42 protein-coding genes and 1 other annotated feature (1 of these 43 running past the window's edge) are annotated in these 57,671 nt (G+C 45.1%); of the genes, 27 read left to right on the plus strand and 15 right to left on the minus strand.

Annotated features, from left to right (window positions below):
* Positions 1-366 precede the first annotated feature (366 nt).
* The 3 genes from clpB to rluD form a co-directional block, all read right to left on the minus strand.
* On the minus strand, positions 367-2,940 hold the full coding sequence (clpB, locus tag LNL84_RS17740; protein ID WP_244359045.1) for an ATP-dependent chaperone ClpB: 2,574 nt from the start codon (positions 2,938-2,940) through the stop codon (positions 367-369).
* Positions 2,941-3,026: 86 nt separating this feature from the next.
* On the minus strand, positions 3,027-3,752 hold the full coding sequence (pgeF, locus tag LNL84_RS17745; RefSeq protein ID WP_244359046.1) for a peptidoglycan editing factor PgeF: 726 nt from the start codon (positions 3,750-3,752) through the stop codon (positions 3,027-3,029).
* Positions 3,752-4,726 (minus strand): 23S rRNA pseudouridine(1911/1915/1917) synthase RluD, encoded by a 975-nt coding sequence (gene rluD / locus LNL84_RS17750; RefSeq protein WP_244359047.1) that lies wholly within the window; start codon positions 4,724-4,726, stop codon positions 3,752-3,754. The genes pgeF and rluD overlap by 1 nt, the downstream gene beginning before the upstream one ends.
* Positions 4,727-4,855: 129 nt before the next feature.
* On the opposite strand from rluD, the gene LNL84_RS17755 reads away from it, so the two are divergent.
* The 4 genes from LNL84_RS17755 (at position 4,856) to pheA (ending at position 9,233) form a co-directional block, all read left to right on the plus strand.
* Positions 4,856-5,581, plus strand: a complete 726-nt coding sequence (locus tag LNL84_RS17755; protein WP_244359048.1) for an outer membrane protein assembly factor BamD — start codon at positions 4,856-4,858, stop codon at positions 5,579-5,581.
* Positions 5,582-5,723: 142 nt separating this feature from the next.
* Positions 5,724-7,166 (plus strand): MltF family protein, encoded by a 1,443-nt coding sequence (locus LNL84_RS17760; protein ID WP_244359049.1) that lies wholly within the window; start codon positions 5,724-5,726, stop codon positions 7,164-7,166.
* Positions 7,167-7,462: 296 nt separating this feature from the next.
* On the plus strand, positions 7,463-7,801 hold the full coding sequence (gene hpf, locus LNL84_RS17765; protein ID WP_244359050.1) for a ribosome hibernation-promoting factor, HPF/YfiA family: 339 nt from the start codon (positions 7,463-7,465) through the stop codon (positions 7,799-7,801).
* A 120-nt stretch (positions 7,802-7,921) separates the two neighbouring features.
* Positions 7,922-8,042: a sequence feature (Phe leader region), on the plus strand.
* A 12-nt stretch (positions 8,043-8,054) separates the two neighbouring features.
* Positions 8,055-9,233, plus strand: coding sequence for a prephenate dehydratase (pheA, locus tag LNL84_RS17770; RefSeq protein ID WP_244359051.1), 1,179 nt, complete (start codon positions 8,055-8,057; stop codon positions 9,231-9,233).
* Between the two features lie 47 nt (positions 9,234-9,280).
* Here pheA and LNL84_RS17775 read toward each other — a convergent pair whose 3' ends face one another.
* Positions 9,281-9,949, minus strand: coding sequence for a YiaD family glycine zipper/OmpA-like lipoprotein (locus LNL84_RS17775; RefSeq protein ID WP_244359052.1), 669 nt, complete (start codon positions 9,947-9,949; stop codon positions 9,281-9,283).
* A gap of 212 nt (positions 9,950-10,161) precedes the next feature.
* On the opposite strand from LNL84_RS17775, the gene yjjX reads away from it, so the two are divergent.
* Positions 10,162-10,680 carry an inosine/xanthosine triphosphatase gene (yjjX, locus tag LNL84_RS17780; RefSeq protein ID WP_244359053.1) on the plus strand — a complete coding sequence of 173 codons (519 nt, stop codon included), beginning with the start codon at positions 10,162-10,164 and terminating at the stop codon, positions 10,678-10,680.
* Between the two features lie 39 nt (positions 10,681-10,719).
* Here the strand turns inward: yjjX and trpR are convergent, their stop codons facing one another.
* Both trpR and LNL84_RS17790 read right to left on the minus strand, forming a co-directional pair.
* Positions 10,720-11,013: a trp operon repressor gene (trpR, locus tag LNL84_RS17785; protein ID WP_244359054.1), complete on the minus strand. Its 294-nt coding sequence runs from the start codon at positions 11,011-11,013 to the stop codon at positions 10,720-10,722.
* A gap of 55 nt (positions 11,014-11,068) precedes the next feature.
* Positions 11,069-13,006: a transglycosylase SLT domain-containing protein gene (locus LNL84_RS17790; RefSeq protein ID WP_244359055.1), complete on the minus strand. Its 1,938-nt coding sequence runs from the start codon at positions 13,004-13,006 to the stop codon at positions 11,069-11,071.
* 338 nt (positions 13,007-13,344) lie between these two features.
* Between LNL84_RS17790 and ettA the strand changes: the two genes are divergently transcribed.
* Entirely contained in the window at positions 13,345-15,012 is a 1,668-nt protein-coding gene (gene ettA, locus LNL84_RS17795; RefSeq protein WP_244359056.1) for an energy-dependent translational throttle protein EttA, read from the plus strand.
* Between the two features lie 146 nt (positions 15,013-15,158).
* Complete coding sequence (locus LNL84_RS17800; protein WP_244359057.1) at positions 15,159-16,166, plus strand: M23 family metallopeptidase; 1,008 nt, start codon at positions 15,159-15,161, stop codon at positions 16,164-16,166.
* 63 nt (positions 16,167-16,229) lie between these two features.
* On the opposite strand, the gene tyrA is transcribed toward LNL84_RS17800, so the two are convergent.
* Positions 16,230-17,360, minus strand: a complete 1,131-nt coding sequence (tyrA, locus tag LNL84_RS17805; protein ID WP_244359058.1) for a bifunctional chorismate mutase/prephenate dehydrogenase — start codon at positions 17,358-17,360, stop codon at positions 16,230-16,232.
* A gap of 8 nt (positions 17,361-17,368) precedes the next feature.
* Positions 17,369-18,442 carry a 3-deoxy-7-phosphoheptulonate synthase gene (locus tag LNL84_RS17810; protein WP_244359059.1) on the minus strand — a complete coding sequence of 358 codons (1,074 nt, stop codon included), beginning with the start codon at positions 18,440-18,442 and terminating at the stop codon, positions 17,369-17,371.
* A 246-nt stretch (positions 18,443-18,688) separates the two neighbouring features.
* Between LNL84_RS17810 and LNL84_RS17815 the strand changes: the two genes are divergently transcribed.
* Together LNL84_RS17815 and btsR are read left to right on the plus strand one after the other, a co-directional pair.
* A complete protein-coding gene (locus tag LNL84_RS17815) occupies positions 18,689-20,392 on the plus strand; it encodes a sensor histidine kinase (RefSeq protein WP_244359060.1) in 1,704 nt (567 codons plus the stop codon).
* On the plus strand, positions 20,389-21,111 hold the full coding sequence (gene btsR / locus LNL84_RS17820) for a two-component system response regulator BtsR (RefSeq protein WP_244359061.1): 723 nt from the start codon (positions 20,389-20,391) through the stop codon (positions 21,109-21,111). Before LNL84_RS17815 ends, btsR begins: the two co-directional genes overlap by 4 nt.
* 12 nt (positions 21,112-21,123) lie before the next feature.
* On the opposite strand, the gene nagZ is transcribed toward btsR, so the two are convergent.
* A complete protein-coding gene (gene nagZ, locus LNL84_RS17825; protein WP_244359062.1) occupies positions 21,124-22,116 on the minus strand; it encodes a beta-N-acetylhexosaminidase in 993 nt (330 codons plus the stop codon).
* 100 nt (positions 22,117-22,216) lie between these two features.
* On the opposite strand from nagZ, the gene LNL84_RS17830 reads away from it, so the two are divergent.
* Both LNL84_RS17830 and murQ read left to right on the plus strand, forming a co-directional pair.
* Positions 22,217-23,335 (plus strand): anhydro-N-acetylmuramic acid kinase, encoded by a 1,119-nt coding sequence (locus LNL84_RS17830; RefSeq protein ID WP_244359063.1) that lies wholly within the window; start codon positions 22,217-22,219, stop codon positions 23,333-23,335.
* A gap of 8 nt (positions 23,336-23,343) precedes the next feature.
* Positions 23,344-24,264, plus strand: coding sequence for an N-acetylmuramic acid 6-phosphate etherase (murQ, locus tag LNL84_RS17835; RefSeq protein ID WP_244359064.1), 921 nt, complete (start codon positions 23,344-23,346; stop codon positions 24,262-24,264).
* Between the two features lie 36 nt (positions 24,265-24,300).
* On the opposite strand, the gene LNL84_RS17840 is transcribed toward murQ, so the two are convergent.
* A complete protein-coding gene (locus LNL84_RS17840; RefSeq protein WP_244359065.1) occupies positions 24,301-24,645 on the minus strand; it encodes a DUF2799 domain-containing protein in 345 nt (114 codons plus the stop codon).
* A gap of 350 nt (positions 24,646-24,995) precedes the next feature.
* Here LNL84_RS17840 and LNL84_RS17845 point away from each other — a divergent pair, with 350 nt between their 5' ends.
* On the plus strand, positions 24,996-26,483 hold the full coding sequence (locus LNL84_RS17845) for a carbon starvation CstA family protein (RefSeq protein WP_244359066.1): 1,488 nt from the start codon (positions 24,996-24,998) through the stop codon (positions 26,481-26,483).
* Positions 26,484-26,556: 73 nt separating this feature from the next.
* Here LNL84_RS17845 and tyrS read toward each other — a convergent pair whose 3' ends face one another.
* Positions 26,557-27,744 carry a tyrosine--tRNA ligase gene (gene tyrS, locus LNL84_RS17850; protein ID WP_244359067.1) on the minus strand — a complete coding sequence of 396 codons (1,188 nt, stop codon included), beginning with the start codon at positions 27,742-27,744 and terminating at the stop codon, positions 26,557-26,559.
* 127 nt (positions 27,745-27,871) lie between these two features.
* Between tyrS and LNL84_RS17855 the strand changes: the two genes are divergently transcribed.
* Positions 27,872-29,161 (plus strand): peptidoglycan DD-endopeptidase ShyC, encoded by a 1,290-nt coding sequence (locus LNL84_RS17855; protein WP_244359068.1) that lies wholly within the window; start codon positions 27,872-27,874, stop codon positions 29,159-29,161.
* Positions 29,162-29,247: 86 nt separating this feature from the next.
* Here LNL84_RS17855 and LNL84_RS17860 read toward each other — a convergent pair whose 3' ends face one another.
* From LNL84_RS17860 to erpA, 3 genes are all read right to left on the minus strand, one after another.
* Positions 29,248-32,394 carry an efflux RND transporter permease subunit gene (locus LNL84_RS17860; protein WP_244359069.1) on the minus strand — a complete coding sequence of 1,049 codons (3,147 nt, stop codon included), beginning with the start codon at positions 32,392-32,394 and terminating at the stop codon, positions 29,248-29,250.
* Between the two features lie 11 nt (positions 32,395-32,405).
* Positions 32,406-33,521, minus strand: a complete 1,116-nt coding sequence (locus LNL84_RS17865; RefSeq protein ID WP_244359070.1) for an efflux RND transporter periplasmic adaptor subunit — start codon at positions 33,519-33,521, stop codon at positions 32,406-32,408.
* A 189-nt stretch (positions 33,522-33,710) separates the two neighbouring features.
* On the minus strand, positions 33,711-34,052 hold the full coding sequence (gene erpA, locus LNL84_RS17870) for an iron-sulfur cluster insertion protein ErpA (RefSeq protein WP_244359071.1): 342 nt from the start codon (positions 34,050-34,052) through the stop codon (positions 33,711-33,713).
* A gap of 283 nt (positions 34,053-34,335) precedes the next feature.
* On the opposite strand from erpA, the gene hemL reads away from it, so the two are divergent.
* The 14 genes from hemL (at position 34,336) to LNL84_RS17940 (ending at position 56,887) form a co-directional block, all read left to right on the plus strand.
* Complete coding sequence (gene hemL, locus LNL84_RS17875; RefSeq protein WP_244359072.1) at positions 34,336-35,628, plus strand: glutamate-1-semialdehyde 2,1-aminomutase; 1,293 nt, start codon at positions 34,336-34,338, stop codon at positions 35,626-35,628.
* 234 nt (positions 35,629-35,862) lie between these two features.
* Positions 35,863-36,936, plus strand: a complete 1,074-nt coding sequence (locus LNL84_RS17880) for an AI-2E family transporter (RefSeq protein ID WP_425244333.1) — start codon at positions 35,863-35,865, stop codon at positions 36,934-36,936.
* An 88-nt stretch (positions 36,937-37,024) separates the two neighbouring features.
* Positions 37,025-38,047 carry a 16S rRNA (guanine(1207)-N(2))-methyltransferase RsmC gene (gene rsmC / locus LNL84_RS17885; RefSeq protein WP_244359074.1) on the plus strand — a complete coding sequence of 341 codons (1,023 nt, stop codon included), beginning with the start codon at positions 37,025-37,027 and terminating at the stop codon, positions 38,045-38,047.
* Positions 38,048-38,243: 196 nt separating this feature from the next.
* On the plus strand, positions 38,244-41,630 hold the full coding sequence (locus LNL84_RS17890) for a response regulator (RefSeq protein ID WP_244359075.1): 3,387 nt from the start codon (positions 38,244-38,246) through the stop codon (positions 41,628-41,630).
* An 833-nt stretch (positions 41,631-42,463) separates the two neighbouring features.
* Positions 42,464-44,146, plus strand: coding sequence for an ABC transporter substrate-binding protein (locus LNL84_RS17895; RefSeq protein WP_244359076.1), 1,683 nt, complete (start codon positions 42,464-42,466; stop codon positions 44,144-44,146).
* A 158-nt stretch (positions 44,147-44,304) separates the two neighbouring features.
* A complete protein-coding gene (locus LNL84_RS17900) occupies positions 44,305-45,291 on the plus strand; it encodes an ABC transporter permease (protein ID WP_244359077.1) in 987 nt (328 codons plus the stop codon).
* A gap of 1 nt (position 45,292) precedes the next feature.
* Positions 45,293-46,318 carry an ABC transporter permease gene (locus LNL84_RS17905; protein ID WP_244359078.1) on the plus strand — a complete coding sequence of 342 codons (1,026 nt, stop codon included), beginning with the start codon at positions 45,293-45,295 and terminating at the stop codon, positions 46,316-46,318.
* Between the two features lie 2 nt (positions 46,319-46,320).
* Complete coding sequence (locus LNL84_RS17910) at positions 46,321-47,304, plus strand: ABC transporter ATP-binding protein (protein ID WP_244359079.1); 984 nt, start codon at positions 46,321-46,323, stop codon at positions 47,302-47,304.
* A 51-nt stretch (positions 47,305-47,355) separates the two neighbouring features.
* The gene (locus LNL84_RS17915; protein WP_244359080.1) at positions 47,356-48,351 is read left to right on the plus strand and encodes an ABC transporter ATP-binding protein; all 996 of its coding nucleotides are present in this window, start codon (positions 47,356-47,358) and stop codon (positions 48,349-48,351) included.
* A 61-nt stretch (positions 48,352-48,412) separates the two neighbouring features.
* Positions 48,413-50,116, plus strand: coding sequence for a glycoside hydrolase family 9 protein (locus LNL84_RS17920; RefSeq protein WP_244359081.1), 1,704 nt, complete (start codon positions 48,413-48,415; stop codon positions 50,114-50,116).
* Between the two features lie 20 nt (positions 50,117-50,136).
* Positions 50,137-51,024: a glucosamine kinase nucleotide-binding domain-containing protein gene (locus LNL84_RS17925; protein WP_244359082.1), complete on the plus strand. Its 888-nt coding sequence runs from the start codon at positions 50,137-50,139 to the stop codon at positions 51,022-51,024.
* An 11-nt stretch (positions 51,025-51,035) separates the two neighbouring features.
* Positions 51,036-52,964 (plus strand): beta-N-acetylhexosaminidase, encoded by a 1,929-nt coding sequence (locus LNL84_RS17930; protein WP_244359083.1) that lies wholly within the window; start codon positions 51,036-51,038, stop codon positions 52,962-52,964.
* Between the two features lie 67 nt (positions 52,965-53,031).
* Positions 53,032-55,437, plus strand: coding sequence for a glycoside hydrolase family 94 protein (locus LNL84_RS17935; protein ID WP_244359084.1), 2,406 nt, complete (start codon positions 53,032-53,034; stop codon positions 55,435-55,437).
* A gap of 37 nt (positions 55,438-55,474) precedes the next feature.
* On the plus strand, positions 55,475-56,887 hold the full coding sequence (locus LNL84_RS17940; RefSeq protein WP_244359085.1) for a phosphoglucomutase/phosphomannomutase family protein: 1,413 nt from the start codon (positions 55,475-55,477) through the stop codon (positions 56,885-56,887).
* 118 nt (positions 56,888-57,005) lie between these two features.
* Here LNL84_RS17940 and LNL84_RS17945 read toward each other — a convergent pair whose 3' ends face one another.
* Positions 57,006-57,671: the 3' portion of an ABC transporter ATP-binding protein gene (locus LNL84_RS17945; protein WP_244359086.1), read on the minus strand. It continues 366 nt past the right edge of the window; only the last 666 of its 1,032 coding nucleotides appear in the window; its start codon lies off the right edge, out of view; its stop codon occupies positions 57,006-57,008.

A 57,671-nucleotide genomic window follows, 5' to 3' on the forward strand; every position in this document is an offset into this window, starting at 1 on the left:
TCTTTTTTGATTATCATCAACGAGTGCCCACACAGATTGATAGGTTTAAATTGTTAAAGAGCTTGTTCTGAGCTTCTCTCAAAACGGACGGCCATTTTAGCGAGATAAGTTATCGTGTCAACCACTTTTTCTAACTTATTTCGCCAAGCTTTCAAGAAGCTTTGCGACCTTCTGACTGGTAGTGGTTTTTGTGAACCGTTCCCGTGTCAGCGAGGTGGCATTATAGAGAATGAAGCCGTCTTGGCAACCACTATTTTCAACAAAACCTAATAAAAACGCTCGTTCGCTTGCAAATTGAACTACATGTAGAAAAAAACGACAAAAAAAGGGAGAAAACCTCCCTTTTTAGACTATTGATTACCAAATTTACTGATGAGCAATAATTCGGTCATTGTTCACGAGCAATTTAACTGGCTTTGTTACATCAACCTTGCCCGCTAGAATCGCTTTCGCCAACGGATTTTCGACACTTTGCTGTATTGCTCGTTTCAAAGGCCTTGCACCATATACCGGATCAAAGCCAACCTTAGCGATAAAATCAAGGGCTTGCTCTGACACTTCTAGTTGATAACCACTTTCTTCCATTCTGTTCCCCAATCTGTCCAACTGAATAGAAGCTATCGATTTAATGTGTTCGGCACCCAATGGATGGAAGACAACATTTTCATCAACACGATTTAAAAATTCCGGTCTAAAATGAGATGTGACTACGTCCATCACCTCACGTTTGATTCCTTCATAGTCCAGTACCGCAAAATTTTCTTGTATCCTTGATGACCCTAGGTTGGATGTCATGATGACTACGGTATTACGAAAGTCGACCGTACGCCCTTGACCATCGGTAAGCCGGCCATCATCTAGTACCTGAAGTAAAATGTTAAATACATCGGCATGTGCTTTCTCCACTTCATCAAGCAAAATAACCGAGTACGGTTTTCTTCTTACTGCCTCTGTGAGGTAGCCACCTTCTTCATAGCCGACATATCCTGGAGGGGCACCAACTAGCCTTGCAACAGAATGTTTCTCCATAAATTCTGACATATCAATTCGAACCATGGCTTCTTCACTATCAAACATAAAGTTGGCTAAGGTTTTGCAAAGTTCTGTTTTACCGACCCCTGTTGGACCTAAAAACAAAAAAGAACCAATTGGCCTATTAGGATCAGACAAGCCAGCTCGACTTCGGCGGATGGCGTCTGAAACAACTTCCACAGCTTCATTCTGACCAATAACTCTTTTATGGAGAACGTCTTCCATGCGAAGTAATTTTTCTTTCTCAGCTTCAAGCATTTTTGAAACAGGGATACCCGTTTGCTTCGACAGAACTTCTGCGATTTCCGCATCAGTCACTTTGTTGCGCAGCAAGCTCATTTCCTGCATCTCAGCTTGGGTCGCCAGATCTAACTGTTTTTCAAGTTCAGGGATCCGTCCATACTGAAGCTCAGACATTCGATTCAAGTCTCCAGCCCGGCGCGCTACATCCATATCCATTCTTGACTGTTCCAGCTCACCCTTGATGTGCTGAGTACCAGAAAGGGCGGCTTTTTCTGCATTCCAAACCTCTTCAAGCTCGGCGTATTCTCGTTCTTTGGCATCAAGCTCTTCATTTAACACCACCAAACGCTTTTCACTCGCTTCATCGTGTTCGTTATTTAACGCTTGCTGTTCAATCTTGAGCTGAATAATTTTGCGCTCTAGCTTATCTAGAGATTCCGGTTTGGAGTCGATTTGCAGTCGAATGCTCGAGGCAGCTTCATCAACCAGATCGATGGCTTTGTCCGGTAACTGTCTATCGGATATATATCGATGTGAAAGACTTGCAGCTGCAACAATCGCTGGATCCGTAATTTCAACATGATGATGAAGTTCGTACCGCTCTTTTAGACCACGTAAAATTGCCACGGTGTCTTCAACCGTAGGCTCATCCACTAATACTTTTTGAAAACGGCGCTCTAAAGCAGCATCTTTCTCTATATATTGACGATATTCATCTAACGTCGTTGCGCCGACACAATGAAGGTCACCTCGGGCTAATGCAGGTTTAAGCATATTACCGGCGTCCATTGAGCCTTCACCCTTACCCGCTCCGACCATCGTGTGTAATTCATCAATGAAAAGAATGATGTTGCCTTCTTCTTTCGCAAGCTCATTGAGAACGGCTTTTAGCCTTTCTTCAAACTCACCACGATATTTTGCCCCCGCAACAAGAGACCCCATGTCAAGAGACAAAACGCGACGTCCACGTAAGCCTTCAGGAACCTCATTGTTAATGATACGCTGGGCAAGGCCTTCGACAATCGCTGTTTTACCGACACCAGGCTCACCAATAATCACTGGATTATTTTTAGTACGTCGCTGCAATACTTGAATCGTACGACGGATCTCGTCATCCCGACCAATCACCGGATCCAGCTTTCCTTGTTCAGCCCGCTCTGTCAGATCGATCGTAAACTTCTCTAATGCCTGCCTTTTTTCTTCCGCGTTAGGATCATCTACTTTTTGTCCACCACGAATTTGCTCAATAGCTTGACTGACTTTTGCTTCAGTCAGGCCCATTTCCTTGAGGAGTTTTCCCAAGGGACTGTGATCTTCGATGGCAGCCAAGAGGAAGATTTCTGAAGAGATGTAACTATCTTGACGCTTTTGCGCAACCTTGTCGCACAGGTTAAAAATCTGCCCCATAGCACTAGAGAGTTGAACGTCACCGCCGACACCGCTCACTTTGGGAAGGCGATCGAGCATCTCACCTAGTTTAGAGCGAAGTTGAACGGCATCAACATTCAACATCGTCAATAAAGGTCTAACCGTACTGCCGTCTTGATTTAACAGTGCCACCATGAGGTGTACGGGTTCTATGTATTGATGGTCTCTACCCAGCGCAAGTGACTGAGCATCTGAGATAGCCAATTGGAATTTGCTAGTAAAACGGTCGAGGCGCATAGCAACCCCCTATTTTTGATATGACAACATATAAAAATAAGATGGATACGCGACGTTCAAATTTCAAGCTCTAGCATGAAAATTCATTATGTTCGCCAAATGAAACTTGCCATACGACCAGTTATATTTTCACGGCGATAAGAAAAGAAGTTGTCGGATTCACTATAAGTGCATCGGTGACTTTGAGTAATCGTCATCACGCCCGCCTGGCGCATACGTAATTCGGCGATCAATGCCAGATCCGCTAACCATTTTCCTTCTTTAGATAGCGCGTTAAATGCCACGGAAGCTTGCGGCATACTGTCACAAAAAGCCTGATAAACATCGTGTCCAACTTCAAAATGTTTTGGCCCTATTGCAGGCCCTATCCATGCGTGCACTGATGATTCAAATAAAGCCAATGTATTTTCAACAATACCATTCGCCAATCCCTTCCACCCAGCATGAACCGCGGCAACGGCCTGCCCTTGGGTATCAGCAAGCAAAATAGGCAAGCAGTCTGCCGTCATTGCAGACAGTACCACATTGGGTATTTTCGTAAAAAGAGCGTCAGCGTCGATTACCACGTTGGTGGGCTTATCAACGACAGCCACTTTATTGGAATGAGTCTGATTGAGCCAAATAGGTTGATTTGGCATCCGAGAAGATTGTGCCAAATGTTCGCGGTTTTGAACAACATGATCAGCATTGTCCCCAACATGCATACCTAAGTTCAAGCTATGAAAAGGGGCGTTTGAAACACCACCTTTTCGTGTCGAGCTTATTGCACACACATTATCTGCCACCTTCCAACTCGGCACAATATGTGACATTAATACTCGTCTTCTTTATTGAGCTTTGCGTCTTCGCGAAGTGCCTCTGTCATGATCACCATATCCTCAGGGATTGGAGCATGAAACTCCATTTCTTCACCGGTCACCGGATGAGCAAAACGAAGCATAACAGCGTGCAAAGCTTGGCGATCAAATGCGCGAATCATCTGCGTTAGTGATTCAGATGCACCCTTAGGAATTCGAGCGCGACCACCATAGGCTATATCACCAAGCAGCGGGTGCTGAAGGTAGGACATGTGTACACGAATTTGGTGAGTTCGCCCTGTCTCAAGACGTAAACGAATTCGTGTATGCTCACGGAAGTGCTCTGCCACTCGATAATGTGTCACCGCTGGCTTGCCAAGTTCATTGACGGCCATTAAAACACGTTTTGTCGAGTGGCGACCAATGGCTTTATCAACCATGCCACCAGCCGTCATTTTACCAATCGCTATAGCCTCGTATTCACGTGTAATCTTACGTTTTTGTAAAGCTCTAACCAATCGAGTTTGAGAAGGCACTGTCTTTGCGACAACCATCAACCCTGTCGTGTCCTTATCAAGACGGTGGACAATACCTGCTCGTGGGACTTCCGCAATCTCTGGATAGTGAAACAGTAATGCATTTAACACTGTGCCATCAGGCGTTCCTGCTCCAGGGTGAACAACGAAATCTCTTGGCTTGTTAATCACCAAAATATCATCGTCTTCATATACGATATCCAGAGGAATATCTTGCGCCTCAAAACGTTCTTCGTCTTCCAGCTCTGCCTGAACTGTAATCGTTTCGCCACCCATAACCTTTGTACGAGGTTTTGTGATAACCTCACCGTTAACAGAAATTTTTCCGTTCACGAGCCACTCTTTAATGCGCGAACGAGAGAAATCCGAGAAGAGTTCTGCCACAGCTTGGTCTAAACGCTGACCTAACTGGCTGTCTTTTACTGTATTTGTTAATTCAATCTGCTGTGCCATATCGAACTTTTTTAAAAATCGTGGGACTAAAGCCACTAGTATGGATAATATAGTTCAGTATTGTATCTGTTACTGGCTAGAAAGTAACGGAACTAGGAAAATATTTAAATCAAGGAACCCAGTTTTAGTATGAAACTTCATAAACTAACAAGCTTACTTGCTCTAGCTTTGTTGTTTGGTTGCGCCGACAAAGAAGTCATCGTGCCCGATGTACCGCCTTCTCAACTCTATTCCGAAGCACAAGAGGCACTGCAAAGCGGAAACTGGTCTTCTGCGGTAGAACGCTTAGAGGCTTTAGACTCGCGCTACCCATTTGGTGCCTACACAGAGCAGGTACAACTCGATCTAATTTACGTTTATTACAAAAATGATGATCTTGCTTTAGGCCTTGCAACCATCGAGCGCTTCTCTCGTTTAAATCCAACGCATGAACGTTCTGACTGGGTTTTATACATGCGAGGCTTGAGCCACATGGCGCAAGATAGAAACTTTATGCATGATATTTTTAGTATCGATCGCTCTGACCGAGACCCAGAGCCCGTTAAAGCGGCTTTCGCTGATTTTGATCGCCTACTTAAACGCTACCCCAACAGCGCCTACGCCGAAGACTCGAAAAAACGCATGGTCGCTTTGAAAAACAGGCTCGCCAATTATGATCTTGCCACTGCAGATTTTTACTTAAGACGCGAAGCATGGATCGCTGCAATAAATCGTACTCAGGAAATCCAAAAAACGTACCCTGATACAGACGCTGCTCGCAAATCACTCGAAATCCAAAAAAAGGCCTACCAAGAGCTGGGGATGGAAGACGCAGTGAAAAGAACTGAAGAGTTAATGAAGCTGAATCCTCGCTAATAGTTCCTTAGTATTACCTTAATTCAAGCGCTGCAACTGCAGTGCTTTTTTTTGTCTATTTACCGCTTATTTTCGTGGTTTGAAAATAAACAATCCTCTTCATATACTTCAAAGTAACATCCTGTTAACAAGAAGTCTTTATGTGAAAAAACCAATATTACTTACTGTTATTTTATTGTTATTCTCCTTTTCTTTAAAAGGCCTAGAACTCGCACCGCTATCCGTTGCGCCTTATAAAGCGGATCTCGAAACAATGCAGAAAAAGGGTGTGATCAGAGTGCTGGTTTCCGCGGATTTAGGCTTCTACTACATCGAGAATGGACGTCCAAAAGGCGTTGGCGCAGAACTTCTTTACCATTTTGAAAAGATGGTTAAAAAGAACAACCGTTTTCTCAATGTACAAGTTATACCCGTCCCCAGAGATGACTTGCTCCCTGCTCTATCGAAAGGCTATGGCGACCTAGTCGTTGCCAATTTAACCATCACCCGAAAGCGACAAGAAATCGTCGATTTTAGTACACCTCTATTGAGTGACATCCAGGAGCTTCTGATTACCAATAGTGCCCATCCCCCAATCACAGACATCAAACAATTGAGCGGCAAAGAGGTTTGGGTAAGGGGGAGCTCCAGCTACTTTGAAAGCTTGCAGCTCATCAACCAACAATTAACTCGCCAAGAAATAGAACCGATCTACGTGAGGTTTATTGAAGAAACGCTGCAAGACTTTGAACTAATTGAGATGATCAACCAAGGTTACATAGAGACGACCGTCCTTGATAGTCACAAAGCTAAATTTTGGATAAAGACAATGGATAATATCCAGATTAACGAACACCTTCCCCTCAGAACGGAAGGTGAAATTGCATGGGCAATGAGAAAAGACTCCCCAAATTTTAAAAAATTGGTCAATCAATATGTTAGAACCGCTCGCTCTGGCACCCTGCTTGGCAATGTTATCTATCAAAAGTATTTAGACAAAACAAACTGGTATGGTCGCGCTCTCAATCCTAATAAAGTCAAACGACTCGAAAGCCTCGTCGGGTTGTTTAAAAAATACGCCGACATGTATGAGTTCGATTTTTTAATGATCTCAGCACAAGCCTTTCAAGAGTCCGGGTTGGACCAAAGGAAAGTTTCTCACAAAGGAGCTGTCGGGATCATGCAAGTTCTACCCACCACCGCCAGCGACCCGAATGTCAACATTAAGCAAATCAATGAGGTCGAAAACAACATACATGCGGGGGTTAAATATCTAAAATTTATCAAAGATCGCTACTTTGATAGTGAGGACATAGAAGAGGATGATCAAATCTACTTCGCGCTGGCAGCCTACAATGCCGGACCCGCAAAAATTCGTCGTATGAGAAAAATCGCAGCACAAAAAGGTTATGACCCTGATGTTTGGTTTAAAAACGTCGAAATCGTTGCAAGGCAGCACATCAGCTCTGAGCCTGTTAAATACGTGGCCAACATTAACCGCTACTATGTCATTTACAAACAACTACAAGCGCTGAACATCGTCAGAGAAGAGCAACAAGCAAGGAATAGTCAGGTGGAATTTTACCAAATCTTTGAGACGGAATAAGCAAGATGATTAAGATCACACTTTTATTTTGTGTGATTTTTGGTCGCGACTAATTTGAGGCTGTAACAGTGCCCTAAAAACGGAGGAATTTTTAGCTTGCTACTGTTTCCAATTTAATGAGATTTGCTAGAAAGAAAAGCGTTTTTGACTTAAAAAGTAGTAAAGTTTTGCTCACGATCACATTTAGTGGATGTTGAGATCTACCCCAACAAAAAGGTGATCTCCATCACATCTATTTAGGGGGGATTCAGTAATCTGAAGTTAACCCATAAGGGATGCTACAGAGGAAAAAGCGTATGAGAGTAAACATCACTGGTAAAAACATTGACATCACCTCTGCAATCCGTGAGCACATAGAAAGTAAATTTAAGAAGCTCGAAAAATGGCAAGTTGACATTATTAGCTGTCAAACCGCGTTTAGCGAAGAGCCAAACAAGCAAATGAAGTTTGAAGCAAGCATTACGGTACCCAAAGGAAAACTTGTTGCTTCAGCCACACATCAAGATTTATACGTTGCCGTTAACGAAGTAGAACAGAAACTCGAACGTCAGCTGAACAAACTACGTCATAAGCCAGAAGCAAGACGTACTGAAAAACCGGAGTTAGAGGAAGAAGTTGAACTAGAAGTTGAATAGCTCCAACTGCTTGATTTGAGATAGCGCCTAAGGGCGCTATTTTTTTGCTTGACGCTCTAGGCCACCTTGCTTATTGTGTTACTCATTGATGTTAAATTAAATAATCATTCACAGCTGATGCATAACACTAACGCGTTTCTTTTTGACTTCTTTTTTCTCCAATAAAAATTGGGGGCACCATCGTTTTGCAAAAGATAAGTCAAAAACGAACGGAAAGCCTCCCACTGGGAGGTTTTTTTATAAGGATAATTCAATGACTAAGAAACAGTATTCACTTGACGAAATCCGTCTTCGCCTCAATGAGCTCGATGACGAACTGCTAAAACTTCTTTCAGAAAGACGCGGCTTAAGTATTGAGGTTGCCAAAAGTAAAGTAGAAACGTCAAAACCCGTTCGCGATGCAGCAAGAGAACAACAACTGCTGGTTAAATTGATCAATAACGGTAAAGATAAATATCATTTAGATGCACCGTACATAACGAAGTTATTCCATACGATCATTGAAGACTCTGTCTTGCTGCAACAAACATATTTACAAAACCTTGCCAATCCGCAAAGCAGAAAACCGCTCACTCGTGTCGCATTCCTTGGTTCAAAGGGTTCTTATTCTCATCTTGCAAGTCGCGAATATTTCGGCCGCAAGAATATGGAGCTTGTCGAGCTTAACTGTGAGCATTTTAAAGAAGTTGCTAGAACGGTTGAGTCCGGACACGCAGAATATGGTGTACTTCCTATAGAAAATACTAGCTCAGGTTCGATCAATGAAGTCTACGATTTATTGCAGCACACCACTTTACATATTGTCGGCGAGCTAACCCAGCCAATCGAACACTGCTTGGTTGCGACTCGAGAAGTTCGTTTAGAAGATATCAAAACCTTGTATTCTCACCCTCAGCCTCATCAACAATGCAGTGAATTTCTAAGCCGCCTAGAGGGGGTGAAATTAGAATCGTGCGCAAGCACAGCAGATGCGATGCAACAAGTTCAGGAAATGGACAGAGATGATGTTGCAGCGATTGGTCATGCTTCGAGTGGCAAACTCTATGGACTGCAATCCATTCAAGAAAACATCGCAAACCAAACAGAGAACCATACTCGCTTCATCATCGTAGCTCGAAAGCCTGTGGAAGTGTCTCCTCAGATCCCGGCCAAAACCACCTTCATCATGGCAACCTCTCAAACTGCAGGCTCTTTAGTTGAGACCTTATTGGTATTGCAACGCTATGGCATCAATATGACCAAATTGGAGTCGCGCCCAATTATGGGTAACCCTTGGGAAGAAATGTTCTATGTCGATGTAGAAGCACATAAAGACTGCGAAGCGATGCAAAACGCGATTAATGAGCTCACTAAAATCACTAAGTACCTTAAGGTTCTCGGCTGCTATCCATCCGATAACGTCAAACCTGTCATTCCAAAACTCGACCAGTAACAAGCAACTAAAAAACAGCCCAGTACTCACTGGGCTGTTTTATTCGATTATGTCAAAGGAATGATTTGAATTTCTACGCGTCGGTTACACTGACGTCCTTGTGATGTAGAGTTGCTGCAAATTGGGAATCGTTCGCCATTTCCTCGAGCTACCGCTCTGCCTGCAGAGATGTTATGAGATAACAAGAACGATCGTACTTGTTCTGCACGCTTTTCCGATAGCTGCTGATTGTGTTGCGCATTACCCGTGCTGTCAGTAAAGCCATCAATCACCAAACTTGTTTGTGGGTATTCAGCCAGTATCTTTGCTACCCCTTTTAACGTATTGTGAATACTCGAATTCAATGCATGGCTATTGGATTCAAAACCAATGCCATTTTCTAGGCGCAGTCTAAGCTCATTCTCGCCAATTCGTTCAACTTGCACACCAGAGTTAAGCAACTCTTCTCGTAAGGCTTTTTCTTGCTGGTCAAAATAATAGCCTACGCCACCACCAACCGCTGCACCACCAGCGGCACCAATCAGAGCATGTTGGCGCCTTTCGTTTGCATCACTGCCCGTCACCAAGCCAATAGCAGCACCTGAAATAGCACCGATCAACGCACCTTTTGTTGCCGAATTGGTCTCATATTCACCTGTAGTTGCATTTTGTCTCTGAGTTGCTTGGCAACCTACTAACGTTACCAAACCTAAAGCCAATACCACTTGCTTTTTCATAATGTCCTTCATTTTCTTATTAGTCACTGCCGCAATGCATTTGAGGCGTCACTTTTTGTTCCATATTTAATGTTCAATGTGAAGAATTTGCATTCATTTTCACAATGGAGCGGATGGTAACGTAATTTCTTGCGTTATAGATAAGCAAAATGTGAACTTCTGATAAATCTTCCGTTAAAATAGTCTCCTAAGTTCGTCAATTGGAAGAATCAATGCCTGTTGTTGTTATAGCCTCGCTCAATCCAGCCAAAATTAATGCGGTAAAAAGTGCCTTTGAAGTGGCACTGACAGAACACTCTGACTTCGAGTTTATTGGTGTTAACGTGCCAAGTAACGTTTCTGACCAGCCAATGTGCAATCAAGAGACCTATTTGGGGGCTTGCAATCGCGTTGGGAACGCCAAACAAGCTCAACCAGGCGCAGATTACTACGTTGGCATCGAAGCTGGTCTGGATAATGGCTGCACGTTTGCGTGGATGGTTATTGATTCAGGGACCAAAAGGGGGGAGTCTCGCTCTGCCAGCTTAATGCTGCCGCCTAGCGTAGTATCGGCGCTTAGTGCCACCAACGAACTAGGAAGCGTCATGGACGAGGTATTTGGAACGGAAAATATCAAACAGAAGGGAGGAGCCATTGGTCTGTTAACCCAGCATCAGCTAACACGAAGCTCTGTCTATCATCAGGCGTTAATACTGGCCTTGATTCCTTTCACTAATCCTGAACACTTTTAAGGATGTGAATCAACGTCAGGCAAAGCACCTGACGTTGTCTTACTTGAGCAGTAAAGACATTAACTGTTCTTTTTGCTCTTGTTCTTGTCGTTTTAGCTCAGCAGAGCCACGAGTGATCGTCGCAACACCAACTCCGAGCAATTGACTAATTTGACGCTGAGAAAGCTCTCCTTTGAGCAGTTCGCACAGTATGTTTACTCGCGCAATCACTGACTCCCGCTCATCGGGGGTTAGTAACATAGTAAGAAGTGCCTCTTGTTGTCCTGTTTCAGCTGAGCGCTGAATCAGTTCGATGACCTCTTGCCATTCTTGGTACTCTGCTTTCATTAACATGCCTATTAGAAAATATCATCACGACATTGTAGCGGCCTAATTCCGTCAGCGAAACCTAATACTGAGTATTCGCTTCTGATTCCGTTAAGAAGTCTAACTCACGTTGCTGAAGTCCTTGATAGTACAATTGAAACATCAAAATATTCTGCACATACCCTCGAGTCTCTTTAAAGGGTATCGATTCAATAAAGGCTATGGCATCGAGATTACCCTGCGAGTTCTCTCGCCAACGTTTCACCCGGTTAGGCCCGGCATTATAGGCTGCAAAAGCAAAGATACGATTACTTTCATAACTCTTGAGTAACTCGGAAAGATAGTGTGAGCCGATCTCAATATTCTTATCCACTTTATATAACTCACTGACTTTCTTGTAACGGATCTTGTGTTTCTTTGCGGTGTAACGCGCTGTTGCAGGCATAATTTGCATAACACCACGAGCCCCCACAGGAGAGCGAGCTTCGACATCCATAGCGCTTTCTTGTCGCGCTAGTGACATCAACATCACGTCATCAAGCTCTAACTTATTTGCATAAAAACTAAAAAGCTCTTGATGTGCAATAGGGAAACGCAGCTCGATAGCATCCCACATTTTGGCTTCTATACTGGCAACAACACTAAAATGATGCCATTTATTTTGGCTGGCATAAGCCGCTAACATGGCTTGCTCTTCGCTGCTAGTACGAGACAGTAAGTATCGCCATTCAGACTTAGCAGCCGCAATTTTATCCCGTTCCAGAAGCTCACTGATTCTTAGCAAATCAACCATATATGGCTGCACAACATCGCCATTCAACGTGATTTTAGTGGTTGGGTAATCCACCTCTTCACCCAAGTAAAATGCAGCGGCCACGCTGTAAAAATTTCTCTTTCCGAGAATTGCGCGCAACCTATCCTCCCCCTGTTCATTACCCGTTTTTAGTTCGGCACGTCCCAGCCAATACTGCCAGCGTGTTGCACTTTGATTGTCCTGTGGCAGTAGAGAAATCCAATCCATTAGCCCCTGCCAGTCTGATTGTTGAATAGCCAATCTTGAGCGTCTCTCCAAATAGATAGCGCTATCGCTCTTTGACAAGACATCATCTCGCCATGTTGCATAAGCCTCATCCTCTGTAGTAATGAAGCGCATCGCAAGGTATTCAGCTAACTCTTGATACTGATCTTGGGGGAAATGTGGATGCTGACTGAGTTTGAGCCATAAGGTAAGTGCTTTTTCGGGGTAATTTTTAGCGTACTTTTTGAATGCTGAATGAACTAAAGAATCCTTGATTTCTTGTGTGGCACTACCGTCAAGAAAACTGGTGATTAACTGTGGCTGCTTGTAAAGCAGCACAATCTGTTTCGCTAGCTTTGAACTGGATGCCGATTTTACTTTCTTTGCCAAGTAATTTAATCGCTGACCATTATTGTTTGCGAAAACCAGTAGCATTCTATCAATGATCACTTCATCACTCTTGAACCCCGCGTTGCTCCAAGCATCAAATAACGGGTCACAGGCATCATCAATACTGTCTCCGCTTAGCCAAAGTCGATTTGCCCCTTCAAAAGCTCCTGTCTCGTCGCCAGTATTGAGCTGAGCTAGGTGATAAAGACACTGATATCTTTCCCCAACTGGGTAGCTTTGCTGAAATTGCAGAATACTTGACCAATCTTTTTTACTGGCTAACACATCAAGATAAGGCGCCCGGATCCTTCTCGAAAAAGGGAAATTCGCGTGTTGAGTTATAAATTGATTGACCTCATCGACATTTTTGTAAGGTAGCTGCAACGAAAACACACGATAGTCAATGTATGGTGTGAGTGGGTAATCCTCTATTTTAGAACGCAAGAAGTCGTAGCGACTGATATCGCTGCGGTCAATGAATGTCTGCGCGTCATCATAATGCTTTCGTTGTTGTTCTATAGCATCTCTGGATTGAGCTAAATTGGATGAGCTATAGCTCAAAGTCAGTAATAACGTTGTAATTACGCCCGCTGATATTGGTTTTCTGTTCATTCGTCGTGGGTCTCTCTCACAATATTACGCATACAACGTGTAGTTATCGGTAGGGACTATAGTTACGCACGTTTTTGCTACTCGCTTTTCAAAACTGTGTGAAAAACAGGTCAAAACACAATTGAGAACTCAATCAACGCAATCTCTACTAATATTAGTCAACATCTAGCTCTTTTTGTTGGTTGACAAGTAAATTACCCACTTTTTTTCTCAAGTTAACCGAATACTCTTTATTACGTGTAAAGAGAAGCTCTCAATAGCGCATACATTTGATACTGCTATCTTGCCTAGTGTAAAATGAATGTTTTCTTAGTCTTAAAAAATAGGAACGATCGGCAATGGCTGAATACGTCTATACCATGTCGCGCGTGAGCAAAATAGTGCCACCAAAGCGACAAATCCTTAAAGATATCTCCCTAAGCTTCTTCCCTGGTGCCAAAATCGGTGTTCTTGGCCTCAATGGCGCGGGTAAATCAACACTATTGCGCATCATGGCTGGTATTGATACTGATATCGACGGCGAAGCGCGCCCACAACCGGGCCTCAATGTCGGTTACTTACCGCAAGAGCCAAGGCTTGATGAGTCACAAACTGTTCGAGAAGCGGTCGAAGAGGCGGTATCCGATGTTGCTGGTGCACTTAAACGACTCGATGAAGTGTATGCTGCCTATGCAGAACCAGACGCTGACTTTGACGCTTTAGCAAAAGAGCAAGGCGAACTGGAAGCGCTCATTCAGGCGAAAGAAGGCCATAATTTAGAAAATGCTCTAGAGCGTGCTGCTGATGCACTTCGTCTACCAGAGTGGGATGCGAAAATCGCAAACTTATCTGGTGGTGAACGCCGTCGTGTTGCTATCTGCCGTCTACTCCTTGAAAAACCAGACATGCTGCTTCTTGATGAGCCTACCAACCACCTGGATGCGGAGTCAGTCGCATGGCTAGAGCGCTTCCTCGTTGATTATACGGGTACTGTTGTTGCTATCACCCACGACCGTTATTTCCTTGATAACGCCGCTGGTTGGATCTTAGAGCTTGACCGCGGTGAAGGTATCCCATGGGAAGGTAACTACACGTCTTGGCTTGAGCAAAAAGATGCGCGTCTACAACAAGAAGCATCTTCAGAAAAAGCTCGTCAAAAGACCATTGAGAAAGAGCTTGAGTGGGTTCGTCAAAACCCGAAAGGTCGTCAGGCGAAGTCAAAAGCACGTATGGCGCGCTTTGAAGAACTGCAAAGCGGCGATCACCAAAAACGAAATGAGACCAATGAACTGTTCATCCCACCAGGTGAGCGCTTAGGTGACAAAGTGCTTGAAGTTAATAACCTCACCAAGTCTTTCGATGGTCGAGTGCTGATTGACGACCTTTCGTTCAGCATTCCTAAAGGCGCTATTGTCGGTATTATTGGTGCCAACGGTGCTGGTAAATCAACACTGTTTAAAATGTTAAGCGGCACCGAACAGCCTGATTCAGGCACGATTGAACTGGGTGATACCGTTAAACTTGCATCGGTAGAGCAGTTCCGCGACTCAATGGATGATACCAAAACGGTATTCCAAGAGATCTCTGAAGGCGCAGATATCATCAAGATCAATAGCTTCGAGATCCCAGCTCGTGCGTATTGTTCTCGCTTTAACTTTAAAGGCAGCGATCAACAAAAAATCATTGGCGAACTGTCTGGTGGTGAACGCAACCGTGTCCACCTAGCCAAACTGCTTAAAGCCGGCGGCAACATGTTGTTACTCGATGAGCCAACCAACGATCTGGATGTTGAAACACTACGTGCACTAGAAGAAGCGCTACTAGAGTTCCCTGGTTGTGCCATGGTTATCTCGCACGACCGTTGGTTCCTCGACCGTATTGCTACTCATATCATTGACTACCGCGATGAAGGCCAAGTGAATTTCTATGAAGGTAACTATACCGAGTACATGGATTGGTTGAAGAAAACACTAGGGCCGGAAGCGGCTGAACCACACCGAATCAAGTACAAGCGTATCGCAAAATAAAGCCTCGGTTAACATATAAACTTGTAATTTTCATAGAGGTCGCTAATATTAGCGACCTCTATTTTTTTGTGATTTTCTACCCAAAAACGATCGAAATTACAAAAAAATGACTTTATTACATGGTTTTGTCATACATCGGGTGCTCTATGCCAAATCGGATTACCGTAGTTATTCCTACGACGAAAGGACAGAAAACACTACGCTTCGGGAAAAAGCGCACACTGACCATTGCTCTTATAATGGTATCTCTGCCTATTGTTCTGGCTCATATTGGCTATTCTTATACCCAATCACAACAACAGCTAAAAACGACAGCAACTCATCTGTCATCGGCGAAAATCGCCAACAATGAACTCGAAACAAAATTTCTTGAACAAGTTGAAGTGACTCATGACCTTTCACAGGAGCTTGAACAAAAAAGAGATCAGTTGCAGTTATTAGGCAAACGCATCGATGATGTCGAAGTCGTTCTTGGCCTAACCAGCAACGAAGACGATGTCGGTGGACTTCCTTTAGAGCAGCGCATTGATGCTGCTGCCATCGATTCGGCGGTCAGAGCGACCATGTTTCGCTTGATCCCTAACGACAGCCCCATTACCTATCAACGCATTTCTTCGTCTTATGGCCGTCGAACCAACCCTATTTCAGGGAACCGCCAATTGCATACCGGCATCGATCTAACCTGTAAAGTCGGTGAGCAGATCTTAGCGCCAGCAGATGGCGTCATTGAGACAGTGCGTCCGAGCAAACAGGGGTATGGCAACTACATGACCGTCAGACATGCGTTTGGTTTTATGTCGTCTTATGCTCACTTACATCGCTTCAAAGCAAAAAGCGGCCAATTTGTCAGTAAGGGAGACGTCATCGCCACTTGTGGCAATAGCGGTAACTCTACTGGCCCTCACCTACACTATGAAGTACGTTTTCTTGGACGTACGCTCAACCCTCAATACCTGATGGACTGGAGCCCAGAAAACTTCGATTACGTCTTCGAGAAAGAAAAGAAAGTACAATGGGGACCACTTGTCAAACTCATCGACAGTGTGGTGCGGTTGCAGGTTAACCTGACCAATACCCCCTTTAAAGATAAGGCGGTGACCACTGTAAATAATGAAACGGTTGAAGCCGCTTCTTTGACTCCTCAAACAAACTGATTGTTATCATCTAAAAAAGGCGCAATATTCATTGCGCCTTTTTTAATGTTTGTTACCTAACCATCATCCGCTGCGATGAATCGCGTCATTGGCTTGCTTGAGCAAGTTTTGGCTTTCTGACATAAATTGCTTTGAATAATCACCAAACCAATCACTGACTTGCTCAAATTGCATCACAAACTGGTCTTTATCATGATTATCAAGCAATTGCAGTGCCTCACCAAATCGTTGATGGAAGCGTTTTATCATGTCGATATTCTCTTGCGATGACAAAATTATGTCACCATAGAGGTTAGGATCTTGAGCAAATAGACGGCCGACCATAGCCAGCTCTAGACGATAGATAGGAGAACTTAACTGTAATAGCGTGTCCAAGTTCGGCCCCTCTTTGCTTAAGTGCAAGCCATAAGCAAACGAGGTAAAGTGGCGCAGTGCCTGTATGAGAGTCATTCCATGATCATGCTCTGACGCGTCTATATGACAAAGACTTGCTCCCCAGATCTTAAATTGCTCTAGCAGCCACTGATAGTATTCTTCCCCTCGCCCATCACAGTAAACAATGACCTGCTTAGCCAAGCTGCTAACATCCGGACCAAACATCGGATGAAGGCCCACAACTGGACCAGTATGAGCTTTGAGCATCGTATTCAAAGGTTGAGATTTTATCGATGTGAGATCGCACAAAATGCAATCTTTTGGCAATCGACCCAATTGTTCAATCACCCCTTGAGTCAAGTGGATCGGTACTGTTACCACCACCAAGCCAGCATCCTTCAACATCTCATCCGCTTTCTGCCAGTCTTGACTGCCAAGAACTTTGACTTCATAACCTGACAAAGAAAACATGCGACAAAAGACTCGACCCAGCTGACCATTACCACCAACAACAACGACCGAGCGTAACTCTGGATTCAGGCATTTAAAGCCCGAATCTTTTTCGCTCGCATAAGACTCACGCATGGTACGTCGTAAAATATCTTCGATGAGCTGAGGCGGAACGCCTTGCTTTTCAGCTTCTCGACGACGAGAGGCCAACATAGATGCTTCTCGATCCGGCACATAGATAGGTAATCCGTGTTCACTTTTCACTTCACCAACTTGTTCTACCAACGCAAGACGACGAGCCAACAGCTCCACCATCTGCTTATCTACTTCATCTATTTGATCTCTAAGAGCGTCGAGTTCAGCTGCCATCTTTGCGATTATTCCTTAATTCGGTTTTCTAAGAATGGGATAAGTTCATTATGTGTATGTCGTAATAGTGCCTCAGTTGAATCCCAATTGATACACGCGTCAGTGATCGATACACCATAAGCCATTTGATCTAAAGGAATATCTGAACTCTGATTGCCTTCATTAATATGGCTTTCAATCATAAGACCGATGATCGAGGTATTGCCCTCGCGGATCTGATGAATGACATCTTCCGCCACCAAAGGTTGACGGCGGTAGTCTTTTCTAGAGTTTGCATGACTGCAATCGACCATTAATGACGCTTCAAGACCAGAGCTCGCCATTTCTTGTTCACACTCAGTCACCGATACCGAATCGTAGTTAGTCTGCTTGCCGCCTCGTAGGATGACATGACCATTTGGATTACCCTGAGTCGTCAACAGCGCAACCTGTCCTTCACGGCTAATACCCATAAAACGGTGGGATGATGACGCTGCTTGCATCGCATTGATTGCTGTTGCAAGACTGCCATCGGTACCATTTTTAAAGCCGATCGGCATTGACAGTCCACTCGCCATCTCACGGTGAGTTTGTGATTCAGTTGTACGAGCACCAATCGCCGCCCAAGAGAACGTGTCGGCCAAATACTGCGGACTGATCGGATCAAGTGCTTCAGTGGCGAGCGGGATATTCATTTCGGCTAATTCAACGAGCAATTTACGACCAATATGCAAACCTTCTTCGATATCAAAAGTACCATCCAAGTGCGGGTCATTGATAAGCCCTTTCCAGCCAACTGTCGTTCTTGGCTTCTCAAAGTAGACTCGCATAACAATGTAAAGTTGGTCTCCGAGCAAAGCTGACAGTTCTTTGAGTCTTTTCGCATACTCTTTCGCTGCGTCAATATCATGAATAGAGCATGGACCACACACCACCAGTAGGCGATGATCTCGCTTGTGAATGATATCGGCGATAGTTTGACGAGATTCCTGAATAAACTTACGAGCTTTGTCACTCAAAGGGAGTTTGGCTTTCAATTCTTCTGGTGTTATTAGCACCTGCTCTGAGCTAATATTGACATTACTTAGTTCACTCTTTCTCATACATCACCCGTAAATAAAACTTTACAACAACTTCTACCTTGAAGTCGATATTAATTCAATAAAGACAAGATACATGGAAATTTTACGTTTGCAACAGTAAACTTAAAAATACATATGTAGATTTATATTTACACTTAGCTTTATCCAATATCGACTGCGTACCAGCCTGCAGAATATCGAAGCCAATGTAGCGAAACCATAGGGGCTCGAATACAATGAACGAACAACTAAAAAAATGGAAGTTCTATGGATCTGGTGCTATCCCTGCTACAACAAATGTGTGTCTATTTGGTCTTAGCTTATATGCTTAGCAAGACTCCCATTTTCATTCCGTTATTTAGCATCTCCAAACGCCCAGCCCACTTGTTTGGCGTGTATATATTGTTTTCTTCTTTTTGTATTATGGGCACCTATTTCGGATTGCAGATCAACGATGCTATCGCGAATACGCGTGCCATTGGGGCGGTAATGGGAGGGCTATTTGGAGGCCCTTTAGTTGGCCTGGCTGTGGGATTTACGGGCGGGATGCACCGCTATACGTTGGGTGGCTTTACTGATGTGGCCTGTGCGATATCCACCACTGCCGAGGGCCTTATCGGTGGTTTGCTGCACAGCTATCTAATAAAGCGAAACAACAAGCAAAAGCTGTTCGCTCCGAGTATGGTGCTCTACATTACCTTTGTTGCTGAAATCGTCCAGATGCTGATCATATTGCTTGTCGCTAAGCCTTTCTCTCAGGCTTATGAGTTGGTTTCGGATATTGCAGCTCCAATGATCATCGCAAATTCCGTAGGAGCGGCTCTGTTTATGAGTATCCTTCAGGATCGAAAAACCATCTTTGAAGAATATTCAGCAACCTTTTCGCGTCGAGCCCTCAATATCGCCGAACGCTCTGTCGGTATCCTTGTCCACGGCTTCAATTCAAGTAATGCCAGCCAAGTTGCACGCATCATTTATGAAGAAACCAATGTTGGTGCCGTTGCTATTACCGATCATGACAAAATTTTGGCCTTTGTCGGGATCGGTGACGACCACCATAAGCTCAATCGCCCCATATCTTCTCAAGCGACGCTCGATGCCATAGCACAAAATCGTATTATCTACCTTGATGGTAAAGAACACACGTACCAGTGCTCCATCTCAGAACATTGCAAACTGGGCTCAGCACTCATTATCCCATTACGTACTGGTGATCGTGTAATCGGAACCATAAAGCTGTACGAACCGAAAAGGAAGTTGTTTTCAACGATTAATATGTCAATGGCTGAGGGAATCGCTCAGCTGCTCTCGAGCCAAATTTTGCATGGTGACTATCTCACCAAGCAGACCTTGCTCAATCAGGCGGAAATCAAGCTGCTACAAGCGCAGATCAATCCCCACTTTCTTTTTAACGCCCTTAATACCATTAGCGCCATCATTCGTCGCGATCCCGATAAAGCCCGAACACTGATTCAACACTTGTCTCAGTTCTTTCGTAGTAACCTAAAACAGAACATAGAAAGCGTCACCCTTCGTGAAGAGATCGCGCATGTAAATGCCTACCTAACCATCGAAATGGCCCGTTTCTCTGATAGGCTATCGATCGATATTGATATTGATGATCGCATATTGGAGATCAGCATTCCGAGTTTTACCCTGCAGCCACTGGTCGAAAATGCGATTAAACACGGTATTGCAAATCTACTCGAAGGCGGTAAGGTTCGAATTTACAGCGAAATCGTTACACAAGGCTACAAAATAACGGTCGAAGACAACGCTGGTGCTTACTGTAAACCATCAACTAACCATCAGGGACTTGGAATGCAAATTGTTGACAAACGGTTAACCAACCAGTTTGGCCGTGATGCAGCGCTAAAAATTGATGTGGAAAACAACACCTATACTCGGATGAGCTTTATTATCCCCAACCACTCAATAGCTACTCACAATAGGACGGCTTCCCTCTTATGAACAGAATGTCGGCACTGGTTATCGATGATGAGCTTTTCGCTCGCGAAGAGCTCATGGAACTGCTAGAAGAAACACATCAGATAGACGTTATTGATCAGGCAGGCAATGCCATTGATGGGCTCAAGAAAATCAACCACCTCAAGCCAGACGTTGTATTTTTGGACATTCAGATGCCACAAGTTACGGGTATAGAACTGCTTGGCATGCTTGATCCTGATACCATGCCCAAAGTGGTCTTTGTCACAGCCTATGATCAATATGCTGTACAGGCTTTTGAGGACAATGCTTTTGATTACCTTCTTAAACCCGTAGACCCAGCAAGACTAAAAAAGACCATTCAACGTTTATTCAAGTACGAAAAAGTAAGCCATGAGCAATACGATAACATCGCGCCTAGCACGCTCAATCAAATCCCGTGTGTGGGCCATAACCGGATCGTGATTATTCCCACCCAAGATGTTGAGTGTGCTTATAGTGATATATCGGGAGTCCACATACGAACGGTTGAACAAGTGGCCACTAGTCAACTGACCCTGAAGGTGCTCGAACAAAAAACAGGTCTTGTACGCTGTCATCGTCAGTATTTGATCAACATAAAAATGATCAAAGAAATTAAACTATTGGATCATGGGCTTGCGGAAATCACCACCCAAGGTGATTTCACTGTTCCCGTTAGCCGACGCTATCTGAAAACCCTAAAAGAACAATTAGGCTTTTAATAAGCTTTGCGTTTATGACACTTGTTCAACAATCGCGCTCACAGCGTTACGTGCCACTTTCCAGGGCTGCGAACGTTGCAGATCCTGCAAAGAGTAACTCTTGCTTTTTAACATGGTGTTCGCGACTGGGACATCTGTTATCGGTGCGTTGTCCAACACATCGATAACCGAGTCGCGATGATTACACATTAAAATCATGTCGCAGCCTGCGTTCAATGCTTGCATTGAGCGCTTTGCAGGTCCGCCCATTAATTTCGCCCCTTCCATTGATAGGTCGTCAGAGAACACCAACCCTTTAAAGCCAAGTTGTAGACGAAGAACTTGTTTTAACCAGTATTCAGAACCGCTAGCCGGTGCTGGATCGTAATGAGGATAGACAACATGAGCAGGCATCATTGCATCTATGAGCCCATGAGTAATTTGATGTTTGAAGATCGCCATATCTTGTTGAAAAATGGTATCGCGCTCATCGTATGGCGTTTCTAAATGAGAGTCAGCAATCACACCACCATGACCCGGAAAATGCTTACCTGTCGTTGCCATACCCGCAGCTTTCATGCCTGACATAAACGCGCTGCTGTAGCGAATCACGGTTTGATTATCTTCACCAAACGCTCGATTACCTATCGCCTTGCAATCGTGACCAACATCCAAAACAGGAGCAAAACTCAAGTCAATATCATGAGCGATTAACTCTGCGGCCATTAGCCAACCAGAGTGCTTAGCGAGCTCGTCACCGTTAGCAGCAAGAGCATAATCCTGAGCGGCTGGCAGGCAAGTAAAATGCTTGCGAAAACGTTGTACTCTCCCCCCTTCTTGATCAACACCAATCAATAACGGCCTGCCTGCAGCCTTGCGTATCTGTCGATTAAGCTCTAGTAATTGCTCAGAATCATGGAAGTTACGTGAAAATAATATCAAACCACCCACCGTTGGGTGTTGTAAGATTTCTCTGTCTTCAGCGCTCAGTTCAAAACCGTCAACATCGACCCAAAGTGGTCCCATACTCTTTCCTTTGCAAAATTATCTTCAATTAACGACTCAGATGAGATTATTCGCTTTATTTTTCCTTTACAATCATTTCAGGTCAAAAGAAGGAAAGAATATGTCTTCAACATCATCGCGTTATATTGGAATCATGTCCGGAACCAGCCTAGATGGTGTCGATACTGTCTTGGTTGATGTGGACAAAACCATTACATTACTTGCAAGTAACTTCCTCCCTTTTCCTAAAGATTTGAAGCAGTCAGTACTTTCCGTCTGTCACGGACAACATACTGATTTACAAACTATCGGAGAGCTGGACCATCGTCTGGGCCACTTATTTGCCGACGCGGTAGAACAGTTGTTGCGTCAGTCAGGAACTCTTCCTGAGCAGGTTCGTGCCATTGGCAGTCACGGGCAAACCGTCTTTCATCACCCTGACTCCCCAACGCCGTTTACGTTGCAACTTGGCGACGCCAACATCATCGCGTGTCGCACTGGCATTGATACTATCGCGGATTTTCGTCGTAAAGATATGGCTCTGGGAGGCCAGGGAGCGCCATTAGTGCCCGCGTTCCATCGATACTTGTTTGGCACCACCGACTCATCACGAGTTGTACTTAATATTGGTGGCATGGCAAATCTATCAGTACTGTTAGCAGACGACACGGTTATTGGCTTTGATACCGGTCCTGGCAATGTACTGATTGACTCGTGGACTCAAGAGAAGTTTGGTCAAGCCTATGATCATGACGGTGTATTAGCAAGCCAAGGTCAAGTGCATAAAGAGCTGCTTTCAGTGCTACTCAAAGATGAGTATTTGCAGCGACCTGCTCCCAAAAGTACCGGAAGAGAGCATTACCACCTGCATTGGCTACAACAACAGCTGACGCAATGTTCCGCGCCTATCAATGATCACGATGTGCTGCGAACGCTAACCGAATTTACCGCATTGACCATTGCTCAAGACATAGAGAAATATCGACAAGGTCAGGTTCCCTGCGTCTATGTTTGTGGCGGTGGAGCCAATAATCCGATATTAATGGATCGTCTTCAACAGCAACTCTCTAAATGGTCTATTCAATCAACCGATCAGCTCGGGATCAGCGCTGATTATATGGAATCAATGGCTTTCGCCTGGCTCGCTTACTGCCGGGTAAATGGCATTGCGAGTAACCTACCATCGGTCACTGGTGCAAGAAAAGCAACGCCTCTGGGCGTTATTTACCTCGCGAATTAGGAATAATTATGACAAACGATGCTCTCTTAGATGCTCTATCTCAACTGGTTTCGGAGGGTCGCAACCCCGACACCATGGACATCGACTTATTACCGTCTATTGACATCATTAGACGAATGAACCAACAAGACGCACTCGTACCTCTTGCCGTCGAAAAAGTACTGCCTGAAATTGCTCAAGCTGTGGACTTTATTACTGAAGCATTCAAAAAAAATGGTCGTTTGATCTATCTGGGTGCAGGAACAAGTGGACGGCTTGGTGTGCTTGATGCCTCAGAATGCCCACCCACATTTGGTACCTCCTCCGATATGGTTGTCGGCATCATTGCCGGTGGACAAGGAGCGATGTTTAAAGCGGTAGAAGGAGCCGAAGACAACCCCGAACTCGGCGTTGAAGACCTAAAAAATATTGATTTTTCGGCAAAAGATGTAGTCGTCGGCATTGCCGCTAGTGGACGAACACCCTATGTTATAGGTGCTCTTGATTACGCCAATCAATTGGGAGCTACCACGGTTGCACTGTCGTGTAACCCAAGCTCTGACATTGCCGCAATCGCTAAGATATCGATTAGCCCAGTTGTTGGACCAGAGGCACTGACAGGGTCAACTCGACTCAAGTCAGGTACCGCTCAAAAACTGGTACTCAATATGTTAACCACAGCGAGCATGATTCGTTTAGGCAAGAGTTACCAAAACTTAATGGTGGATGTTAAAGCCAGCAATGCAAAATTGATTGCCCGTGCGGCGCGCATCGTAATGCAGGCGACTGACTGTAACAATGCTAGAGCACAAAAGGTACTCAAGGAGACCGATTACGATGTGAAGCTGGCGATATTGATGATTCTCACAGGGGTGAGCAAAGAGCAAGGGTTACACCAGTTGGCGAAAAGAGATGGGTTTCTACGCCGTGCTGTTGATGATCACCTGTAACACAACAGGCCACGTTAACGTGGCCTTTTCTACTCTCTAGTGACTGCTATACTCGTTCCAGCCACGCTGCCATTCCATTCGGAAACGTTGCGCTTCAGGAAGCCCTTCACAAGAGCCATTATATTGCTGGCCAGATAATCCGATCTGAAATGCATAATCAGCATCACAAAACTCTTTGATACCTCTATGATAGCCATTTTCATACTCAGCTTGGTTCGCAGCGCCTAACTCTTGTAACGCCGAATAGCTCCTTGGCAACTGACCTCGAACACCGTCTTGGTAACCAATCTGCTGCCAACTCCCTTCTTTTGCAAGCTCATCCACGCCTTTGGCACACCCGACCAAAGTCAAAACCATCAACAATACACCCGCTAGTCTCATAATTATCCCTAGTTTTATACGCGCCAATATGCACGATGTTCTCTTTAAGATTCTATACTGAAAGGCTAGTCAGTGCAGTGTAAATGCACTATTTTATCCAAGATATTTCAGCGACAATTTATACCACTTAGATTCTTTATCTCGGTGGTTTTGATGCCCATCACAGTTTTCGTCTACCATTGAACGGTCATTCTCGTCCATTTAAAACACCGACAAACCACTTAGCGCAGCCATTGACCACTTAATCACCTATTACACCTCTCACTCCATAAGTGCACGAAGTACAAATAGACCCTTCGTATAATTGGTAACAACAAATTAAAACAATCATCAATCGGAGATAACCAGCTATGATGTGGTTCTTAACATGTGTCGCTGCCCTATTAGGCGGCTACTTTATTTACGGGGCTTTTATTGAAAAAGTCTTTGGTATAAACACTCAACGCAAAACCCCAGCAATTACCAAACAAGACGGCGTTGACTACGTTCCTATGTCCACCAAGAAAGTCTATTTGGTACAACTGTTAAACATTGCCGGTGTAGGTCCTATTTTTGGTCCTATAATGGGTGCCTTATATGGCCCTGCCGCAATGCTATGGATTGTTGTGGGTTGTATCTTTGCCGGTGCTGTACACGATTACTTCTCGGGTATGCTATCGGTTCGTAATGGCGGTGCCTCGGTTCCAACTATCACCGGTCGATACTTAGGAAATGGCGCAAAACATTTTATGAACATCTTTGCCATTGTCCTTCTGTTGCTTGTTGGTGTTGTGTTCGTTTCTGCACCAGCAGGAATGATCACGAACCTAGTGAATGACCAATTTGATATGGCAATGAGCATGACGACAATGGTTGTGATTATCTTTGCCTATTACATCATCGCGACGATCGTCCCGGTCGACAAAATCATCGGTCGCTTCTACCCACTGTTCGGTGCTCTGTTGATTTTCATGTCAGTTGGACTAATGACTGCTGTTGCAATGTCGAGTGAACACACTGTAATGGGTAACTTCGAAATCAGCGACATGTTTAGCAACATGAACCCGAACGATTTACCATTATGGCCAGCTCTGTTTATCACTATTGCTTGTGGTGCTATTTCTGGCTTCCACGCAACTCAATCGCCTTTGATGGCACGTTGTATGGAAAACGAAAAGAACGGCCGCTTTGTATTCTACGGTGCGATGATCGGCGAAGGTGTAATCGCTCTTATCTGGTGTGCTTTGGCTCTATCTTTCTTTGGCTCTGTTGATTCACTGGCAGACGCAGTGTCAAATGGCGGCCCTGGTAACGTAGTCTATAGCGCATCATTTGGCTTACTTGGCGTATTCGGTGGTATCCTAGCTTTCCTAGGTGTGGTGATCCTGCCTATCACTTCTGGGGATACTGCGTTCCGCTCAAGCCGCTTGATTTTAGCTGAATACTTCAACATGGAACAAAAATCACTACGTAACCGTTTGATGATGGCACTACCACTATTTGTTATCGGTGGCATCTTGACTCAGGTCGACTTCGGTATTATCTGGCGCTACTTCGGTTTTGCTAACCAAACAACAGCAGTAATGATGCTTTGGACCGCTTCAGCATATCTTCTTCGCCACAACAAGATGCACTGGGTTACTACGGTTCCAGCCATCTTCATGACGACAGTTGTTATTACTTTCATTCTTAACAACAGTACATTAGGCTTCGGATTACCGATGGTACTGTCTACTATTCTTGGGGTTTCAGGTGCTCTAGCGATAACGACTTACGTTATCAAGAAATCAAAAGGTAAAGGTGATATCGACCTTGCTAACGATGAAGAGCAACCGCAAGGCAAGGCTGAAACCGCATAGCCTGCAGCGTCTAACCTAATGAGATAATAAAAAACCGCCGAAAGGCGGTTTTTTAGACATCAGGGTATGGTTTTTACTTTAGCGTAATACGTGCAAACTTGCGTTTACCCACTTGATATACCGCAGTTCCCGCTTCCGGGATAAGCTTGGTATCTTCAATTTTTGCGCCATCCACTTTCGCAGCACCTTGACGAATCATACGCATCGCATCTGAAGTTGAATTGACCAAGGCAGCTTCTTTTAGCAAGTTACCAATCGCAATACCTGCATCAAATTCAAACTCTGGCATTTCATCTGGAATCGCACCTTTTTGGAAACGATTGATAAACTCTTGCTCTGCCGCATCAGCATCCGCTTCTGAGTGGAAGCGTGCAATGATCTCTTTTGCTAGTAGGATCTTAACGTCACGTGGATTTTTACCCGCTTCGATATCGGCTTTGAACTGAGCAATTTCTTCTAATGGACGGAAAGAAAGCAGTTCATAGTAGTTCCACATCAAATCATCAGAGATAGACATGATCTTACCAAACATCTCACTCGGTGCCTCACTGATACCGATGTAGTTATTTGCTGACTTGGACATTTTCTTTTGTCCATCTAGACCAACAAGCAGTGGCATCATAATAACAGCTTGTGGTTTCTGGCCATTTGCTTTTTGCAATTCACGACCCATCAACAAGTTGAACTTCTGGTCAGTGCCACCTAGCTCCACGTCCGTTTCCATTGCCACCGAATCATAGCCTTGCAGCAGTGGGTACATGAATTCATGAATGGCAATAGGCTGACCGTTACTGTAACGCTTCTTAAAGTCATCACGTTCTAACATACGAGCAACAGTTTGATTCGCGGCCAAGCGCAACATCCCTTCAGCACCCAATTCAGAGAGCCATTCAGAGTTAAACGCAATCTTTGTCTTCGCAGGATCAAGGATCTTGAACACTTGCTCTTTGTAAGTTTCAGCATTACGAAGTACATCTTCGCGTGTCAAAGGTGGACGAGTGGCATTCTTACCCGTTGGATCACCGACCATCGCTGTAAAGTCACCAATCAAGAAAGTAACATCATGCCCTAACTCTTGAAACTGACGTAATTTGTTAAAAATCACCGTATGACCAAGATGGATATCAGGTGCCGTTGGATCGGCGCCTAGCTTTATACGCAGAGGTCGGTTTTCTTTAAGCTTTGCAACAAGCTCTTCTTCTGGTATTAGATCGTCAACACCACGTTTAATTTCAGCCAATGCTGCTTCAAGGTTCGCCATTCTTGTTCACTCCCACAGATTTGGCAAAATATAATGATTCGACATCTTACTTGAATAGCGATGTTTTGTGAAAGCAGTTAGACTAATTGACCGTCGAATTTTTCAAATAATTAATGATCGAACCAATATGTTGTCTGTTTTTACTCGTCTTCCATGGCTTCATCGCGCTTTAATCTCACTATTTACAGCGCTAATCGTCATCGCTCTGTTTCTTCCCGACGCTGAAGAGCTAAGAGAAGACAATGACCGATTAGAAGTCGGCAAACACTATTCTTTATCCATGAACGTCAATGCGTTGTCGCCGACCCACAATATTTCGCCGACCGCGGTACTTCGGTGGGAAGAGCATACGGTGCGCTCTGGCGAAAGTGCAGCTGTATTATTTCAACGCATTGGTTTATCCGCTCGATTATTACATCAGCTTGTTTCTACCAACGGCGATATCAAAAAACAGCTCTCCAGAATGCGCCCTGGTGATAAACTGACTTTTGGCTTTAACGAAGACAACGATTTAATTCAACTAAAACGACAAATCAACGCCTTCGAAACCTTTATGATCACGCGTTCAGGCGACAAGTTCTCCTCTAAGCTGGATAAGAAAGAAGTTAATTATCAATACAACTATGCAGAAGCCACCATCACATCTAACTTCTGGAATTCTGGTGTTTCCGCTGGGCTAACGGCTAACCAAATCATGGAGCTCGCTGGCATTTTTGGCTGGGATATCGATTTTGCTCTCGATATTCGTTCTGGCGATTCTTTTAAGATGCTCTATCAGGAAAAAGTAGTGGAAGGTGAAATCATTGGCCGTGGTAAGATTTTAGCAGCCATTTTTAGCAACCAAGGTGAACAATTTACCGCAGTGCTGGATGATAAGACGGGTAATTACTATGACGAGAACGGACGCGCGATGAAAAAAGCCTTCCTTCGCTCTCCGGTCGATTTTCGTCGCGTAACCTCAAACTTCAATCCTAATCGACGTCATCCTGTGACAGGTAAGGTTCGTGCTCACCGAGGCACCGATTACGCAGCCCCTGTTGGTACCCCTATCTGGGCAGCCGGTGATGGTATCGTTCAAAAGGCAGGCTACAATCAATACAACGGTAACTATGTGTTTATTCGCCACAGCAACACATACATCACTAAGTACCTCCACTTGAAGAAGCGCAAAGTCAAAACAGGTCAAAGAGTCAAGCAAGGTCAGACGATTGGTACCTTAGGAGGCACGGGACGCGTCACTGGCCCCCATTTGCACTATGAATTTTTGGTGAATGGCGTGCATAAAAACGCGCGCACGGTAAAACTGCCACAATCAAAATCACTCAAAGGTAAACAAAAACAGACTTTTATTGCTAATTCAGAGATTCGACTGCAAAAGCTAGAGCGCTACAGCCAACTGTTGTTCGCCAGCCAATAATCGCACCCGCTCACATGCGAGCGCTTTGCTGAAAGCATGTTACAACCGGAAATAAAAGCCCCTCATAAGAGGGGCTTTCGTGTTCCTTATGCCGCTTTCACGGTGATATCGCTCGTTGATTTTCGTCGCCAGCGAAACAATAACATTGGCTTACTATCACCGCCACGACCAAGCATTAGGAGGCATGGCGTCAGCACCAAAGTCAATACCGTTGCAAAGGCCAAGCCCCCCGCAACCGCTGTTGCCAATTGAGACCACCATTGAGTACTTGGTGCTCCAAACTCGATCTTTTGATTGATTAAGTCGATGTTCATCTCTAACACCATTGGCATGAGACCGAGGATGGTGGTAACGGTCGTGAGCAATACAGGACGCAAACGCTGAACACCGGTTCTCAAAATGGCTTCTCTTTTCGCCAGCCCGCGCTTTATCAGCTGGTTGTAAGTATCAATCAACACAATATTGTTGTTCACGACGATTCCCGCTAATGCAATGACGCCAATCCCTGACATGATGATACCAAATGGTCTTTGGAAAATGAGCAAGCCAGCAAATACCCCCACAGTAGAAAACAATACCGCACTCAAAATCAGGAACGCCTGATAAAAACTATTAAACTGAGTAATTAAAATCAACGCCATTACTGCTAATGCCACCATAAAAGCGGATTGCAAAAATGCCGACGAGTTCTTTTGTTCTTCGTTTTGACCACGTATCTTAAATTCCACACCACGAGGCAAATTTAGCTTCGCCAGTGCACTTTGAATATTCGGCAGCTCCAGAGCCAAGTTATAGCCTTCCGCCATATCAGCCTTAATGCTGATAATCCTTACCCCATCCATTCGCTCAATCGTATCTTGTTTGTGTTTCGGCTGGATTTCAGCGAAGTTAGTGATCGGCACCAGTCCTGCTGCAGTCTTAACTCTCAATTCATCAAACCGTCCAATATCGCGTTTTTCCTCCGGAAAGCGTACCAAGATATCCACTTCTTCAGTCGAATCGTCTGGCAAGTAGTCGCCGATCTTTAGACCATTGGTTAAAAATTGAACCGTATTACCGACTAGGGTTGCATCGGCTGCAAAGCGAGATGCATCGTCACGCTTGATATCGATCTGCCAATCAATACCCGGTTTACTGGAAGTATCACTGATATTGGTGAACGCTGGATTATTATCCGCCCACTGACGCACTATTTTTGCCCCATCATTTAAGCCATCTGGAATACGAGCCGACAGCTCAATCACTAGATCATTTTCAACCGGAGGACCCGCGTCAGGAAATTTATATTCAATCTCAACACCAGCAAACTTGTCCGTCACCAATTTGAGATCTTCGATGATCGCTTTAACTCGGCGACGCTGTTGCCAATCTACAGGGGTAATCTGGATCTGCCCTATCTCATCTTTACCGCCTGTCTTGGTATAGACATGTTCAAATTCATCATGACCTAGCATCACACGTTCAACGACGCGCATCACTTCGTCTTTTTCTTGTATAGATAAATCGCCGTGTGAGCGAACTTTCACATTGAAATAAGGAGGGTCGACTTCTGGGAAGAACTCAGCGCCAAGACCCGCTTTGTTGTAAGCAAAACCAACCGCAAAAGCGAGTAAGATGGCGCTCATCAAGATTTTCAGCGGATGCCTAAGAGCGATATCCAAGGTTAAGTAATAGAGTTTGGTAATGCCAGTCGCTTTGTCAAAGTCACCGTCATGCAAAGCCACCATTTTTTTCTGTTGTCGCTCTGAAACGTATTGGGGCTTACCAATCAACCCACCGAGCACTGGCACAAATAACAGCGCCATAACTAATGACGCTGCCAACGTTGCAATCAGCGTCAAAGGTAGGTATTTCATAAACTCACCGGTAATATCCGGCCAAAACAATAATGGAGCAAAGGCTGCCAGAGTGGTTGCTGTAGAAGCAGTAATCGGCCACGCCATACGCTTCGCAGCATCACGGTAGGCCTCTTTTCTTGGTGTGCCTTCTTGCATTCTTCTATCAGCAAACTCCGTGACAACGATGGCACCATCCACCAGCATCCCCACAGCCATGATTAACGAAAATAGCACGACGATATTGACGGTTAAGCCAAAGATAGACAGCACCAGTAGCCCTGTTAAAAATGAACCCGGTATTGAGACACCGACCAACAATGCGGTGCGAGTCCCCAATATGGCAATAATCACAATGACCACCAAAATAATCGCGGACAGGATGTTGTTTTGCAGATCATTGAGCATGATCTTCACATCCTTGGATTCATCTTTGGTAAACTTGATCTGTAAATTATTGGGCCATTCCTGTCGCATCTGCGCCTGTCGCATAACCTCTTTAACCAGATCGACTGTGTCAATGATGTTCTCTCCAGCGCGCTTTTTCACATCGAGAACAACGGCCGATTCACCATCGAGACGAGCAAAACTTTCAGGATCACGAAACGCGCGACGCACCGTGGCAACATCACCAAAAGTAATCACCTGCTTGCCATCCACCTTGACAGGCAACTCCAGAACGTCTTTTAAAGAGTCAAATACAGATGGGACCTTAACTGAAAAGCGACCGTAACCGGTATCCACAAAACCAGCGGCAACCACGCGGTTATTCAGTGCAATAAGGTTATAAATATCAGCCTGATCGAGGCCATAACTTTCCATGAGAAGTGGATCAACAATAATCTCGACTATGTCTTCCCTGTCACCAGCGATATCAACCTCAAGAACCTGACGAAAACCTTCCAGTTTATCGCGAAGTTGACGAGCTACTTGTACAATAGTCCGCTCAGGGACTGTACCATAGAGCACCACCGAAAGAACTGGCTGCTGGGAAGCGAAAGTAACTTCATTGACGGTAGGTTCATCACTGTCTTCTGGAAGTTTTGGCTTCGCCAAGTCGACCGCATCACGTACATCGGCCATTGCTTTTGTTAAGTCAACACCAACATTAAATTCGAGCACCACTGAAGCATGACCTTCAGATGCTGTCGCCGACATTTCTTTTACACCTTCAATTGAGCGTAGCTCTTTCTCTAAAGGGCGCACCAAAAGTCGCTCGGAATCTGTCGGTGATATGCCCTGGTGACCAACCGACACATAAATAACCGGAATAGTGATGTCCGGGCTAGATTCTTTTGGGATGGTATTGTATGTCACAACACCCGCGATTAAGATCAAAAGCAATAAAGAGATCATTGTTCTTGAACGAGACAATGCAGCATCAATAATAGAAAACATAACGGTGCTCCCTAACTGGATGTGTTGTCATCGGCAATCTTGTTCGCATCTTCGACACTGATTGCTTCAACACGATCACCATCACGAACAAAACCTTGACCTAAAACGATGATATCGACTTTATCGCCCAGTCCTGTCAACCAAACTCCGTCTTGCTCCGCTTTCACGATTTGAATCGGCACGAACACCACTTGCTGGTCGCGCAGTATCTTAACGCCTAAGTTTCCGCTTTCATCAAGAGCGAGCATTGCTGGGGTAATTTTAATTGCCGCCTTTTTCTCTAAGCTCAACTCGACTTCGGCACTCACACCGGCAGGGATGCGTTTATTAGGGTTAGGGATCTCAATTTCGATCGCAAAGGTGTTCGTAGCAATTGAAGACACTCTCGAAATGTAGCGAAGTTTGCCCGTTACCTGTTCGTCATTAATAAAACGCACTTTAGAGGCTTGATTCTGAGTCAACTGCTGAATGTGTCTTTCACTCACATCAGCTTCAATCACCAATTTCTGAAGATCGATCACGGTAGCAACAGGATCCCCCACCCCAACAAAATCACCCACTTCAATGAACAAGTGATCGACAATGCCATTAAACGGCGCCTTTACACTGGTATTTCTCAATGCCAACTTTGCCGCGCTGACCATGGCTTTCGCTTCTGTTAGGTTTGCCGAGGCCGTTGCGTAAGCGACTTCGCCTTGTAGCCCTTTACTTTTTAATGAGTTTGAAGCATTAAACTCTTGCTGACGTACATTGAGCATCGCTTTGGCACGTTCAATTTGGATTAACAAATCGCCTTTGTCAATTTGCGCAATGGCTTGCCCTTTCTTAACCTCATCACCTTTACGAACTTCCAATCGGACAATTTTTCCGGCAATTTCAGCGCCGAGTTTTGCCGTCTTATCGGGGGCGGTGCGGCCGTACAATTCAATTTTTTTATCTACATTTTCAGCGATGAAGCTTTGGTAGACAACGCGAGCCAAAGGGACTTGTGGTTCATCAGATTGTGTGGATGGTTCTTCTGCTTTTAAAACGCCAAGCCCTAACCAGATACCTAAAAGGAGTAACAGAATTGTGGACACGAGCCACGGGCGTTTCGAAAAAAAGCCCCTCGATGAGGTGACAGACATGTAAGATCCTTCTTAATTTATAGTTCTATATCGCTAGCCAAAGCAATTTATGGACTAAGCCAATTATCCTATTGCAAAGCGTCCATTTTTCTTTGCTGATAAATTCTACACCTTTACTGTACGTATTCTATTTGATTTTGGTTCTATTAAAGAAAAAAAAGAGACGTTAACCGTCTCTTTTTTAATGAATTACACGCTAAATGAAGCTCCACAACCGCACGTTGTCGTTGCATTGGGGTTATCAATGAAGAATCGGGCTCCTTCCAGTCCTTCGGTATAGTCGACAGTACCGCCGACCAGATATTGTAAGCTCATGGGGTCTACCACTAAAGTGACGCCCTCTTTTTCTATCGTCGTGTCACCTTCATTGACGTTCTCGTCAAAAGTGAACCCATACTGAAAACCACTGCAACCGCCACCTGTAATATACACGCGCAGTTTTAGGTTTGGATTTTCTTCTTCTGAAATCAATACATTAACGCGCTGCGCCGCTGCATCAGAAAAAGAAAGTGGAATAGCTACATCACTCACAAGAAACCTCACTCACCTATTGCATATCAGCAACGGCCTCAACAGACTTGTCGAGCCGACTTAATATACATAGCCAATTTTCACTTTGGCCTACTTAATTTACTCATTGTCCGGGGATTATCTAATACCTGAGTGTTGCGTTCAAGTATTAGACGAATAGAGATGTCATTTTCTGCGTTTTGGTTCTACCGATTCTAGAAAATGTGCTCAAAACACTTCTCCAATTGAAGAGTCCATGTACAATGCCTGTCAATTGGTCGAACAACGAAAAGAGGATATTTCCATGACCAAATCAGCAGACTTGTATCAAAAAGCTCAACAGACCATCCCTGGTGGTGTTAATTCACCTGTCCGTGCATTTAATGGTGTAGGTGGCTCACCCATCTTCATCGAACGCGCAGATGGTCCGCTGATTTTTGATGCTGACGACAAAGCATACATCGACTATGTAGGTTCATGGGGTCCGATGATTCTCGGCCACAACCATGTCGTTATTCGCGATGCTGTGATCAAAGCAGCACAACGCGGTCTTAGTTTTGGTGCACCTACCGAAATGGAAATCAACATGGCAGAGCTTGTTTCTGAGCTTGTTCCTTCTATGGAACAACTGCGTATGGTGAGCTCTGGTACTGAAGCCACCATGAGTGCCATTCGACTTGCACGTGGTTTCACTAATCGTGACAAAATCCTTAAATTTGAAGGCTGTTACCATGGTCACGCGGATAGCCTATTAGTTAAAGCTGGTTCTGGTGCTCTGACTCTAGGTCAACCTAGCTCTCCAGGTGTTCCTGCTGACTTTGCGAAACATACTCTCACAGCACGCTTTAATGATCTTGAATCAGTCAAAGAGCTGTTCGCTGCAAACAAGGGCGAAATTGCCTGCATCATTGTTGAGCCTGTCGCAGGCAACATGAACTGCATCCCACCAGTAGAAGGCTTTCATGAGGGTCTTCGTCAAATCTGTGATGAAGAAGGTGCGTTATTGATTTTTGATGAAGTAATGACTGGCTTTCGTGTCGCACAAGGCGGTGCGCAAGCGTATTACAACATTAAACCAGATCTGACGACTCTTGGAAAAGTCATTGGCGGTGGTATGCCTGTTGGTGCCTTTGGTGGTCGTAAAGATGTAATGCAATACGTAGCTCCTACGGGGCCGGTTTACCAAGCAGGTACCCTTTCTGGTAATCCGATCGCAATGGCTGCCGGCTACGCTTGTCTTTCTGTCTTAAAGCAAGATGGCAATGAAAAACGTTTGGCTCAAACGACTAAACAACTTGCTGATGGCTTCAAAGAGTTGGCTGACAAGCACAATATTCCACTACTAGTGAATCAAGTCGGCGGCATGTTTGGCTTCTTCTTCACCGACCAAGAAAGTATCACCTGCTACGAAGATGTCACAAAGTGCGACGTTGATCGATTCAAGCGATTCTTCCACTTAATGCTTGAGCATGGCGTTTATTTGGCACCATCAGCATACGAAGCAAGCTTTACGTCTCTTTCTCATGGTCCAAAAGAAATTGAAGCAACACTCGAAGCTGCTGATCGCTGTTTTGCGATGCTGGCCCAAGAAGCCTAACGTCTAACCACATTGATTTTTAAAGGCAGCGCACGCTGCCTTTTTTGATCTTTCTATCTGTTATTCTCACAGCTTCCTCCTCTGTTGCTCTAGACTATAGTCATTGATAAGCCACCACTTTCGGGTCATGATATGTTCTGTACAACGGAAGAGTAACTGATTGGTGTTACTGTCATTTGTGTCACCAAACTAATCTAATTTAACGCACAAGAAGGGTTTCAATTGAATACCAAAATGAAAGTCACTGCCAGTCATTGGGTGTTAGTCGCAGCGCTACTGTTCGCCGGTTATGCCTGCTACCTTCTAGTTGAGCCATACATAAATTCAATTGTCATGGCATTCATTATCTCACTGCTGATGTTCCCCATTCATGAAAGATTGGAAAAGTGGTTACCCAACGCCCAAAATACAGTATCTCTGCTCTCGTGCATCATATTGACGTTTATCATTGTGATGCCGTTACTTCTGGTGTTTAGCGCGATTGTCCAGCAAGGCTCGGTATTCTCACAAAACCTGTACTCCTGGGTCACCGAAGGTGGTATCCAGACCTTGTTTGCTCACCCTTTGATAACGAACGGCTTGGCGTTCGTGAACGACTATTTGCCATTTGATGCGATTGATCCGCAAGATATTGCACAAAAAGCGGCTCAGTTCGCCACGTCGCTTGGCAGTAACTTAGTGGCGATCAGTGCCAAAATCCTTGGTGATGCAACCAACTTTTTGATCAACTTCTTCTTAATGTTGTTTGTACTTTTCTTCTTGCTTCGCGATCACGATAAGCTTATTGCCGCAATGCGCCATATTCTTCCCCTCTCGCGCAGCCAAGAAGACCGACTGTTATTGGAGATTGAAAATGTCTCTAAATCGGCAGTCATGGGCTCATTTTTAACCGCGATAGCGCAAGGCGTAGCAGGTGGTTTTGGTATGTGGTTAGCCGGATTTCCTGGCTTGTTTTGGGGAACCATGATGGGGTTCGCTTCCTTTATTCCCGTGGTCGGTACCGCACTAATTTGGATCCCAGCAACCGTCTACTTGCTGATAAGTGGTGATACCCCTTGGGCAATATTTTTAGCCATATGGAGTGTTGCCGTTGTGGGTTCTATTGACAATGTATTGCGTCCGCTGCTCATGCAAGGTAGCGCTGGAATGAACACTCTGATGATCTTCTTTTCATTGTTAGGTGGTATTCACCTATTTGGTTTGATGGGCTTGATCTATGGCCCACTGATTTTTGCGATTACCATGGTGCTGTTTAATATGTATGAAGAAGAATTTAAAGACTTTCTTGATAGCCAAGACAACAGCTAAACGAGTTAGAGATGACTTTTACTTTAGGTAGAGAGCGGTTTGTGAGAAAATCGCTTTTCTATCTTGTTAACCAGCAAAATTCCATATCATGTCTGCATATATTGCCCCAAGCCAAATCGCTCAACGACAACTTGCCTATTTTGAGGACAAAAATGTTCTCGTCATCGGTGAGGCCGAGGATCTTTTTCCTGCGGAGCTTAGCCAACACGCACGCAGTGTGACGATTTTTACCAGCAATTACAGTTATTACCGTAGTATTAACCAAAGTACAAAGGTGACGGCACTATTTGGAGCTGAACTGCCAAAAGATATCGCTGCAGATATGGTTTTACTCTATTGGCCAAAAGCCAAGCAAGAGGCCGCTATGCTGCTTGCCATGGTTTTGTCTCATCTTGGAGAGAACACCGAAATCGTCGTAGTCGGCGAAAATCGCTCTGGGGTTAAAAGTATCGAAAAAATGTTCACCCCATACGGCCGCATTCAAAAGTATGACTCGGCTCGCCGATGTTCATTCTATTGGGGGATCTGTACTACCCAGCCTGACGCCTTTGTATTAGCGGATTGGTTTAAAAGCTACACGGTTGAGTTTGCCGGTCGCACCTTGACGGTAAAAAGTCTACCGGGAGTGTTCAGTCATGGTGAGTTTGATGTCGGCACTCAGTTGCTACTCAATAATATTCCAACACTCAATGGGCGTGTCTTAGATTTTGGCTGTGGAGCGGGCATTGTGGGTCTGTATCTGGCGCTGACCAATCCTGACATCGAACTTGAAATGTGCGACATCAATGCATTTGCAATTGAGTCAAGTAAGCAAACCCTAAAAGCAAATAACGTGTTAGGTAAGGTTTTCGCGTCTGATGTTTACTCTGATGTTTCGGGTTCATACCAGTACATTGTGTCTAATCCGCCGTTCCATTCCGGGTTAGATACAAGCTATCAAGCGACTGAAACCCTACTTGAAAAAGCACCAAGCTACTTGTCAAATAAAGGGCAACTTTATATCGTGGCTAACAGTTTCCTCAAGTACCCACCGATCATAAACGCTCAATTTGGTCATTGTAACGTGGTCAGCAAAAACAAGAAATTCGCTATATACCACGCAACTAAATAGCGGAAGTCTAGCGATGGTGAAACGTGGTTCCATCATCGTTCCCCCCCATCGCAAAAATTGCGCCCACGCACACGCTTTATGAGCAACTTACTTGTCAAAGTAAAAAAAGTTATTACATTAGATCAGTTATAAATCTATTTCTATTTCTATTTCTAATTCTAAGGGCCCAGAGCCTAACTTTCTTTAAGACATAACTATGCTCAAGCTGTATCGAAAACAAAAGTTCAAAAGACTGCAAAGCACCCTAATGATGGCGTTTCTGGTATTGAGTATTACACCGTTAACGATCATTGCCTTGTTCTTTTTACAGGCCCATAGTCAAGACTTACAAGAACAGAGCACTTCACACCTAATATCGGTAAGAGACTCTAAAAAACAACAGGTTAAAGACTACTTCCAGGCTCAAGAGTCCGAGGTTATGGGCTTTGTTCGATCGGAACTCGCCTATGCCAGTGGCGGTCGTTTCTATGGCCTAGTCAACGCATTTCAAAGCTTGGGTGAAAACATCGAGCAAGCAAGATCCCACGCTCAACAGCGTTACATTCAGGGCTCAGGTGATCAAGTCAAGACTTCAGTTTTACCCGACTCGAGCAGTTACGTAGGTAGCGAACGCTATCGTTTGTTGCACAAGCGATATCACTGGGCTTACATTGAGCACCTAAAGCGATCCGACTTTGACGATATCTTACTGGTTGATCTCAAAGGTAACGTCACGTATTCAATATACAAACACGACTACTTTGGCAGTAATTTGCTTTCTGGGCGCTTCAAAGACGAGCTTCTTGGCCAGACTTTCCGACATTTGCAAGAAGAAGTTAAGCAAAAACGTAAGAAAAATGAAGAATATACTCCAGTTATCATCTCTGATTTTGCCAAAAATGACGACGGACAGTATGCATGGCTTGGCGCTCCTATTATTCAACAAGGTTACCTGCACAGCTACGCCTTATTTCGCCTTCCAAATAAAGGCATTACTAAATTAATGTCTGATAGCAGTGCTATCGATATGGATGTGTTATTGGTAGGTGAAAATCACATCCCAAAAACTCTGGGTACAGAGCCGAGCTTGGTCACTCGCAGTTTGTCAGCCATTGATCTTGCTCTAAGCGGCCAGAAAAGTGTTGGTACCTATACTAATGCCGATGGTGAAAAATACATCGCAGCCTATGTGCCTATTAACGTTAACAACGCCACATGGGCTTTGGTTGCCGAACTTCCAGAATCGGAAGCCTTCTACCGCGTACGGCAGCTTGAGAAAATATTTATCGCCACCATGATGATTGCCATTGTATTAGTGGTGATCGCTTCACATTACCTTTCTAACTTCATTACCTCACCATTATTGCGTCTAACTTGGGCAGCGGAACGGGCATCGGGGGGAGATCTGGACCCTACAATTACCAACACTCAACGAAAAGATGAGATAGGAAGACTGGCAGTTAGTTTCGAGCGAATGCGACACTCGATCAAAGATAAAATTGAATTAATTAAGAGTCAAAATCAGGAACTCGAACAAAGCCTAAAAACGATTCGGCAACAAAATGAAGAACTTCAACTTGCCAACAAACTCAAAGATGAGTTTTTGGCAACCACTTCCCACGAGTTGAGAACGCCATTGCACGGCATGATTGGTATAGCAGAAGCCATGATGTCAGGAGCAAATGGTCCTTTACATAGCGACCATCGATATCAGTTGGATATCATAATTAACAGCGGTCAACGATTGGCAAACTTAGTTGACGATCTACTCGACTACCATAAAATGCGCTACGGCCGCTTGGACATTGAACCGTGTGCGATAAGTCTAAGCAGTGCCACCCAATTGGTGCTGGAACTCTCACACCATTTACTTGGCGACAAACAGCTACGCATTATTAACCAAGTCATAGAACCACTGCCTTATGTGTCCGCAGACCCACAGCGCCTAGAGCAAGTACTATATAACTTAGTGGGCAATGCCATCAAATACACCAGTGAAGGCAAAATCGTTCTGTCAGCCACCGAAATGGATGACCATATTCGTATGCAAGTCGTCGATACCGGTCAAGGAATTCCCTCAGAACAGCTCGATCATATTTTTGAACCTTTGGTGCAGGCTGGTCACGATTCAAACCACTACCGACAAGGTGCAGGGCTCGGTTTGTCGATCAGTCGACAGCTAATAGAACTTATGGGTGGTGCACTCTATGTGAGTAGCCAACCAATGGTGGGAACAACCTTTAGCTTTACTCTGCCTTTGGCTACCCAGCAAGAAATCGACAATATACACAGCCACAACCAGGATGCACATTTCCAAGCACCCGAGATCATCGAACATGCTGAATTAGTTCAAAAAACACTCCCCGCTAACCCGGATGGCCCACTACTCATGGTTGCCGATGACGAGCCTGTTAACTTAAGGATCCTTGAGAGCTTCTTACGTTTAGAGGGTTATCGTGTCATCACCCTAAAAAGTGGCCTCGATACCCTCGCGGCTATTGAAAAAGAGAAGCCAGATCTGCTACTGCTAGACATCATGATGCCAGGTATGAGCGGTTATGAAGTCTGTGATAATCTGCGTCAGGAATTTGACCACGCAGCACTGCCTATCATTATGCTGACGGCTCTCAATCAAACAGAAGATCGCGTACGCGGCTTCGAGGTGGGCGCGAATGATTACCTATCAAAACCCTTTAACAAGCAGGAGCTTGCAGCGCGTATTGCTGCTCATCTCCAAGCCAGCAAAGCTGAACAGCGTCGTACTGAGAACAACGAACTCAAAGCTGAGCTAACCCGTAGAGCATTGGTTGAAGCGAGCCTGCTTGAAACCCAAGGGCGACTAATAGAGCAGCTTGACAGTGCTCCAGAAGCAGTTCTTTGTACACGAGAAGGTGGGCGTATTCAGTTTGCCAACCAAGCAGCAGCTCAGTTATTTAAACGCAGTAGCGAGCAGTTGAAACGTTCGCAACTCTCTGAGTTGATAGCGCCCAAATATATAGATATAAAGCAGCCACATTATTGCGGTGAAGTTCATATTTTCAGTGATCACCAAAAACGTTCCGTCAATGCCGACATTCTTAACTTACCTAAGGATACAGGTCTGACTGCTATCTATGTGTTCGAATTGGGACTCTCCCTAAATGCTGCTCGCGTTAAGAATCTCGAAACAGCGATAGACGCATTGTCAAGTTATGCCATTGAAGGGGACAAAGGAAAACTCAAAGAACTCAAAGAGCTTGGTGGTGAATTTACCGACCTTGCAGATAAAGCCTGTGACGATAACAAAACCAAAGCCGAAATATTAAGAGAGGTGCTGGTAGAAACGATGACAAGTGCTCTCGAATATTGGGAAAAAGTAACTGGACAAAGTAAGTTTGCTTTCGCCGAACAAAGTGGCCTCTGGCGCGTCTATCTAGACAGAAGTACACTGCAAACCCGAACACTCGACAAATACTTACGAGTTGAAACGCTGCCTAAAACGCCTCGCTGGCGCACCGTGATTAGCTCCATCGAATATATACTCGAACATTGTCATGATACAGGTCTCGAGCGAGACCACCTTCTTGCGCTTCGAGACCGACTGCAAAAGCTACTGACAAGCTAACCTCTCCTGACTCCATAAAGCCAGAGCATTGTCTCTGGCTTCATTATTTTCAAATTGGCTATACAAACAATGTCTTTCATTCCGAGCCCTACGCGAGTGTCAGGAGGCTGCACACAAAGTATGGCTAGCATACCGTTTAACAATTAAAGCCACCTACTCCTATCATCTGTTTCATCAGATTTTCTAGCGTACCCCCCCCCATAAATAATTAAGGCTTGTCGGCCTATCACTGTAATTGGCTCATACGATTTGCATTGATAACACACTAACAACACACTTAATTACCCATACAAATAAAGGTAGGATTTTTGGCATATACTGCGGTAATTTGGCACATTAAAATGCTTTTCACTTTGCGAAAAGGGCAAAGACTCTCCAGTTTGCGAAGCGAGTCACAACAAAGTGACAGTATTTTTTTTCTGTTAAAATCAACATTACATACAGTGAGTGAGCAAGATCACCAAATATAAATATCGCCTAAAAAACACCACTATACAAAGCGTTAATGAGTAGTAAGCACTCACACAATAAGGTTGATAAATCTATAAATGAGAGTGGCGTCACAGGCCCGAAGCGGTTAAATAATCAGCAATTATCGATTGTTTTGACGTTTTTAACAAAGTAACGAGGGATTTTGACGTTTTTAACGGGAATCATGATTGATAAATTGCTAAGGACAGTGTTTTCTTAACCTTGCATACAGCCTACAGGCCACTTTTTAGCGATGACGATTTTATCACTGACTAACAAGGTAGGCTTAAGCAATGTGTCAGTAAGGATGGTGATGAATGTTCATCACTCAGTGAAACAAAAGCAAATAGTAAGGAATAGCTATGCTTGCGCATATTAAAAAAACAGCACTTGCGACAGCGATTATCGCGACAGCAGCAACAGGGTTTAGCTCTGTGGCAACAGCAGCAGAACGCAGCGAACTAACAGTACACCCTAAAGAGTTCACTACGTTTGTTCGTAACTTTAACCCGTATCTAGGTGCCACTAACTTACATACAACAACTGATTTCTTGTTTGAACCTCTCGTTGTATTTAACGAAATGCATGGTAACAAGCCAGTTTTCCGTCTAGCAGAAAGCTTCAAAATGTCTGACGACCTACTGAGTGTCACTTTCGACATTCGTAAAGGTGTGAAATGGTCTGACGGTCAAGCTTTTGATGCCAACGATGTAGTCTTCTCTTTCGAGCTTGTAAAAGAGAAACCAGAACTCGATCAAAGCGGTATCAACTCTTGGGTTAAGAAAGTTGAAAAACTGAATGACCATCAGGTTAAGTTCTACTTAACTGAAGCAAACTCTAACGTGCCTTACGAAATCGTTAAAGTTCCAGTCGTTCCTCAACACGTATGGAAAGACATCAAAGATCCAGCTTCGTTCACTAACGAAAACCCTGTAGGTTCAGGTCCATTTACTGAAATTGACACATTTACAGCACAGCTATACGTACAATGTCGCAACCCTAACTACTGGGACGCAGATAACCTAGAAGTTGATTGTTTACGCGTACCACAAATCGCGAACAACGATCAGTTCTTGGGTAAAGTGGTTAACTCTGAAATGGACTGGACATCTTCATTCATCCCAGATATTGACCGCACATACGCAGCAGCAAATCCAAACCACCAGTACTGGTATCCACCAGCAGGTACGCAAGCGTTCATGCTGAACTTCAAAAACCCAGACGCTGCGAAAAACGAAGCGCTTAACAATGTAGAGTTCCGTCGTGCATTCTCTATGGCACTTGACCGTCAAACAATTATCGACATCGCATTCTACGGTGGCGGTACAGTGAATGACTTCGCATCTGGCCTTGGTTATGCGTTTGCCGCTTGGTCTGACGAAGCGACTCACAACAAGTTTAAAGGTTACAACAGCTACGACGCAGAAGGCGCGAAAGCGGTTCTGGCTAAAGCTGGCTTTAAAGATGTAAACAACGATGGTTTTGTTGACACTCCATCAGGTAAGTCTTTTGAACTACTCGTTCAGTCACCAAACGGTTGGACTGACTTCAACAACACAGTTCAACTTGCCGTTGAGCAACTTGCAGAAGTAGGCATTAAGGCAAAAGCTCGTACACCAGACTTCTCTGTGTACAACCAGGCAATGCTTGAAGGTACTTATGATGTGGCTTACACCAACTACTTCCACGGTGCAGATCCACACACATACTGGAACAGCGCTTACAACTCAACACTGCAATCTGGTGAAGGTATGCCTCGCTTTGCTATGCACTTCTACAAAAACGAAGAGCTAGACAAGCTGCTAGGTAGCTTCTACAAAACAGCCGATAAAGCTGAACAAATGAGCATTGCTCATGGCATTCAGAAAATCATCGCTGAAGACCAAGTAACGGTTCCTGTCATGTCTGGTGCTTACATGTACCAATACAATACAACTCGCTTCACAGGTTGGTGGAACGAGCAGAATCCAAAAGGTCGTCCTAACATCTGGGCTGGTATCCCTGAGCGTCTATTACACGTTTTGGACCTACAACCAGCTAAGTAATCATCGTTCATGAAATCAAGCGGTGCTTCTGCACCGCTTTAATCCCCTCCAATCTAATTGTTATCAGTATGGCGCTCGTCGTCAGGGGATTCTTCGTTCTTTATTTTACGGAACGACTGCACCAGCTAAGGAAAAGCTGGGTAATTAAGGTGTAAGTTATGGGTTATTTTTTAAGACGTTTGTCATTTTATTTTGTGGCGCTATTGGTTGCTGCCACACTCAACTTCATTATTCCTCGGGCCATGCCCGGAGATCCCGTCACGATGATGTTCGCTAACGCATCAGTTCAAGTGACACCAGAACGTATCGCAGCCATGAAACAGCTACTGGGTTTCGTTGACGGTAATATCTTCGTTCAGTATTTGACCTACATGAAAAATATTTTGAGCTGGGAGCTGGGCACATCCATCCAATTCTACCCCCTTTCTGTCAATAGCCTTTTGGGTAATGCTTTTGGTTGGTCACTGTTTCTAGCGGGTACTGCTGTCGTGCTTTCTTTCTCGTTAGGTTCAATCCTCGGCATCTTTGCGGCATGGAAACGTGGCAGCAAATACGACACATTCATCACGCCGGGAATGCTTATCATCCAGGCCGTTCCACAAGTTGTCATCGCCATGATCGCTCTGTTCGTTTTCGCGATTGGTCTTAAATGGTTCCCAACAGGTTACGCCTACACCGCTGGTCATACTCCTGACTGGACAAGCTGGGAATTCATTAAAAACGTTGGCTATCACGCGGTACTGCCTTTGTTCTGTGCATCCGTCGTTCAGATTGGTGGGTTCCTGGTCAATATGCGTAACAACATGATCAACTTGTTGGCTGAAGACTACATCACCATGGCGAAAGGCAAAGGTTTGACCGAAAACCGTGTTGTTTTCAACTACGCAGCCCGAAATGCATTACTGCCAAGTGTGACGGCGCTTTCTATGTCTCTTGGCGTTGCAATTGGTGGCCAGCTAATCATCGAAATCATCTTCAACTACCCAGGTCTTGGTAGCGTGATGTTTAACGCTATCCATGCTCGTGACTATCAAGTATTGCAAGGGCAACTGCTTATCATGACCTTATTTATGCTGTTCTTTAACCTTGTTGCAGACATGCTTTATGTTGTTCTAGACCCTCGTCTACGCAAGGGAGGAAAATAAAATGAAAGGTATTCTTACTTTAATTTGGCGTAACCCGATTGCGCTTATTGGTGTCGTAATATTAAGTGTATTCATTTTTATCGCTTTGGCTGCACCATTAATCACAAAACATGCGCCAGATAAACGCACTGGTAACCCTCATGAATATCCGTCAGCTGTGGTCAAAATCGCCAAGTCAAACCCAGAAAGTTGGGTGGCGCAAAACTTAGCAGACGATCGCCGAACGCTATTAATGTCAAAGAAAGCCGACCATGTACTAGGTACGACTCGAATGGGGCGCGATGTGTGGTCTCAAGTGGCTTATGGTGCTCGAGTTTCTCTTATGGTTGGTTTTGGTGCGGGCATTACCGTTTGTTTTCTGGCAACCGTCATAGGTATCTCTGCTGGTTACTTCGGCGGCAAAGTCGATGAGATTTTAACCGCCGCCATGAACATCATGTTGGTTATCCCTCAATACCCTTTGATTTTCGTTGTCGCTGCCTTTATTGGCGAAGCTGGCCCATTAACCATCGCTCTGGTGATTGGCTTTATGTCCTGGGCGTGGGGAGCGCGTGTCATTCGCTCACAAACTCTATCCTTGCGTGAGAAAGAGTTTGTGAAAGCAGCAGAAGTGCTTGGTGAGTCTCGCCTGCGCATTATCTTTGTCGAGTTATTACCGAACCTAATTTCTATTGTTGGTGCAAGTTTCATCGGTTCGGTGATGTACGCCATCATGATGGAAGCAACGATTTCTTTCTTAGGTATGGGCGATCCAAGCACCATCAGTTGGGGCATTATGCTTTACAACGTACAAACCTCTTCTTCAATGCTTATAGGTGCTTGGTGGGAACTACTGGCTCCGTGTATTGCGATTACACTGTTGGTGACAGGTCTTGCTCTGCTTAACTTTGCCGTTGACGAAATTGCTAACCCACAACTGCGCTCTCATAAAGGCATGAAACGCTGGAAAAAGCTCGCCACACAAGAAAAGAAACAACGAGAGCCAAAACTGGCACCACAAAATGCACTTTGGAGCGGAGACAAATAATCATGACTGAACCACTAATTTCTATCCGCAACCTTTGCGTTGACTACATTACCGACGCTGGCGATGTCAGAGCTTGTAACAACGTCAGCTTTGACATTGCTCCCGGCGAAGTCTTTGGCTTGGCTGGCGAATCTGGGTGTGGCAAATCCACTGTTGCCTTCTCCCTGATGCGCCTGCACAAGCCACCCGCTTTCATCACTGGTGGTGAAGTGATCTTCAATGGTGAAGATATCCTGCAATACAGCGAAGAGCGCATGCAGTCATTTCGTTGGAGCGAAATGTCTATGGTGTTTCAAAGTGCGATGAACGCGCTCAACCCAGTGCTGACAATGGAAGAGCAGTTTTGTGACGTGATTATGCGCCATACCACGTTAACTCGAGATCAAGCTAAGACTCGTGCCGAGGGTTTGCTTGAAATCGTTGATATTCATCCAAGCCGTTTAAATGACTACCCTCACCAGTTTTCTGGAGGAATGCGTCAACGTTTAGTGATCGCGATTGCGTTAGCACTCAACCCAAAAATGATCATTATGGATGAGCCAACAACAGCTCTTGACGTGGTGGTCCAACGAGAAATCCTGCAAAAGATTTATGCGCTCAAAGAAGAGTTTGGTTTCTCCATTCTTTTCATTACGCACGATATTTCCTTGATGGTGGAGTTTTCAGACCGTATCGGAATCATGTACTCGGGTGAGTTGATTGAAGTAGCCCCATCGAAACAGATTTTGGAAAGCCCTTTTCATCCTTATACCAAAGGGTTGGGAAGTTCTTTCCCACCGTTAACTGGGCCTAAAACCAAGCTTACAGGGATCCCAGGAAACCCACTTAACCTGCTAGAAATTCCACAAGGGTGTCGTTTCCAAGCTCGTTGCGACCGCGTTCATGAAACGTGCACAAAGGTGCCAACTACCTTGCGTCAGATAGAACACAATCGCTTCTCAAATTGCCATTTATATGGCGACACCATCGCGGTAGCACAAGTTTAAGCAGCCTACAGCCAGTATCAACGGATGTAGCAAAGAATTCTGGAGACAATTATGACAATTAACCGTGGTGAACTGCTCATTGAAGGCAGCAACGTGGTGAAAGATTTTCCCATCAACAGCAACGCACTCTCTCAACCAATGATGCGTGCGATTAATGACGTATCATTTAAAATGTACAAAAGCCGCGGCCTAGCGGTAGTCGGTGAATCGGGGTCAGGAAAATCGACCACAGCTAAAATGATCGCCAAGATGTACGCTCCATCAGGAGGAACCATCACATATCGTGGCCGTGATATTCAAGAGATCAACAAGCATTCCGAACTGATGCGCTACCGTGAAGGTGTACAGATGGTTTGGCAAGACCCGTTCGGATCGTTGAATCCAACTCATACGATCTTCCATCACATTGCACGTCCTTTATTGATTCACAAAAAGGTCAGCAAGGGCAATAAAAAAGAGCTCGAAGAACGTGTTTATGAACTGCTGGAGCAAGTTGGACTTATCCCACCAAAAGAAACAGCGGCAAAATACCCTCATCAACTATCTGGTGGTCAGCGCCAACGGGTAAATTTAGCAAGAAACATAGCGGTTGGTGCTGAAGTCGTCCTAGCGGACGAGCCCACCTCTATGCTTGACGTTTCTATCCGTGCTGGAGTGTTAAACCTCATGGAAGAAATGAAATTTGAAAAGCAGATGTCCTTGTTGTACATCACCCATGATATCGCCACGGCTCGCTACATCGCTGAAGACATCTCGGTAATGTATGTCGGCCACATGGTTGAGTGGGGAGATACCGATGAAGTCATCGCTAATCCACAGCATCCATATACCCAGCTATTGGTCTCCGCAGTGCCCGATCCAGCTAAATCTATTCATGAAAAGCTAAAAGGCAATAAGGGCGAAATCCCTCTTTGGACACCAGAATCTGCGGGCTGCCCATTTGCAGGACGCTGCACTCACGTCACCGAGCGTTGTAAGCAGCAGCTTCCACCAGTAACTCAGCTTTCTGAGAACCACTTCGTTCGTTGTTATCTTTTTGATAGTTAGTATTTTTTAGTTATGAGATAGGCCTTTATCCTTCTGATAGAGGCCTGTTTGAGGAACACCAATGCAATTGCTTACAAATCATATTGGCTATGAAATTGCTGGTAAGAAAAGCGCCATTCTCATGTCACCAGAGCGGATTGTTGAAGTTTCATCGGCTTACCTGATCTGTGCCCAAACAGGCAATATGGTACTAGAAATTGTCCCAACCGGTGGTGAGCAAATCGATCAATGGCATCAAGGCTACTTCTACCATCTGGATTTCAGTCAGTTGACGACTAAAGGCCGTTACTTGCTCCAATATCAAGATTTTCAGTCTCATGAATTTACCCTCTCCAAGAGTGTATTAATGGCAGAAACTTTTTCGGATGTGTTGCACTATTTCAAATCACAACGTTGCAGCGGTATTTATGACAGGGAGGATCATCATGTTGCCCTGCTTGATAGTGAGGAAACTTTCGATGTTCATGGCGGCTGGTATGATGCTTCGGGGGATGTCAGTAAGTATCTAAGTCACTTGTCCTATGCGAACTTTCTTAATCCTCAGCAAATTCCAATGGTAGTTTGGAACATGCTCAAAAGCAAAGAGACACTGCAAGACCGCAGCGACTTTCAGACCTTTACGGCATTGAGGCTTGAAGAAGAAGCCGTATTTGGTGCTGATTTTCTAAGGCGCATGCAACACCCTGATGGCTATTTCTTTATGACGGTGTTCGACAAATGGAGTAAAGACATTGAGCAACGTGAGATATGCGCTTACGAGACTCAGCTCGGTCATAAAGGCAGTGACTATCAAGCAGGATTTCGCCAGGGTGCTGGCATTGCCATTGCAGCGCTAGCCGCCGCTAGCCGCTTGACTCAGGGCGGAGAGTTCACTACCAAAGATTACCTCGCGAGTGCAGAGTGTGGCTATTGGCACCTCAAATCCCACAACATCGATTATCTTAACGATGGCGTCGAGAACATCATTGATGATTACTGCGCTCTGCTAGCCAGCATCGAACTTTACAAAGCAACGTGCAATGAACAATACCTATCAGAATCAAGAGGATGGGCGAAGAACCTCCTAGCTAGGCAGCAATCTGATGACACTATCACTCATTACTGGTCTGCTAACGATGACGGTTCACGTCCCTACTTCCATGCAGCAGAAGCAGGGCTACCAGGCCTAGCTTTGTGTGAATATTTAGATATTGAGCCTTCAGCCGCCCATCAGAAACTCGCATTAACGGCCCTTAATCAAGCATGTGGTTTTGAACTGGCACTGACTGAGCAGGTGTTCAACCCCTTCGGCTACCCAAGACAATATGTAAAAGGCGTCAGCGAAGATAAACGCACCGCATTTTTCATCGCCCACGACAACGAAACCGGTTATTGGTGGCAGGGTGAGAACGCTCGCTTGGCTTCTCTCGCGAGTTTCGCCTATCGAGCTCAGAGCTACGCCATTGATCCCGATATCAAAGTTCAACTATCAGAATATGCGTCAAACTGCCTGAATTGGATCGTCGGTCTTAATCCTTACGATATGTGCATGCTTGATGGCCATGGTTATAACAATCCTGATTATCTTCCAGAGCTAGGATTTTTCAACGCACATGGCGGCGTCTGTAATGGTATTACCGCTGGTTTTGACAACGAAAAAGACATCGCTTTCAATCCGCCGAAACAAAAAGATGACATGCTGCAAAACTGGCGTTGGGGTGAACAATGGATCCCTCACGCCGGTTGGTTTTTATTGGCGATGACCTTTCAACACTGCCACGGTTAAGAACTTTAGGAGGCATCAATATGACTAGATTAATTGCAGGCATAGATGGTGGAGGCACGTCCTGTCGTGCCCGAATCCGTGATTGCCAAGGGCGCCTGATCGGCGAGGGAAAAAGCGGCAGTGCCAATATTATGCTGGGGACAGACACCTCACTGGCCTCGATCAAATCGGCGCTACTCATCGCCCTAAAACAAGGCGGCTATGAAGAGTCTAACTTCGCACAGTTGGATGTTGGGTTAGCGCTAGCTGGAGCTGAGCATAAAAGTGCTTGGCAAGCATTTATGCAGCAAGATCACCCGTTTGCCAGTATGACGCTTAACACCGATGCTTACGGCGCCTGCTTAGGCGCGCACAATGGTCGTGATGGCGCGATCATGATCGCTGGTACGGGTTCATGTGGACTGCTACTCAAAGAGGGGGAGCAATACGTGGTTGGGGGTAGAGAGTTCCCAATCTCTGATCAAGGTGGCGGTGCAATCATGGGGTTAAGGTTGATCCAGGAAATACTTTTGATTCAGGACGATATTCGCCCTACTTCTCCTCTTGCCGAGCTCGTCATGGCCCATTTTGATCACGATGTTGACAATATTGTGCAGTGGTCAAAAAGCGCGTTACCAAGAGACTACGGACAGTTTTCGCCGTCGATTTTCGAATATGCCAGGCTCAATGACAGCCTAGCGAAACGCCTTTTGCAACAAACTGCTGATGACATCGAGATGTTTTTGGTCGCGCTGCATAACAAGGGAGCAGAAAACATCTGCCTTATGGGCAGCATCGCTGAACGAGTTTTCGATTGGCTGTCTCCCACAGCGCAGCGCTGGATAACTCAACCTCAATCCGATGCGATTGAAGGCGCGCTTATGATGGCTGACAAGCCACATCACAACCTTTATGTCGTGAAGCAATAGGGCAACTTTGTATGAGTTTCAGAATTGAATTAGTCGTTATTAACGAGCATCCAAAAGGCAGTCGCTTTGGGCTAACGGTACATAACCTTTCTGATGAAAGCTATGGTAACTGGTGCTTAAACTTTCTGTTCGATCGCCATATTGTGAAAAACAGTTTGTCTCAAGGAGAAATTGAACAAACAGGCAGTTTTTGTCAGCTCAGAATGCCACACTGTGCACTGCGTTCAAACAACCATGTCTATGTTGAGTTCGAGATTACAACACTGCCTTTTCGTTTTTACTGCGATGGCATCAAAGACGCTTTCATTGCCGTAGAAAATAATGGAGAAGTCAGCCAGCTAAACACCGTTATTACGCCCATTGTGCTCGCTTCTCCTTACGAAAAAAGAAGCATCGTGCCCGATGTAGAAGTGACCCACTCATCACTTATCCCACAACCTTTGAAAGTTGAATGGCATCAGGGGTGCTGCCTTCTAACATCCGAGCAGCCCATCCTAGCTGAGGTTCACGCAGCGCAAGAGGCAGCCAATTGGCTATTGGAGGAAATGAGCAATATCTATGGCCTGGTAAAAACCTCGGCAGTTAACGCCAACATCGTTTTTCGCCACAGCCCAGTTCTTAATAACGAGGAGTACAAGCTTGATGTCACCCCTGAGAACATCAAGATTGAGGCGTCCTCACAAACTGGCTTTATTTACGCGTGCGCCACGCTTTTGCAACTTTTAAAGCAGCCTAATGGCTGTCAGTATTTTGAAGTGCCGTGCGTTAAGATCCACGATAAACCGCGTTTCGCTTACCGAGGAATGATGCTTGATAGCGCGCGCAGCTTTCAGCCTAAACAGCAGATCAAGCGACTGCTAAATCAACTTGCACACTACAAAATCAACACCTTTCATTGGCACCTGACTGATGACGAAGGTTGGCGTGTAGAAATCAAAGCATTGCCTCAGCTCACCGAAATTGGTGCTTGGCGAGGCTTGAAACAACCTCTCTTACCTCAATTTCATCATCTGAATGAGCATTATGGTGGATTCTATTCTCAGGACGACATTCGAGAGATCGTCGATTATGCCACCCAGCGTGGTATCAACATTATCCCTGAAATTGACATCCCAGGACATTGTCGAGCGGCCATCGTTTCACTGCCATACTTGCTTGTCGATCCCGATGATGATTCGCAGTATCGCAGTATCCAGGGCTATCACGACAACGTACTGTCTCCTGCACTTGAAGGGACTTACGTGTTTCTCGACGCTGTGCTCGAAGAGGTGGCGCAATTATTCCCTGGCCCATACGTCCATATTGGCGCAGATGAAGTGCCTAATGGCGTTTGGGAAAAGAGTGCACGCTGTCAGGAAATGATGAAACAGCATCAATATAGCGACAGTAAAGAACTGCAAGGTCACCTACTGCGTTATGCCGAAGATAAGCTAAAGAGCTTAGGGAAACGAATGCTGGGCTGGGAAGAAGCTCAACATGGCAACAAGGTCAGCAAAGATACCGTTATCTATTCATGGGTAAGTGAAGAAGCGGCATTAAGCTGCGCGAAGCTAGGCTACGATGTGGTTCTCCAGCCCGGGCAGTCGACCTACTTAGACATGACTCAAGATTATGCTCCGGAAGAGCCGGGGGTGGATTGGGCTTCGGTGATTCCTCTTGAAGCCGCCTACCTCTACGAACCTTTATCAGAACTTGCCAAAGATGATCCTCTACACAAGCGTGTTTGGGGAATACAAAGCGCGTTATGGACTGAAATCATTTCGTCACCTGAAAGGCTCGATTACATGGTTTACCCAAGACTCATCGCCATCGCAGAGACGGCATGGAGCGCGCCACAACATAAAGACTGGAGCGACTTTTTGTCGCGCCTCAAAACACATTTACCTCAATTAGATACACAAAATATCCACTATCGTTCGCCTTGGAAGAAGGCACGATAGACCAATTTCAATAATTAACACCGGGCTCCAACAAGGAACTCATACAGATTTTGATAAGGAAATTTCCATGCAATACGGCTATTTCGATAATGACAACAGAGAATACGTAATCACTCGACCAGATGCTCCCGCGCCATGGACGAACTACTTGGGTACAGAAAAATTTTGTACGGTGATCTCTCACAATGCAGGCGGTTACTCGTTTTACAACTCCCCAGAGCACAACCGTGTCACCAAGTTTCGTCCCAACGCGACCTTCGACCGACCAGGACATTACGTTTACCTGCGCGATGACGAAACAGGCGATTACTGGTCTATTTCATGGCAACCAGTAGCCAAAAGTCTCGACGAAGCCACTTATGAAGTGAGACACGGCCTATCCTATTCCAAGTTCAAATGTGACTACAATGGAATAGAAGCCACCAAAACCTTGTTTGTGCCTAAAGGCGAAGACGCAGAAGTTTGGGATGTGGTGATTCGTAACACGGGTGATAAACCAAGAACCATCAGCGCTTTCTCGTTCGTTGAGTTTTCGTTTAGTCACATCGCATCTGATAATCAAAACCATCAGATGTCTTTATACTCGGCGGGCACCGACTACCATGATGGCGTGATCGAATACGATCTCTTCTACAACACCAACGACTTTGAAGGCTTTTACTACCTGGCATCAACCTTTGATCCTGATAGCTATGACGGCCAGCGTGATAATTTCCTTGGTGCTTATCGTGACGAGTCGAACCCTATTGCTGTCGAAAAAGGGCAATGTTCCAATCACACTCAAACGTGTTACAACCACTGTGGCTCTTTGCATAAACAGTTTGTTATTCAGCCCGGTCAAGAAGTTCGCTTCGCCTACATCCTTGGTATCGGTAAAGGTAATGGTGCTCGCCTGAGAGAAAAGTATCAAGATCTGACTCAGGTTGATAACGCATTTGCGGCGATTAAAACTCATTGGGAGGAGCGCTGCTCTAAATTCCAGGTCAAATCTCCAAACCAAGGATTGGACACCATGCTCAACACATGGACTCTATATCAGGCAGAGACGTGTGTGGTTTGGTCACGATTTGCATCTTTCATTGAAGTTGGGGGGCGCACAGGTTTGGGCTATCGAGATACCGCGCAAGACGCGATGGCAGTTCCGCACTCAAATCCAGAGATGACCCGAAAAAGAATTGTCGACTTACTACGCGGTCAGGTACAGCAAGGTTACGGTCTGCACCTGTTTGATCCTGATTGGTTTGACCCAGAAAAAGCCGATGTTGAGCCATCGAAATCCCCAACCGTAGTACCCACTCCGAGCGACGAAGATAAAATTCATGGTTTGGATGACACCTGCTCTGATGATCATCTATGGATTGTTCCGACCATCTGCCGCTATGTCATGGAAACCGGTGACATGAGCTTCTTTGACGAAGTCATTCCTTATGCTGATAAAGGAGAGGCAACGGTCTATGAGCACATGAAAGCGGCTTTGGACTTCACCGAGAAACACGTCGGAGCGACAGGCATCGCCAAAGGCCTGCGCGCAGACTGGAATGATTGTCTCAACCTAGGTGGTGGCGAATCAGCGATGGTCGCCTTCCTACACTATTGGGCGATTCAAGAGTTTGTCGATCTCGCCAAGCACCTTGGTCATGATGACGATGTGGCACGCTACCAACAAATGGCGACCAAAGTACAAGATGCTTGCGAAACTCATCTTTGGGAAGATGAAGGTGGCTGGTATATCCGTGGTATCACCAAACATGGCGACAAAGTAGGTACCGCACAACAAGCTGAAGGTAAAGTACACCTTGAGTCCAATACCTGGGCAGTAGTGTCAGGAGCAGTAACTCCTGAGCGCGGTCAAAAAGCGATGGACGCGGTCGATGAATACTTGTACTCCGATTTTGGTTTACACCTCAATGCACCATCCTTTGCAACACCAAATGACGATATCGGCTTTGTGACTCGTGTTTATCAGGGCGTAAAAGAAAATGGGGCGATATTCTCCCACCCAAATCCATGGGCATGGGTCGCTGAGGCTAAATTGGGTCGCGGTGATCAGGCAATGAAGTACTACGATGCGCTGAACCCGTACAACCAGAACGACATGATCGAAACGCGCATCACTGAACCCTACTCCTATGTTCAATTTGTCATGGGTAAAGACCATCAGGATCACGGGCGAGCGAACCACCCTTGGTTAACGGGCACCTCAGGCTGGGCCTACATTGCAGCCACCAACTACATTTTGGGTGTACGCCTAAGCTTTGAGGGTCTGATTGTTGACCCTTGTATCCCAACCGACTGGCCAGGATTTGAAGTGACACGTGAATGGCGCGGCGCAACCTATCAAATTAAGGTAGAAAACCCACAAGGCGTAAGCAAAGGTATTGCGTCTATTCAACTAAATGGTGAGTCGATAGAAGGTGCTATCCCTGCGCAAGCAGAAGGATCCGTAAACCACGTTACCGTTGTCCTTGGTTAAAAAAGGAGAGCCCTTCGGGGCTCATTAGGAGTCTATTATGATCAAATTTGGAACAGGTGGTTGGCGTGCCTTCATTGGTGAAGAGTTCACCAAAGACAACGTCAAGTTCGTTGCTCAAGCCGTGGCAAACATTATCAATGATGAAAACGTCGCTGATAAAGGCTTTGTCATTGGCTATGACCGACGTTTTCTTTCCGATAAAGCAGGACGCTGGTTTGCAGAAGTACTCGCAGCGAACCACATCCCAGTAAGCTTTATCAATAAATTCGTGCCAACGCCAATTGTCATGTTTAAGGCCAAAGAGATGGGCTGTGCCTACTCAGCCTGCATTACAGCGTCGCATAACCCAGCTGATTACAATGGCGTAAAGGTCTTCATCGAAGGTGGGCGAGATGCAGACGAAATCATCACAGAGAAGATCGAAACTCAAATCGAAAAGATGGTCGCCTACGATGTCAAAAGTCTTGACTATGACCTCGGCGTAGACAGTGGGGCAATTGTCGAGATCAACCCTATGAACGAGTTTGTCGATTCGATTATCGATCTTGTCGATATTGAAGCCATTAAAAAAGCTAACCTTAGAGTGCTCATCGACCCTATGTTTGGCGTCGCCAAGAACGCATTGCAGACGGTTCTGATCAATGGTCGTTGCGATGTTGATGTTATTAATGATGGCAAAAACCCAGATTTTGGTGGATTGATGCCCTCGCCTAACGCGGCGACACTTTATCGACTCAAACACCTCGTTGCCGCAGAAGGCTACGACATCGGCATTGGTACCGATGGTGATGCCGACCGTTTGGGTATAATTGATGAGAAGGGTGACTTCATTCATCCAAACGAAGTGCTAATGCTACTCTACTATTACCTGCTCGAGTACAAAGGCTGGACGGGTTCGGTAGTGCGTAACATTGCCACGACTCATACCCTTGATAAGATCGCTCAAGACTATGGTCAAAAGAGCTTTGAGGTTCCTGTAGGCTTTAAGCACATCAGTGCCCAAATGGAGGCAGATGACTCACTGATCGGTGGCGAAAGCTCCGGTGGATTAACCATTCGCGGCCACATCAAAGGTAAGGATGGCGTGTTTGCGTCGAGCTTATTGGTCGAAATGCTCAGTGTCACCAACAAAAAGCTCTCAGAGTTACTTGACGAGATCTATGGTCGTTATGGTTACGCCTATACTGCCGAAGGTGATTGCACCTTCAAAGCATCACAAAAAGATAGCTTGTACCACAAACTGTATATCGAAAAGCTACTGCCTGATTTTGAAGATGAAATTGACAAAGTCAGCTACGCTGATGGCGCAAAAGTGTACTTCAAAAATGGTGGCTGGATCATTGCTCGCTTCTCGGGGACTGAGCCCTTGCTACGCATTTTCTGTGAAATGGAAAATAAAGAGCATGCCGAATATGTTCTTCGACAGATGAAAGACTTCTTGTCCTTGTAGTCTCTGTACCTTACCACTTTGCGTTCCCTAGATGCGCAAAGTAACCCTATAGGTGAAGAACATTTTGCCCGGTGGTTATCACCGGGCTTTTTTCTACTCGCTAATCGGGTAATAGTACTCAACGAAAGGCGACAATGCCCTGAGATTCAACATGGACTGCAACAGCTTGGCCAACACTCAAAGCTTCAGCTGCCGATGCAGTGACTTTATTTCCGTCAATTTCGATAATATAGCGACAGTGATCTCCCATAAATTGCTGCTCTAATATGGAGATACTGCTGCCTTCAGATGCGCTTAACTGCACATGTTGAGGCCTGAGTAGCAACTGACATTGAGCGCCATCATCGATTAATGTGCATGACGTGGCGGCAATCTCGCCAATCACTGTTTGGAACAGAGAATTGGAAACGTGTGTGGCAGGCAAATAACTACCACCACCGAGAAAGTCTGCAACGAAGCGACTTGAAGGGCAAAAATAGAGTTCTGCCGCGGTTCCGTATTGCTCAATAACCCCGTCATTCATTACTGCCATTTTATCAGCAAACGCAAAAGCTTCTTCTCGGCTGTGGGTCACGAAAATCGCCGTCACACCTTGCTTCTTAAAGATATTGCGAATTTCTCGAATCAGTTCATGACGAACCTGAGTATCTATATTGGAAAAAGGTTCATCAAGTAGCAGTAGGTCGGGTTTATAGGCGAGGCTACGTGCTATCGCCACTCGCTGTTGTTGACCTCCTGAGAGCTGATGAGGATAGCGTTCTTTAAATTGTTGCAGGTGAACCAA

The sequence above is a fragment of the Vibrio gelatinilyticus genome (genome assembly GCF_022836845.1).
Classification (GTDB): Bacteria; Pseudomonadota; Gammaproteobacteria; order Enterobacterales; family Vibrionaceae; genus Vibrio; species Vibrio gelatinilyticus.

What these genes read in the sequence shown, in the direction of transcription:
- clpB (WP_244359045.1), bottom strand. Translation starts at nt 2,940, where the DNA reads ATGCGCCTCGACCGTTTTACTAGCAAATTCCAATTGGCTATCTCAGAT.
- pgeF (WP_244359046.1), bottom strand. Translation starts at nt 3,752, where the DNA reads ATGTCACATATTGTGCCGAGTTGGAAGGTGGCAGATAATGTGTGTGCA.
- rluD (WP_244359047.1), bottom strand. Translation starts at nt 4,726, where the DNA reads ATGGCACAGCAGATTGAATTAACAAATACAGTAAAAGACAGCCAGTTA.
- LNL84_RS17755 (WP_244359048.1), top strand. Translation starts at nt 4,856, where the DNA reads ATGAAACTTCATAAACTAACAAGCTTACTTGCTCTAGCTTTGTTGTTT.
- hpf (WP_244359050.1), top strand. Translation starts at nt 7,463, where the DNA reads ATGAGAGTAAACATCACTGGTAAAAACATTGACATCACCTCTGCAATC.
- pheA (WP_244359051.1), top strand. Translation starts at nt 8,055, where the DNA reads ATGACTAAGAAACAGTATTCACTTGACGAAATCCGTCTTCGCCTCAAT.
- LNL84_RS17775 (WP_244359052.1), bottom strand. Translation starts at nt 9,949, where the DNA reads ATGAAAAAGCAAGTGGTATTGGCTTTAGGTTTGGTAACGTTAGTAGGT.
- yjjX (WP_244359053.1), top strand. Translation starts at nt 10,162, where the DNA reads ATGCCTGTTGTTGTTATAGCCTCGCTCAATCCAGCCAAAATTAATGCG.
- trpR (WP_244359054.1), bottom strand. Translation starts at nt 11,013, where the DNA reads ATGTTAATGAAAGCAGAGTACCAAGAATGGCAAGAGGTCATCGAACTG.
- LNL84_RS17790 (WP_244359055.1), bottom strand. Translation starts at nt 13,006, where the DNA reads ATGAACAGAAAACCAATATCAGCGGGCGTAATTACAACGTTATTACTG.
- ettA (WP_244359056.1), top strand. Translation starts at nt 13,345, where the DNA reads ATGGCTGAATACGTCTATACCATGTCGCGCGTGAGCAAAATAGTGCCA.
- LNL84_RS17800 (WP_244359057.1), top strand. Translation starts at nt 15,159, where the DNA reads ATGCCAAATCGGATTACCGTAGTTATTCCTACGACGAAAGGACAGAAA.
- tyrA (WP_244359058.1), bottom strand. Translation starts at nt 17,360, where the DNA reads ATGGCAGCTGAACTCGACGCTCTTAGAGATCAAATAGATGAAGTAGAT.
- LNL84_RS17810 (WP_244359059.1), bottom strand. Translation starts at nt 18,442, where the DNA reads ATGAGAAAGAGTGAACTAAGTAATGTCAATATTAGCTCAGAGCAGGTG.
- LNL84_RS17815 (WP_244359060.1), top strand. Translation starts at nt 18,689, where the DNA reads ATGGATCTGGTGCTATCCCTGCTACAACAAATGTGTGTCTATTTGGTC.
- btsR (WP_244359061.1), top strand. Translation starts at nt 20,389, where the DNA reads ATGAACAGAATGTCGGCACTGGTTATCGATGATGAGCTTTTCGCTCGC.
- nagZ (WP_244359062.1), bottom strand. Translation starts at nt 22,116, where the DNA reads ATGGGACCACTTTGGGTCGATGTTGACGGTTTTGAACTGAGCGCTGAA.
- LNL84_RS17830 (WP_244359063.1), top strand. Translation starts at nt 22,217, where the DNA reads ATGTCTTCAACATCATCGCGTTATATTGGAATCATGTCCGGAACCAGC.
- murQ (WP_244359064.1), top strand. Translation starts at nt 23,344, where the DNA reads ATGACAAACGATGCTCTCTTAGATGCTCTATCTCAACTGGTTTCGGAG.
- LNL84_RS17840 (WP_244359065.1), bottom strand. Translation starts at nt 24,645, where the DNA reads ATGAGACTAGCGGGTGTATTGTTGATGGTTTTGACTTTGGTCGGGTGT.
- LNL84_RS17845 (WP_244359066.1), top strand. Translation starts at nt 24,996, where the DNA reads ATGATGTGGTTCTTAACATGTGTCGCTGCCCTATTAGGCGGCTACTTT.
- tyrS (WP_244359067.1), bottom strand. Translation starts at nt 27,744, where the DNA reads ATGGCGAACCTTGAAGCAGCATTGGCTGAAATTAAACGTGGTGTTGAC.
- LNL84_RS17855 (WP_244359068.1), top strand. Translation starts at nt 27,872, where the DNA reads ATGTTGTCTGTTTTTACTCGTCTTCCATGGCTTCATCGCGCTTTAATC.
- LNL84_RS17860 (WP_244359069.1), bottom strand. Translation starts at nt 32,394, where the DNA reads ATGTTTTCTATTATTGATGCTGCATTGTCTCGTTCAAGAACAATGATC.
- LNL84_RS17865 (WP_244359070.1), bottom strand. Translation starts at nt 33,521, where the DNA reads ATGTCTGTCACCTCATCGAGGGGCTTTTTTTCGAAACGCCCGTGGCTC.
- hemL (WP_244359072.1), top strand. Translation starts at nt 34,336, where the DNA reads ATGACCAAATCAGCAGACTTGTATCAAAAAGCTCAACAGACCATCCCT.
- LNL84_RS17880 (WP_425244333.1), top strand. Translation starts at nt 35,863, where the DNA reads ATGAAAGTCACTGCCAGTCATTGGGTGTTAGTCGCAGCGCTACTGTTC.
- rsmC (WP_244359074.1), top strand. Translation starts at nt 37,025, where the DNA reads ATGTCTGCATATATTGCCCCAAGCCAAATCGCTCAACGACAACTTGCC.
- LNL84_RS17890 (WP_244359075.1), top strand. Translation starts at nt 38,244, where the DNA reads ATGCTCAAGCTGTATCGAAAACAAAAGTTCAAAAGACTGCAAAGCACC.
- LNL84_RS17895 (WP_244359076.1), top strand. Translation starts at nt 42,464, where the DNA reads ATGCTTGCGCATATTAAAAAAACAGCACTTGCGACAGCGATTATCGCG.
- LNL84_RS17900 (WP_244359077.1), top strand. Translation starts at nt 44,305, where the DNA reads ATGGGTTATTTTTTAAGACGTTTGTCATTTTATTTTGTGGCGCTATTG.
- LNL84_RS17905 (WP_244359078.1), top strand. Translation starts at nt 45,293, where the DNA reads ATGAAAGGTATTCTTACTTTAATTTGGCGTAACCCGATTGCGCTTATT.
- LNL84_RS17910 (WP_244359079.1), top strand. Translation starts at nt 46,321, where the DNA reads ATGACTGAACCACTAATTTCTATCCGCAACCTTTGCGTTGACTACATT.
- LNL84_RS17915 (WP_244359080.1), top strand. Translation starts at nt 47,356, where the DNA reads ATGACAATTAACCGTGGTGAACTGCTCATTGAAGGCAGCAACGTGGTG.
- LNL84_RS17920 (WP_244359081.1), top strand. Translation starts at nt 48,413, where the DNA reads ATGCAATTGCTTACAAATCATATTGGCTATGAAATTGCTGGTAAGAAA.
- LNL84_RS17925 (WP_244359082.1), top strand. Translation starts at nt 50,137, where the DNA reads ATGACTAGATTAATTGCAGGCATAGATGGTGGAGGCACGTCCTGTCGT.
- LNL84_RS17930 (WP_244359083.1), top strand. Translation starts at nt 51,036, where the DNA reads ATGAGTTTCAGAATTGAATTAGTCGTTATTAACGAGCATCCAAAAGGC.
- LNL84_RS17935 (WP_244359084.1), top strand. Translation starts at nt 53,032, where the DNA reads ATGCAATACGGCTATTTCGATAATGACAACAGAGAATACGTAATCACT.
- LNL84_RS17940 (WP_244359085.1), top strand. Translation starts at nt 55,475, where the DNA reads ATGATCAAATTTGGAACAGGTGGTTGGCGTGCCTTCATTGGTGAAGAG.